The organism is Duganella violaceipulchra, assembly GCF_019166075.1.
Lineage (GTDB): Bacteria > Pseudomonadota > Gammaproteobacteria > Burkholderiales > Burkholderiaceae_D > Rugamonas > Rugamonas violaceipulchra.
This window is the reverse complement of sequence record NZ_JAHTGR010000002.1, coordinates 566,220-623,890: the sequence shown is the minus strand read 5'-3', so window position 1 is coordinate 623,890 and position 57,671 is coordinate 566,220. Positions and strand designations below refer to the sequence as shown.

The following is a 57,671-nucleotide window of genomic DNA, read 5'->3' as shown; positions in this document are numbered from 1 at the left end:
GACCGCGCCATCCTGCTCGACGGCGGGCGCCTGGCGCGCGAAGGCAAGCCGGAAGAGATCATGGACTACTACAATGCCATGATCGCCGAACGCGAGAACAGCACGCTGCGCCTGAACCAGCGCGACGACGGCAAGCTGCAGGTGACCTCCGGCACCGGCGAGGCCACCGTGGCCGAGATCGTGCTGCTGAACGACGCCGGCGAGGCGGTCGAAGTGGTCGACGTCGGCCAGGAAGTGACGCTGCGCATCACCGTCGCGGTGCACGAGGCCATCCCGCGCATGGTGCTCGGCTACATGATCAAGGACCGGCTGGGCCAGGCCATGTACGGCACCAACACCCACCTGAAGGAACTGCCGCTGGAAGACATGCAGGCCGGCCAGCGCGTCACCTACAGCTTCCGCTTCGCCGCCAACCTGGGCGCCGGCAGCTACTCGGTGGCGACCGCCATCGTCAGCACCGCCACCCACCTGGTCAACAACTACGAGTGGCGCGACCTGGCGCTGGTGTTTACCGTGGTGAACATGCAGCGCCCCCATTTTGAGGGTTCGGCCTGGCTGGACCCCGCCATCGAGATCACCCGCACATGAGCTTTATCTCCTACGCCCAGAACTATGAAGACGTGCTGCTGTGGCGCGCGCTGCAGGACGTGCCGGCCGGCTTCTACATCGACGTCGGCGCCAACGATCCGGAGCTGCACTCGGTCACCAAGGCCTTCTACGACCAGGGCTGGTCCGGCATCAATGTCGAGCCGATGCCGTCCTACGGCCCGGCCTTCCGCGCGCAGCGCCCGCGCGACATCAACCTGAACGTGGCGGCCGGCGCCGACAGCGGCAGCATCACCCTGTTCGACGTGCCCGACGTCAACGGCTGGGCCTCGACCGACAGCGGCGTCGCCGCCGCCCACCGCGCCCACGGCCACCAGGTGGTCGAGCACACGGTGCCGCTGCTGACCTTGGCCGAGATCTGCCGCCAGCATGTGCGCGGCGAGGTGCACTTCCTCAAGATCGACGTCGAAGGCTTCGAGGGCGACGTGTTGCGCGGCATGGACTTCACGCTGTGCCGGCCGTGGATCGTGGTGGTCGAAGCCATCATGCCCAACAGCCGCGACAGCAACCACGGCGACTGGGAAGCGCTGGTCACCGGCCACGGCTACCAGTACGCCTGGTTCGACGGCCTGAACCGCTACTACGTCGCCGACGAGCACGCCGGGCTGGCCGCGCGGCTGCAGCTGCAGCCGAACGTGTTCGACGATTTCATCACCCACCACCTGGACAAGGCCTGGCGCCGCGGCAAGGACCTCGACCAGCAGGTCGAGAGCACCTGGCAGCTGGCGCGCAACGCCGACGCCCGCAGCAGCGCGCTGGAGCAGGACGTCACGCGCGCGGTGCGGCGCGGCGCCGAGCTGGAGCAGGCGGTCGCGCGCGAGGCCGGCCATGCCGCCGCGCTGGCGCAGGACGTGGCGCGCGCCGGCCAGCGCGCGCAGCAACTGGAACAGGCGGTACAGCGCGGCGCCGAGCGCGCCGACCAGCTGACGCAGCAGGTACTGCAGGCGCGCCAGCAGCTGCAGCAACGCCAGGACCAGGTGCTGCAATTGCAAGCCGAGTTGCGCCAGTCCGAAACGGCGGCGCGCCAGCTGGAAAACAATCTGCACCAGACCGCCGAATGGGGCGCGCAGCTGGAGCAGCGCCTGCTGGCGGTGTACGCCAGCCGCTCGTGGCGCCTCACCGCGCCGCTGCGCGCGCTGACGCGGCGCGGCGACAACAGCCTGCCCAGGCGGGCCGGGCGCGCGGCGCACGCCGCCGTGCACCGCGGCGTGCGCTGGCTGAGCGCGCGCCAGGCGCTGCGCCGCGTGCTGATCCCGCTGATCAGCCGCTCGCCGCTGCTGAGCAGCACCCTGATCCGCAGCCTGGAGGCGCTCAAGCAGCGCGACCCGGCCGCCGGCGCCGCCGACGTGCCGCACCTGTTGCGCGAACTGCCGCTGTCGGCCCGCAAGGTGCTCGCTGACCTGCGCCGCGCACAACACACTAACGAACACTGAACATGCGCCTTGTAATCGATCTCCAATCCTGCCAGAACGGCGCCGCCCGCGCGCCGGACGCGGTGCTCGCGCTGGCCCAGGCGCTGCTGCGCCAGGGCGCCGCCCGCGCCACCCCGCACACCGTCCTGCTCGCCCTGGCCGCCGGCCAGAGCGAGCACATCGACCGCCTGCGGCTGGCCTTCGACGCCCTGGCGCCGGCGCAACTGCTCAGCTATGAAGTTCCGGCCGGCCACGGCTGGAGCCACCACGCCGCCACCCTGGTGCGCGACGGCTTCCTCGCCAGCCTCAACCCGGACGCGGTGTTCGCGCCCGGCCTGTTCGACGTCGCCCTCAACGACACCGTGTTCGGCCCCGGCCCCGACGGCGTCAGCATGGTCTACACCGACGCCGGCGCCGGCGCCGACAAGGCGCTGGCCGAACGCCAGCAGGCGGCGCTGCGCGGCGCCACGCTGGTGCTGCCGGCGATCACCGCCGAGCTCGACGCCGAGGCGGCCGCCGCCGCGCTGTGGCTGGCGCTGGAACAGGCGCACGCGGCCCGGCTGGCGCAGCGCGCCGGCGCCGTCGCCGGCGGCGCCCGTCCGCGGCTGGCCTACATCTCGCCGCTGCCGCCCGAAAAATCCGGCATCGCCGACTACAGCGTCGAGCTGATCGCCGAACTGGAGCCGTACTACGACATCACGCTGGTGGTCACGGCCGCCAGCGCCGGCGGCGTCGCCGCCACCGCGCTGGGCGGCCGCCTGCCACTGCTCACGCCGGAACAGTTCGATGAGCAGGCGCCGCACTTCCAGCGCCTGCTGTACCACTTCGGCAATTCCAACGCCCACCAGTACATGTTCCCGCTGCTCGAGCGCCACCCCGGCATCGTCGTGCTGCACGACTTTTTCCTCAGCGGCGTGATCGACAACATGGAACGCGAGGGCGTGCAGCCGCTGGCCTATGTGCGCGCGCTGTACGCCTCGCACGGCCACAGCGGCCTGCTGGCGCACAAGGAACTGGGCCACAACCCGTCGATCTGGGCCATGCCGAGCAACAAGGCGGTGCTGGATCAGGCCGCCGGCGTCATCGTCCATTCCGATTTCTCGCGCACGCTGGCCGAGCAATGGTACGGCCCCGGCAGCGCCGACAGCTGGCGCACGCTGCCGCTGCTGCGCGGCCTGCCGCCGCAGGCCGCCGGCCACAGCGCGGCCGAGCTGCGCGCCGCCGCGCGCGCCAGGCTGGGCATCGCCGAGCACGAGTTCCTGGTGTGCAGCTTCGGCATGCTGGGCCCGACCAAGCTCAACCACCGCCTGCTGGACGCCTTCCTGGCCTCGCCGCTGGCGCGGCAGGCCGATTGCCGGCTGCTGTTCGTCGGCGAAAACGAAGCCTACCGCTACGGCGGCGAGCTGACGCAGCGCATCGCCGGCGCCGCCAGCGAAGCGCCCGCCAGCATCGCCATCACCGGCTTCGTCAGCACCGACGATTACCAGCACTACCTGGCCGCCAGCGACGTCGCGGTGCAGCTGCGCACACAGACCCGCGGTGAAACCTCGGCCTCGGTGCTGGACTGCCTGCTGCACGGCGTGCCCACCATCATCAACGCCCACGGCGCCGCCGCCACCCTGCCCGACGCCGTGCTGCTCAAGCTGCCCGACCTGTTCGAGGACGCCCAGTTGAGCGCCGCGCTGGCCGAACTGTACGCGCAGCCGCAACGCCGCGCGCAACTGGCGCAGGCCGGGCGCGAGCATGTGCGCCTGCACCACGCGCCGGCCGCCGTCGGCCGCCAGTACCACGCCGCCATCGAGGAGCTGACGCGCAGCAGCGCCGCCGCCCACTATCGCCAGCTGGTGGCCGCCGTCAGCGCGATCCGCCCGGCGCCGGAGGACAGCCAGCTGATAGTCGCCGCCGTCGCCATCGCCGCCAACCAGCCGGGCACGACGCCGCGCCAGATGCTGATCGATGTCTCGGCGCTGGTGCAGTCCGACTACAAGACCGGCATCCAGCGCGTGGTGCGCAGCATCGTGCTGGCGCTGATCAAGGCGCCGCCGGCCGGCTACCGCGTCGAGCCGGTGTACAGCGAAGGCGGCAACCGCAGCTACCGCTACGCCCGCAACTTCAGCGCCGAGATGCTGGGCGTGCGCTCGCCGCAGCTGGAGGACGCGCCAGTCGAAAGCCGCGCCGGCGACCTGTTCCTCGGCCTCGACCTGGCCTCCAACATCACCTCGCAGAACCAGCCGCAGCTGCTGGCGATGCGCCGCCGCGGGGTCGCCGTCTGGTTCGTGGTGTACGACCTGCTGCCGGTGCTGCGTCCCGAATGCTTCATCCTGGCCGCCGACAAGTATTACGTCGACTACCTCGACACCATCACCTACGCGGCCGACGGCATCGTCACCATTTCGCGCGCCGTCGCCGACGAGCTGGCCGCGTGGGTGGCGACCCGCCCCAACCGGCGCCAGGCGCCGCTCAAGCTGGGCCATTTCCACCTGGGCGCCGACCTCGACGCCAGCGCCCCCAGCACCGGCCTGCCGGACAACGCCGCGCGCGTGCTGCAGGCGCTGCAGGAAGCGCCGACCCTGCTGATGGTCGGCACCCTGGAGCCGCGCAAGGGCCAGGCCCAGGCGCTGGCCGCCTGCGAACTGCTGTGGGCGCGCGGCGTGGCCGTCAACCTGGTCATCGTCGGCAAGAACGGCTGGCTGATGGAGGCCCTGGTCCGGCAGCTGGAGCAGCACCCGCAGCGCGAACAGCGCCTGTTCTGGCTGCCCGGCGTGTCGGACCAGATGCTGGCCCAGTTGTACCAGCACAGCTCGGCGCTGCTGGCGGCCTCGGAAGGCGAGGGCTTCGGCCTGCCGCTGATCGAGGCGGCCCAGCACCGGCTGCCCATCATCGCGCGCGCCATCCCGGTGTTCCGCGAAGTGGCCGGCGAGCACGCCTACTACTTCGACGGCAAGTCGCCGCAGGACCTGGCGGACGCCATAGCCGCCTGGCTGGCGCTGCACGCGGCCGGCCAGGCGCCGGCCTCGGCCGGCATGGCGTGGCTGACCTGGCAGCAGAGCGCGCAGCAGTTGCAGCAGGCGCTGCTGTCCGACGCGGGCCGCCACGCCAGCGTCGGCGGCGGCGGCGTCGCCCCGCAGCTGCTGGTCGACGTCTCGGCCGTGGCGCGCGAGGACCTGAAGACCGGCATCCAGCGCGTGGTGCGGGCCCAGCTGTCCGAACTGATGGCGCTGCACAGCACGCGCTACCAGGTGCTGCCGGTCTACCTCAGCGACGAGGGCGGCCGCTGGCACTACCGCTACGCGCGCCGCTACCAGCACACGCTGACCGGCACCGACAGCTACGGCGTGATCGAGGACGAGGTGCAGGTGGCCGCCGGCGACGTGTTCTACAGCCCCGACTTCTTCCCCGGCGCGGTCACCGAGGCCGGCCGCATCGGCCTGTTCCAGCGCTGGCGCGACGCCGGCGTCAGCGTCAATTTCCTGATCCACGACCTGCTGCCGCTGCTGCGGCCGGAGTTCTTCCCGGCGCGGGTGGGCGACGTGTTTGAACAATGGCTGCACACCGTCAGCGGCAACGCCGACCGCCTGCTGTGCATCAGCGGCGCGGTGGCCGACGAGACGCGCGCCTGGCTGCTGCAGCACGCGCCGCAGCGGCCGCTGCCGCGGTTCGCCGTGCTGCACCACGGCGCCGACATCGCCGCCTCGCTGCCGAGCACCGGCCTGGCCGACGACGCCGCCGCCGTGCTGGCCGACATCGGCGCCGCGCCGAGCTTCCTGATGGTCGGCACCATCGAGCCGCGCAAGGGCCACCTGCAGGCGCTCGACGCCTTCGAGCAGCTGTGGGCCGCCGGCGCCGACGTGCGGCTGGTGGTGGTCGGCGGCGAAGGCTGGAAGGGCTTGCCCGACGGCCAGCGCCGCACCATCCCGGCCATCATGGCGCGCCTGCGCGGCCACCCGGAACTGGGGCGCCGTCTGCACTGGCTGCAAGGCATCAGCGACGAATACCTGGAGCGGGTCTACCGCGACTGCGCCTGCCTGCTGTTCCCGAGCGAGGGCGAAGGCTTCGGCCTGCCGCTGATCGAGGCCGCGCGCCACGACCTGCCGCTGCTCACGCGCGACATTCCGGTGTTCCGCGAGATCGCCGGCGAGCACGCCCAGTACTTCAGCGGCGACGACGGCGCCGCGCTGGCCGCCGCCGTGCGCGAGTGGCTGCGCCTGCACGCGGCCGGCCAGGTGCGCGCCTCGTCCGGCATGCCCTGGCTCACCTGGGCCGACAACGCCCGCCAGCTGACCACCCTCTTATTCCCGGCCGGGGAGCAGCCATGAGCCGGACCGCCACGCCGCCGCAACACAAGGACACCATGACCCCATCCGCCACGGCCGAACGGCGCATCGACGGCACGCAAACGCCGCTGGTCGTCGACCTCGACGGCACGCTGATCTATTCCGACCTGCTGTGGGAAGCGCTGCTGCTGTTCCTCAAGCGCCACTTCTGGCAAGTCTGGAAGCTGCCGCTGTGGCTGCTGCTGGGCAAGGCCGGCTTCAAGCACAAGATCGCCGGGCTGGTCGAGATCGATCCGGCCACCCTGCCCTACGACCACGGCCTGCTGCACCATATCGCGGGCCAGCAGCGCGCCGGCCGCCGCATCGTGCTGGCGACCGGCAGCGAACGCCGCTTTGCCGACGCCATCGGCGCCCACCTCAAAGTGTTCGACCTGGTGCTGGCGACCGAGGAAGGGGTCAACCTGACCTCCGACAACAAGGCCGCCGCGCTCGCCGCGCTGTATGGCGCCCAGGGCTATGACTACGTCGGCAACGCCCGCGCCGACCTGGCCGTCTGGCTCGGCGCGCGCAACGCCTATTCGGTCACGTCGACGCCGTTCACGCTGGCCGACGGCCGCCAGACCACCCACCTGGGCAGCCGCCGCGGCGGCGCCGCGCGCGCGCTGCTCAAGGCGATGCGGCCGCGCCAGTGGCTCAAGAACCTGCTGGTGTTCGTGCCGATGCTGGCCGGCCATGCGCTCAACACCGGCGCGCTGCTGCAGTCGATGGCCGCCTTCGTCGCCTTCTCGCTGTGCGCCTCCAGCGCCTACCTGCTCAACGACGCCCTCGACGCCCACGACGACCGCCTGCATCCGGTCAAGCGCAAGCGCCCGATCGCCGCCGGCAGCCTGCCGCTGCCGCTGGCGCTGATCGCCAGCCCGCTGCTGGCGTTCGGCGCGCTGGCCTGGTGCGCCAGCTACGACTGGCTGCTGGCGGGCACCGTGCTGATCTACTTCATCTGCACGCTGAGCTACTCGCTGCTGCTCAAGCGCCTGCTGATGGTCGATATCGTCACGCTGGCCATCCTGTACACGCTGCGCATCCTCGGCGGCAGCGCCAGCACCGGCATCGAACCGTCGTTCTGGCTGCTGGCCTTCTCGTTTTTCCTGTTCCTCAGCCTGGCGCTGCTCAAGCGTTACAGCGAGCTGTTCAATCTGCACAGCCAGGGCAAGGAAAAAACCAGCGGCCGCGGCTACACCACCGCCGACAAGGCGCCGATCAGCATCATGGGCGTCAACAGCGGCTTCCTGTCGGTGCTGATCTTCATGCTGTACTTTAATTCGCAAAACGTGCTGGTGCTGTACCCGCATCCCAACTTCCTGCTCGGCGTGGTGCCCTTGCTGGTGTTCTGGTTGGGACGGCTGTGGACGCTGGCCTTCCGCGGCCAGGTCAACGAAGACCCGGTGCTGTACGTCAGCAAAGACAAGGTCAGCCTGGCGGTCGTCGCGCTGTGCCTGGCGCTGGTGCTGGCCGCCTCCCGCTCACTATGATTGCCCATCCATGAATCCCACTCTCATCGGCTACCTGTGGTGCGCCGGCGCCGCCCTCGCCAGCGCCGCCGCCACCCTGTTGATCAAGCTGTCCGGCCAGACCGGCGGCGGCTGGTCGCCGCTGCGGCTGCTGCTGCTGGGCGGCGCCGGCGGCACCTATGTCGCCGGCTTCGTCTGCTATTCGCTGGCGCTGCAACGGCTGGAGATCAGCCTGGCCTATCCCGTCATGACCGCCATCACGCTGGCGCTGATCACCCTGCTGGGCACCCTGGTGCTGCAGGAAGCGCTGACGCCGGCCAAGCTGGCCGGGCTGGCGCTGATCGCCGCCGGCGCCTTCGCGCTCTCGCGCTAACCTTTTATGTTGAACGCCATGTCCCTCGCCACTCCCCGCATCGCCGTCGTCATCCCCAGCTACCGGGTGACGCGCCATATCCTCGGCGTGATCGCCGGCATCGGCCCCGAGGTCGAGCGCATCTATGTGATCGACGACCAGTGCCCGGACCAGTCCGGCGCCCACGTGCGCCAGCACTGCGCCGACCCGCGCGTGGTGGTGGTCACCCACGAGCAGAACCAGGGCGTGGGCGGGGCCGTGATGAGCGGCTACCGCGCCGCCATCGCCGATGGCATGGACATCATGGTCAAGGTCGACGGCGACGGCCAGATGGACGCGCGCCTGATCCCGGACTTCATCGGCCCCATCGTCGACGGCGCCGCCGACTACACCAAGGGCAACCGCTTCTTCGACCTCGAGCAGATCCGCCAGATGCCGCCGCTGCGCCTGTTCGGCAACGCCATGCTGTCGCTGCTGACCAAGCTGTCGTCCGGCTACTGGGACTTGTTCGACCCCACCAACGGCTTCACCGCCATCCACGCCAACGCCGCCCGTCACCTGCCGTTCGACAAGATCAGCCGGCGCTACTTCTTCGAGACCGACATGCTGTTCCGCCTCAACACCCTGAACGCGGTGGTGGTCGACGTGCCGATGGACGCCAGCTACGGCGACGAGGTCAGCAACCTGAAGATCTCGCGCATCATCACCGAGTTCGCCGCCAAGCACGTGCGCAACTTCTTCAAGCGGCTGTTCTACAACTACTACCTGCGCAATATGTCGCTGGCCTCGATCGAACTGCCGCTGGGCGTGGCCATGCTGGCCGGCGGCGCCATCTACGGCGTGATCCACTGGATCGACTCGGCCCGCGCCGGCCTGCCGACGGCCCCCGGCACGGTGATGCTGTCGGCCCTGCCGGTGCTGATGGGCACGCAGCTGATCCTGGCCTTCCTGGCGCACGACATCGCCTCGGTGCCGCGGCGCGCGATCCACCGCCTGAGCCACCTGGGCCGCCGTGCTTAAGCGCCTGTTCTGGCAACCGCAGTTCCTGCTGTTCGTGGCGGGCGGGGTGCTGTGCGCGCTGCTCGACATCGGCGTGATGCAGCTGCTGATCGGCATGGGCACGGCGCCGCTGGCGGCCGCCACGGCCGGCTTCCTGAGCGGGCTGCTGGTCAACTACGCGTTTCACGCCAAGGTCACGTTCCGCCAGATCAGCAGCGGCGCCACGGTGGCGCGCTACCTGTGCGTGGTGGCGCTCAACTACCTGATCACGATGGCGCTGGTGGCGCTGGCGCTGCACCTGGCCGGCGCGGCGCTGGCCGGCAAGCTGGCGGCGCTGCCGCTGGTGGCGGTCAATGGTTATTTCCTGAGCAAGCATTGGATATTCAAATGATCACTTTCGCTCCACTGCGCACCGACGCGCCGGCCCTGGCGCAGTATGGCGCCCTGTTCGCCGCCTGCTTCCCCGGCGCCAGCAAGTTCACCCCGGCCTATCTGCAATGGCTATACGCCGCCAACCCGGACGGCGCGGCGGTCGGCTACGACGCCTGGGACGGCGACACCCTGGCCGCCCACTACGTCTGCATTCCGGTGCGCGTGCGGCTGGAGGGCCAGCAGGCGCGCATGCTGCTCTCGCTCAACACCGCGACCCACCCCGCCTACCAGGGGCAGGGCCTGTTCACCAAGCTGGCGCAGCAAACCTTCGACGCCGGCCGCGCCGCCGGCTACGACGGCGTGTACGGCGTGGCCAACGCCAACAGCACGCCCGGCTTCATCCGCAAGCTCGGCTTCCAGCTGGTGCGGCCGCTGGAGGCGCGGGTCGGGGTCGGCCCGGTCGGCCACGCGGCGCCGGCGCGCGCCCCGGCGCCCGCCTTCGAGCGCCTGTGGAGCGCCGCCAGCCTGGCCTGGCGCTGCGCCAACCCGGACAATCCGGTGCAGGCGCGCCGTCACCGCCGCCGCTGGCAATTTCACGCCGCAGCGGTCGGCCCGGCGCGCGCCTACGCCGAACTGGAGCTGGACCCTGGCCTGGACGCCGGCGCGGCGCCGGGCGGCGCGGCCGGCGCCTGGTCGCCGCTGCGGCTGTACATCGGCCTGCTGCCGGACGAGCAGCGCAGCTTCGTCGGCTATCCCAGCATTCCGCGGCGCCTGCGGCCGTCGCCGTTGAACCTGATCTACCGCTCGCTGTCGGGACGCGTGGCCGCGCTCGATCCGGCGCGCATCCACTTCACCTTCCTCGACTTCGATGCCTACTGACCGCACGCCACCGGCCGCGCTGTTCCTGTTCGCCCACCAGGACGACGAGTTCGGCGTGTTCCAGGCCATCGAGGACTGCCGCCGGCAGGGCTGGCGCGTGGTGTGCGCCTACCTGACCCACGGCGCCCACGGCAGCGCCGCGCGCCGCAACGACGAATCGCTGGCGGTGCTGGCGGCGCTGGGCGTGCCGGCGGCCGACGTGCTGTTCGCCGGCGACACCCTGGACATCGTCGACGCCACGCTGCCGCGCCGGCTGGACGCGGCCGGCGCCTGGCTGGCCGGCCACATGGCCGCGCTGCCGCGGCTGCAGCTGGTCTGCGCGCCGGCCTGGGAAGGCGGCCACCACGACCACGACGCCCTGCATTTCCTGGCGGTGCACACCGCCGCCCGCCTCGGCCTGGGCCGGCAGCTGCGCCAGTACGCGCTGTACCACGCCCACCGCTGCCCGGCGCCGTGGTTCCGGGTGCTGTCGCCGCTGGCCGCCAACGGCGCGCCGCAGACCAGCGCCATCGGCTGGCGCGACCGCCTGCGCCATCTGCGCCTGTGCCTGCGCTACCCGTCGCAGCTGACCACCTGGATCGGCCTGTTTCCCTTCGTGCTGGCGCACTACCTGCTGCAGGGCCGCCAGGCGCTGCAGCAGGCCACGCCGGCGCGCACCGCCGAGCGGCCGCACGCCGGCCCGCTGTATTACGAACGCCGCCGCTTCTACCGCTGGGAGCAGTTGCAAGCCGACACCAGCGCCTGGCTGCGCGCCCAACCCGCTACGCAAGACCACCACGATCACTGATATGAAACCATTGCCCCCCCTGGAAAAAAACCTGTTCTCGTCGGCGCTGTTGCCGGCCCTGCTGCTGGTGTTCTGCTACCTGTTCCTGCGCAACAGCGGCATCTATCCTATCGTCTTCATCGACGAGTGGAGCTACAGCAGCAACACCCGCCTGCTGCCGCTGTCGGCCGCGCAAGTGCCTTCCTACCTGTACTTCAGCCTGTTCAAGCTGACCAACTACTGCGGCGACGGCTTCCTCGATTGCAACCGCATGCTCAACACGGTGCTGTACCTGCTGGCCGCGCCCTTCATCTACCTGCTGGGCAAGCGCCTGGCGCCGGCGCCGGTGGCGGCGCTGCTGGCGCTGGCCGCCGCGCTCAGCCCCAACAACGCCTACACGCCGTTCTTCATGCCGGAGGCGATGTACTTCCTGGCGTTCTGGGTCTATAGCTGGGCCAGCATGGCGTTCTACCAGCAGCCCACGCTGGCGCGCGCCGCCGCCCTGGGCGCGCTGCTCGGCCTGATGGCCATGGTCAAGATGCACGCGCTGTTCCTGATCCCCAGCCTGTGCGTGTTCCTGGCCTTCGTCGCCTTCGACGGCCGCGCCGCCGACAGCGGCTGGCGCTGGCTGCGCCGGGCCGCCGCGCTGGCGCTGGTGGCCGTGCTCAGCGCGCTGGCGGCGCGCATGCTGGTCGGCTGGGCGCTGGCCGGGCGTCCCGGCCTGAGCCTGTTCGGTCCGCTGTACGCCGAGCAGGCGGCCTACACCGCCAAGGCGCACGTGCCGCTGCTGACGATGGCCGGGCTGGCGCTGCACAATCTGCAGGGCCATATGATCTCGCTGGCGGTGCTGTTCGGCGTGCCGCTGGCGGCGCTGCCGGCGGCGCTGCTGCTGGGCGCGCGCAGCCAGGCGCGCGCCATGGTGGTGTACAGCGTGCTGGTGCTGGGCTCGCTGCTGGCGGTCACCGTGCTGTTTACCGCCTCCATCACCGGCCTGGCCGAGGGCGACACCGCGGCCCGCATCCACACCCGCTACTACAACTTCGCGCTGCCGCTGATGCTGCTGTGCGGGGCGGCACTGCTGTACGCGCCGGCGGCGGCCGCGCTCAAGCTGCGCTGGCGCCTGCTGGCCGGCGGCGCCGTGCTGGCGCTGGTGGTGTGGGGCCGCTACCACCTGCTGCACTCGTACGCGCCGACCATCATCGACAGCGCCGAGATGCGCGCCTTCTCGCTCAACGCCGCCAGCTTCAACACCATGGCCGGCCTGGCGCTGCTGGCGCTGCTGGCCTGGATCTGGCGGCCCCAGCTGGGCCTGCGCCTGTTCCTGTTCGCCGCGCTGCCGGTGACCACGCTGTACTGCGCGGCCAACACCGCGCACGAGGTGCGGCTGTCGATCCACGCCGACGCCTACACCAAGGCCGGGCTGTTCGCGCGCCACTACCTGAGCCGCGAACAGGCCGACGGCCTGACCGTGGTGGCGACGGAAATCGGCGGCCTGCTGCGCACCAAGTTCTTCATCGAAAACACCAACGTGGCCTTGCTGGAGGTGCCGCGCAACGCCACCGAGGTCGACTGGGCGTCTGTGCCCGACAGCACCCAGCTGGTGCTGCTGGTCGGCGCCTACCAGCCGCCGGCCGGGGCCCGCATCATCGCCCGCAAGGACGACATGGCGCTGTTCGAACTGCCGCCGGCCGAGCCGGGCGTGCACCTGCTCAGATTCTCGCGGCCGCTGAGCGGCGGCTACGTGCTGCGCACCAGCGGCCTGAGCGGACCGGAGCCGTGGGGCAGCTGGACCGACGGCCCCGAGGTCCGCATCGAATTCGCCGCGCCGCTGGCCAAGCGCCTGCGGCTGCGCCTGACCGGCCACGCGTTCGGCCCCAACGTCGGGCGCGAGGTGGTGGTCACGCTGGGCGGCCAGCAGCAGCGCTTGCGCTGGACCGAGCAGACCGCCCAGACCACGCTGGAGTTCGACACCGACGGCGCCGCGCGCACGCTGGCCATCACCATTCCGCAACCGGCCTCGCCCACGTCGCTGGGCCAGAACGGCGACACCCGCGCGCTCGGCATCGCGCTGGAACGGATCAGCGTGGAGGACCGCGAGCTGGCCACGCCGTGACGCGGCGCGGGGGGCGGTGTTGTAAAAACATCGCCCATTGTGGTCATTTGGCAATTAACATATACTCAACGCCCTCCCATCACGAGCCCTTACCGTCCATGCGCCGTCTGATTTCGTCCAGTTCGTTTTATACCGCCGCCCTGCTCGCTTGTCTGCTGTATCTGCTCAGCGCCTGGCCGGCGGTGCACAACGGCGACGTCGCCGAATACACCCTCACCACGCTGGCGGTGGCCAACCACGGCACGCCCGACATCCGCCTGGCCGACCTCGAGGAAGGCCAGCGCCGCCTGCCGTGGCTGGCCTACGACTATTCCGAGATCGACCGCAACCTCAAGCACCAGCCGGGCATCGTCAACCTGCCATTCGCCAAGGGCAGCGGCGACAAGATCTACGCGGCCCACTTCTTTGCCTTTTCCGCGCTGGCGGCGGTGCCGTTCAAGCTGCTGCCGCTGGCCGGCATGGACCCGTTCAAATGCTATCTGGCGCTGAACCTGTGCTGCGTGTTCATCCTCGGCCTGTCGCTGCGCCGCCTGCTGCAGGACAACCTGAAGGCGCTGTGCATGCTGGGCCTGGCCCTGACCTGCGGCATCTGGGCCTATCTGCGCTGGACCACGCCGGAGACCATGGCGGTGGCCGCGCTGCTGTCGGCGCTGGCCCTGTTCAGCTCCGGCGCGCCGCTGCGGGCCAGCCTGCTGGCGGCGCTGGGGGCGATGCAGAATCCGTCGATCGTCTTCGTGTTCGGCTGGATGCCGCTGCTGCGCCTGGCGCTGGACTACCAGCCGGGCCGTCCCTGGCGCGCGCAGCTGGGCGAGGCCGTGCAAGGCGCGCGCGGCCTGGCCTGCCTGGCGGGCGGCGCCCTGCTGGGCCTGACGCCGATGCTGTGGAACCAGCTCAATTTCGGCTTCCCCAGCCTGATCGGCCACATCTACACCCGCAGCGATTTCGTCAGCCTGACCCGTCTGCACTCGCTGTTCTTCGATCTGAGCCAGGGCATGATCATCGGCCTGCCGGCGGTGGCGCTGCTGCTGCTGGCGTGGAGCGTGCGTCTGCGCGGCCAGCCGGCGCCGGCCGCCGGCCTGCTGCGCCTGCTGGCCGCGTGCGCGCTGCTGACCCTGATGCTGGCGCTGCCGACGCTGGGCGTGGTCAACTGGAATTCCGGCGCCCAGGGCGTGATGCGCTACGCCACCTGGATCGCGATGCCGCTGCTGTTCGCGCTGGCCATGCAGCTGCGCGCGCGGCGCCGCTGGCTGGCGCCGGTGCTGGCCGTGCTGCTGCTGCAGATCGGCGTCAGCGACGTGCTGGGCCGCTTCCGCTATGTCGAATTCAGCCCGCTGGCGCGGCGCGTGCTGGAGCACGCGCCGCAGCTGTACAACCCGGAACCGGAACTGTTTGCCGAGCGCATCAAGCATATCGACAACTACTTCGACGAACCCGAGGTGTACGCCTACCGCTACCACGAGCGGGTCACCAAGACCCTGTACCATGACGGCACCCCGGCCGCCATCGTCAAGCTGTGCGGCGAGGGCGGCGCGCTGTCGCCCGACAACGCCTACGTCGACAGCACGCGCGGCTGGCGCTACATCAACGGCGAGGTCAAATGCGTGGCGGCGCCGCACTGAGACGAGGGGCGCCGGCCCGCGCCGGCGCCCGCCATGCTGAAAATTAATAAACTTTTCCGTTTTCATAAGCAGTTGCCATATAATCCATTCCGATACTGACTCTCGTCCTCTCGGAATACCATGAATCAAGCCGCCCCCCTCGCCGGCCAGCCCGTCCCCTCCCCCGACTCCACCAGCCATCCGGTCACCGAACTGAGCCGCAAAACCCTGGCCGTCTTTGCGCTGCTGCTGGCGCTGGCGCTGCTGACCCTGGCGCTGTCGCGCGACGCCGGACTGAGCGGCGACGGCGAGGAATACATGCTGACCACCATCGCCCTGGCCGAGCACGCCACTCCCGACCTGCGCCTGAGCGACGTCGCGCTGGCCCGGCAACTGATGCCGGCCTACACGGCGGGCGGGCTCGACGAGCTGGCGCAGGGCATCGCCAGCCACGCGCAGGTGCCGCGCCAGGGCTATTTCCGCGGCAGCGACGGGCGCGCCTACAGCCTGCATTTCTTCGGCTATCCGGCGCTGGCGGCATTGCCGCTGAAGCTGCTGCTGTGGAGCGGCGGGCCGCCGCTGCAATGCTTCCTGGTGGTCAATGTGATGCTGGTGTGGGTGCTGGCGCTGTGCCTGCTGCGGCTGTTCCGCTCGGCGCCCGCGGCGCTGGCCGGCACCGCCCTGTTCCTGGCCTGCGGCGGCTCGCTGTACTGGACCTGGAGCAGCCCGGAAATCGTCAGCGCCGCCGCGCTGCTGGCCAGCCTGGTCTGCTTCTGCAGCGGCGCGCCGCGGCGCGGCGGCCTGCTGGCCGGCATCGCCGCGATGCAAAACCCCACCATCGTGTTCGTGCTGGGCGCCGCGCCGCTGCTGGCCTACGTGCTGCGCTACCAGCCGCTGCTGGGCTGGCGCGGCAACCTGCGCCGGACGCTGAGCCCGCGCATGCTGGCCGGCCTGGCCATCGGCCTGCTGGTGTGGGCCATGTCGCCGGCCTTCAACCTGGCCGAGTTCGGCACCCCCAGCCTGATCGCCAAGGTGGCCACCGGCGCCGCGCTGGTCAGCCTGGAACGCCTGCATTCGCTGTATTTCGATCTCAACCAGGGCATGATCGTGGCCATCCCCGGCGTCGCGCTGGCGCTGCTGTGGACCAGCTGGCGCGGCGCGGCCTCGGCGCGCGGGCGCCGCCTGCTGGCGCTGCTGCTGACCAGCTTGCTGACGGTGGCGTTCGCCGTGCCGGCGCTGGCGGTGCACAACTGGAACTCCGGCGCCTCCGGCGTCATGCGCTACGCCTTCTGGGCCGCGATGCCCTTCGTGTTCCTGCTGCTGTGGCGGCTGCGCGAACTGCACGGCCGCGCCCGCTGGGTGCTGCTGGGGCTGCTGGCCTGCAGCCAGCTGCTGGCGATGAGCAACGCCAAGAGCTATGCCTACACCGAATTCAGCCCGCTCGCCAAATGGATGTTCCGCCACGCGCCCTCGCTCTACAATCCCGAGTCCGAGATCTTTGTCGAGCGCCTCACCGGCATCGAGGACAGCCGCGACCGCACCAAGGTGCACGCCTACCGGGTCAACGGCGTGACGCTCAAGGCCCTGTACCACAGCAGCCTGCCCGACCCGGAAAGCCAGTTGTGCGGCAACGCCCCGGTCGCGCCCGCCATCGGCGGCCCCGACCGCTGGCTCTACCTGAAACAGCTGCCGGCCTGCTGGCCGGCGGTGAACCTGGGGGCGGTGCAGTTCACCCGCGACCAGACGCTGCTGCTCGGCCGCGGCTGGAGCCAGATCGAGCCGCAGCACGGCGCCTGGAGCGACAGCAAGCAATCGCTGATGCTGGTGAGCTATCTGGGCGACACGCCGGCGCACCAGATCACCCTCCGCGGCTATTATTTCGAGGGCAACCGCCGCACCCGCGTCAAGCTCAACGGCGTGGACCAGGGCTGGGTCGACCTGCAGGCCGGCACGGCGCTGGAGCTGCCGCCCCACGGCGACGGCGCCGGCGTGCGCATCGAGCTGACCCACGAGGCGCCGCACAGTCCCGGCCCGCAGGACAGGCGGCAGCTGGCGTTCTACCTGCAGGGTGTGACGCTGCGCTGACGATAGCGATTGCTACTCCGGCAAGACTACCGTACATTGCAGTGGTGATGTTTAACGTAGTCCGATTTCGGAGAGTGTTAGATGGAATGTATAGTTTGCGGCCACAGCACGGCGGCCGGCCTGACAGCCTGGCATCGCACCTGCCCGGCCTGCCATTATGAGAGCGCGGCGCTGCCGCCGACCATCAACGACGCGGCGGTCCATCTGCAGGTCGACGAGGCCGAGCGCGAGACCGGCCTGAAAGCGATACGGGTGGCGAACTTCCAGACCATCATCGATTACGCGGCGCGGCTGGCGACGCCGGGCGCGCAGCGGCTGCTGGACGTCGGCGCCGCCCACGGCTGGTTCCTGGAGGTGGCCAGGAAGCGCTTTCAGGTGCTGGGCATGGAGCCCGACACCACGGTCGCCAGCCGCACCGCCGCGCGCGGCCTGCCGGTGCGCAACGGCTACTTCCCCGACGCGCTGGAGGCCGACGAGCGCTTCGACGTCATCGTGTTCAACGACGTCATCGAACACATCCCGGATATCCGCGCGGCGCTGGCCGCCTGCCGCGAACGGCTGTACCCCGGCGGCATCCTGATCCTCAACCTGCCCAACAGCCGCGGCTTCTTTTACCAGCTGTCCAAGCTGCTGGCGCGGCTGGGCTGGCGCGCGCCGTTCGACCGCCTGTGGCAAAAGGGCCTGCCCTCGCCGCATGTGCACTACTTCCAGGCCGACAACCTGACCGCGCTGGTCGGCCAGCAGGGCATGGAGCTCAAGCTGCGCGCGGAACTGCCTTCGGTGCGCGCGGCCGGCCTGCTGGAGCGGCTGCGCTGCGCCGGCCAGGGCACGCCGTTCAGCAACTACCTGCAGTATGCCGCCATCATGCTGAGCATCCCGCTGCTGCGCCTGTTCCCCAGCGATATCGTGGTGTGCGCCTACCGCAAGCCGGACGCCTGAGCCGTCGGCCCGAAAAAAAACCGGCCAGCCCGGACGCGATCAAGATCGCGTCCGGGCTGGCCGGTTATTGATGTCCGCGCCTGGCTTACTGCTTGGGCGCGCCGCCCAGCAGGAAGGCGATCTTCTGCTTGGGCTTGGCCGTCGCGGCGCCGCCCAGCGTGGCGGCCGGCGCCGGGGCCGGCGCCTTGGCCGGCTCGTACGGTTTGAGGAACCATGGATCGACCTTCTCGCGGCGGCTGCCGTAGGACGGCGCACCGGCGGCGCGCGGCGGGCGCTCGCTGCGTTCGCCACGGTCGCCGCGCTCGCCACGGCCGGCCGGCGCGGACGAGGAGGACGACGGCGCGCCGCGGCCGCCCTCGTCGCGCCGCGGACGGCGTTCGCCGCGCTCGTCGCCGCCATAGCTCGGCGCCGGGTTGAAGCCGTCCAGCTCGCCGCGGCGGATGGTCTGCTTGATCAGTTTCTCGATGTCGGCCAGCAGGCGTTCATCCTTGTCCGAATAGATCGACAGCGCGTCGCCCGAGGCGCCGGCGCGGCCGGTGCGGCCGATGCGGTGCACATAGTCTTCGGCGTTGTACGGCAGGTCGTAGTTGATCACGCACGGCAGGTCGGTGATGTCGAGGCCGCGCGCGGCGACGTCGGTGGCGACCAGGATGTCGATCTCGCCCTTCTTGAACGATTCCAGCGCCGCCATGCGCTCCTGCTGGGTCTTGTCGCCGTGGATGGCGACCGCCTTCATGCCCTCCTGCTCCAGGCCCTTGGCCAGGCGCGAGGCGCCGATCTTGGTGTTGGAGAAGATGATCACCTGCTTCAGTTCGCGCTGGCGCAGCAGATGCGCGGTCAGCGCGTGCTTCTGGTTTTCCGGCACCTTGTAGACCACCTGGGTGACCTTGTCGGCGGTCTGGTTGCTGCGCGCCACTTCGATCGTCACCGGGTTGGACAGGAAGGTGTTGGCCAGCTTCTTGATCTCCGGCGAGAACGTGGCCGAGAACATCAGGTTCTGGCGCTTGGCCGGCAGCAGGTTGATGATGCGCTGCAGGTCGGGCAGGAAGCCCATGTCGAGCATGCGGTCGGCTTCGTCCATGACCAGCATCTGCACCTGGCCGAGGCTGATGTTCTTCTGCTCGACGTGGTCCAGCAAACGGCCCGGCGTGGCGATGACGATCTCGACGCCGGCCTTGAGGAGGATGGTCTGGCCCTTCATGTCCATGCCGCCAAACACCACGGTCGAGCGCAGCGGCGTGTGCTGGGCGTAGGCCTTGACGTTTTCGGCCACCTGCACCGCCAGTTCGCGGGTCGGGGTCAGGATCAGCGCGCGCACCGGGTGGCGCGCCGGCGAGGTGCTGGCGCTGGCGTGGGCCAGCAGCATCTGGATGATGGGCAGCGCGAAGCCGGCGGTCTTGCCGGTGCCGGTCTGGGCCGCGCCCATGACATCGCGCCCCTGCAACAGCACGGGGATGGCCTGGGCCTGGATCGGCGTCGGGTGCACATAGCCCTGGTCGGTCAGCGCGCGCAGGATGGCCGGCGACAGGCCGAAGTCGGCAAAACGGACTTCGGCGGGCTCGGCGGCTGCAAGGGCGGCCACAGCGGCAGGCGCGGCCTCGGCCTCGGCGGCCACGGCTTGCTGGGCGGCGGACTCAATAACGGTCGGGGTGATGATCTCGGTTTCGGACATAATGTGTGCGGCGGCCCTGCGGCGGACAGCCAAGCTTTCTTCAATTAACGGCATATCTGTGCTGCCGGCCCGGCGGAGGTACGACTTGGAGGAGTGCGGTGGGGCCGGCGGGCGGACACGCGGTGAGCAGGATACAATGAGCGCCGTAAACTATACCCTAATTTCCGGCAACTGCGCTAAAAACCACCGGCTTTTATATTAAAACCCTTGCATCAATGGTATGTATAATAGTCAATCCGACCAGATTAGCTGATTAAATCGAGCGCTGCTCCGCACGCGCAACCCGTTACGCCACCGGATATCCTCTACATGCACGTGCTGCGCCGCTGCCCTTCCCTCCTGCTGTCACTGTTGTTGTTGCTGACCTCCCTGCTGGCCTGGCTGCCCGCCGCCGACGCGCTGGCCGCGCCCGCGCCGTCGCTGCGCTTCAAGAAACTGGGCCCGCTGGGCGGCGACGAGCCGTCGATGCTGTCGCTGTTGCAGGACCGCAAAGGCTATATCTGGGTCGGCACCCACACCAACGGCCTGTACCGCTACAACGGCTACCAGGCGGTCAAGTACATCAACACCCCCAACGATCCGCGCAGCCTGCCGCACGACCGCGTCTCGGCCATCTACGAAGACCAGCAGGGCCGCATCTGGGCCGGCACCCAGAACGGCCTGGCGCGCTTCAACCCGGAAAGCAACGACTTCACCGTGTTCGCGCCGTCCGGCAAGGCGCCCAAGAACCACCGCATCATCAAGAACATCATTTCCGACGGCAAGAACGGCATGTGGGTGGGCAGCTGGGGCGGCCTGCAGCACTTCGATCCGAACAGCGGCAAGTTCACCGTCTACGCCCACGACGACGCCGACCCCGCCAGCCTGGCCAGCAACGACCTGAACGCGCTGGCGCTGGACGCCCGCGGCGGCGTCTGGATCGGCACCTGGCCCGGCGGGCTGGACTACCTGGCGCCCGGCGCCAGCACCTTCCAGCACCACCAGGTCGATCCGGCGCCCAAGCCCGACGCCCGCGTCAACATCGTGCGCGCGCTGCAGTTCGACAAGAACGGCATGCTGTGGATAGGCACCGAGTCGGGCGTGATCCGCTGGGACGGCAAGCGCGACTGGGACAGCCGCAAGGCCATCGCCTCGCCCTACAGCCGCATCACCAACTTCAACCTCGACAACAAGGGCACGCTGTGGTGCACCACCTTGTCGGCCGGCCTGCTGCGCTGGAACGAGGCCAGCGGCGAGTTCGACCAGTTCGTGCACGCGGCCGACGATCCCTACAGCCTGCCGGGCGACAATCTGCGCGCGGTGTTGCAAGACCGCGGCGGCATGCTGTGGATCGCCTCCTTCACCGACGGCATCAGCCTGGCCAACCTGTCGAGCGAGGGCTTCACCCGCCACGTGCCGTTCCGCATCGACAGCCGCTCGGCGCCGGCCAGCAACGCGCTGCTGAGCCTGGCCCGCGCGCCGGGCGGGCGCATCTGGCTGGGCGGCAACGTCGGCATGAGCTTGTACGATCCGGCCACCAGCACCGTCGTCAAGAGCTACCACGCGGACGACAAGCAGCCGGGCATGCTGAGCCACTCGATCGTCTACAGCATGTACCAGGACGAGGCCGGCAAAGGCCCGCTGTGGCTGGGCACCTCCAACGGCCTGAACCGACTGGACACGCCGGACAGCGCCTTCCAGGTCATCCACTTCGGCAACACCGCCAGCGACTACATCAACGCCATCGCGCCCGGCGCCGGCGGCGTGCTGTGGCTGGCCACCGGCAACAGCCTGATCCGCTACGACATCAAGAGCGACGCCCGCAAGATCTACTACAACGATCCGCAAGACCCCGGCACGCGCAGCGTCAACGGCACCTCGGCGGTGCTGGAAGACCGCAACGGCCGGGTGTGGGCCGGCTCGGAATGGAATGGCGGCGGGCTCGACCTGCTGGACCCGGCCACCGGCAAGTTCCGCCACTACCGCCACATTAATAACGACCGCGCCAGCCTGAGCGACGACAACATCGCCAGCCTGCACGAGGATGGGCAAGGCCGCATCTGGGTCGGCACCAGCAAGGGCCTGGACCTGGTGGTGCTGGCGGCGGACGGCCAGGTCAGCTTCAAGTCGTACGCGGCGGCGATGCGCGCGCCCAAGATTTTGTCGATCGAGCACGACCGCGACGGCAAGATCTGGTGCAGCACCATCGCCGGCCTGTACCGGCTGGACCCGGCCACCGGCCAGGTCAGCCACTTCAGCGCGTCCGACGGGCTGACCGAGGGCTACACCGTCAACTCCTCCTCGATGGGCGAGAACGGCGTGCTGTACTTCGGCGGCGTGCACGGCATGACGGCGGTGACGCCGTCGGCGGTGCGCACCAGCTCGGTGCCGCCGCAGGTGGCGATCACCGACATCACCGTCTTCAACCACTCGCTGCAGGACGGCAAGCCGGGCGAGAACGTCAAGGCCGAAGGGCCGGTGACCTCGCCCACCGCGCTGACCCTGTCGGCGCAGGCCACCGTGTTTTCGCTGGAGTTCGCGGCGCTGCACTACACCGAGCCGGGCGAGAACCGCTACGCCTACCAGCTGCAAGGCTTCGACCGCGATTGGGTCGAGACCGACGCCGCCCACCGCAGCGCCAGCTACACCAATCTGAACCCCGGCCACTATGTGTTCCGGGTCAAGGCCGCCAACCACCTGGGCGTGTGGAATCCGGAGCCGGCCACGCTCAACATCACCATCACGCCGCCGTTCTGGCAGCGCTGGTGGTTCCGCGCCGGCGGCGCCGTGCTGATCGTCGGCTCGCTGCTGCTGGCCTACAAGATCCGCATCCAGCGCCTGACCCGCCACCAGGCCGAGCTGAAGCAGCTGGTGGCCGCGCGCACCGGCGAGCTGGAGGAATCGAACCGCAAGCTGGCCGCGCTCAGCACCACCGACGGCCTGACCGGCGTGAGCAACCGGCGCGGCTTCGACCTGGCGCTGGAGGCCGAATGGCGGCGCGCCGCGCGCACCGGCCAGACGCTGGCGCTGTCGATGCTGGACGTCGACTACTTCAAGAAGTACAACGATCACTACGGCCACCTGGCCGGCGACTCGACCCTGCGCACCGTGGCCGAGCTGATCACCACGCACGGCCGCCGCACCACCGACCTGGTGGCGCGCTACGGCGGCGAGGAGTTCGCGCTGCTGGCGGCCGCCACCGATGCGGCCGACGCCTTCGGCGTGGCCGAGGAAATCTGCGCCGAGCTGGCGCGGCGCCAGCTGCCGCATGCGCAGTCGCCGTTCGGCATCCTGACCATCAGCATCGGCGTGGCGGTGATGGTGCCGACCGAGGATAGTTCGCCGGAACTGCTGGTGCAGATGGCCGACCGCGCGCTGTACCGGGCCAAGGAAAAAGGCCGCAACATGGCGCTGCTGGCCATGCCGCCGATGTAGGGAAGTGGATGGACGCGAAACAAAATAAAACCGACGCGGCGGCCGACGATGCCATGCCGTTGCCGCCGCAGGCGCCGCAACCGGGCGACTGCTGCCACAGCGGCTGCAGCTTCTGCGTGGAAGACATGTACCAGGATGAACTGGAGCGCTACCGCGCCGCGCTCAAGGCGTGGCGCGAGCGGCACCCCGGCGCTGCCTAGAACGTTTCCCACTCGTCGCCGGTGCTGGCCTGGACCGGCTTCTTCAGCGCCGGCCGCGCCGCGGCCGCCACGCGCGGCGGTGGCGCCACCGGCTTGCGGCGCGGCGTCGGACGGGCCGCCGGCGCGCTCGACGCCAGCAGCTTGAACACGCTCACCACCTCGCTCAAGCTGGCCGCCTGATCCTGCATCGACTCGGCCGCCGCGGCGGCCTGCTCCACCAGCGCGGCGTTCTGCTGCGTCACCTGGTCCATCTGCACGATGGCGGTGTTGACCTGTTCGATGCCGCTGCTCTGCTCCACGCTGGCCGAGGTGATCTCGGCCATGATGTCGGTCACGCGGGTGATGCTGGCGACGATTTCCGTCATCGTCCGCCCTGCCTGCTCGACCAGCTGCGAGCCGGTCTCCACCTTCTCCACTGAATCGCCGATCAGCTGCTTGATGTCCTTGGCCGCCGCCGCGCTGCGCTGCGCCAGGTTGCGCACCTCGGACGCCACCACCGCGAAACCCCGGCCCTGCTCGCCGGCGCGGGCCGCCTCCACGGCGGCGTTGAGCGCCAGGATATTGGTCTGGAAGGCGATGCCGTCGATGACGGAAATGATGTCGACGATCTTGCGCGACGATGCGTTGATCGACGCCATGGTGCCGACCACCTGCCCCACCACGTCGCCGCCCTTGACCGCGATGCCGGACGCCGACTGCGCCAGCACATTGGCCTGGCGCGCATTGTCGGCGTTCTGCTTGACGGTGGAAGTGAGCTCCTCCATCGACGACGCCGTCTCTTCCAGCGAGCTGGCCTGTTGCTCGGTGCGCGACGACAAATCCTGGTTGCCGCTGGCGATCTGGCTCGACGCCGTGGCGATGGTGTCGGTGCCGCTGCGCACCTGGCTGACCAGGGTTTGCAGATTGCCCGTCATGTCCTTGAGCGCCTGCATCAGCTGCCCCGTTTCGCAGGCGGACTTGACGTCGATGGCGCGCGTCAGGTCGCCGCCAGCCACGTCGCGCGCCAGCGCCACCGCTTCCTGCAACGGCGTCGAGACGATGCGCGCCACCCACATCGCCAGCGCCATGCCGACCACGATGTTCAACGACAGCAGCACGATGGCGGTCCAGCGCGCCGTCTTGAAGGTGTCGGTGGCGGCCTTGCTGGCGGCGTCGCCGCCCTCCGCGTTGAGCTTGACCAGCTTGTTGGCGATGGCCGTCAGTTCGCCGAGGATCTTGGCCGAGGCGCCGCTGGCCACGGCGCGCGCCTCGACCTTCTGATTGGCGCGCGACAAAGTCATCATCTTGCCGTGCTCGCCGAGGAAGGCGGCCAGGCTGGCATCGAATTCAGCGGCCAGCGTTTTTTCCTCGGCGGTGGTGATCAGTTTTTCCAAGCCCTGGCGATGCGCCTTGAGGGTCGCCATCGTGTCTTCCATGCGCTTTTCGTAGCCGGCCATGCCTTGCGCCTCTTCGTTGAGCAGATGCGCCAGCTCCCAGCGCCGGTAGTCGCCGACGTCGGCGCGCAGTTCGAGCACCGCGCGCACGCTGGGCATCCAGTTTTCCGCCAGGTCGGTCGAGGCTTGATTGACCTGGCCGATCGACAGGATGGAACACACGCCCATCACCAGCGTCAGCAACAGCACGGCGCCGAAGGAAACTATGAGCTTGCTGGCTATCTTCAGGTCGTAAAACCATTTCATGGCGGTCTCCTCATCGCAGCTTGGGGCCGTCCAGTATGCAACGATGTCGGGCCCGCCACCAGCGACAACATCGCACTGTGTTGCGCCAGCAACAGGTCAGCGGCGGGCGCTGGAAAAGTCGAACAGGTTCATCAGATCGCCGATGGCCGGGCGGTTGCGCGGCACGTAGGGCGAGCCCTTGTCGTGGACGGGATTGGGCAGGTTGTCGCGGCTGCGCGCCGACAGCGGCGGCAGCGACCAGTTGCGCTCGATGAACTTGGCGATCGAGGCGTGGTCGTAGTAGGTGTGGTCGACCGCGCCCTTTTTTGCCCACGGCGAAATCGCCAGCAGGGGTATGCGGGTGCCGTCGCCGAAGAAATCGATCGCCTGCACGTAGCCGGAATCGTAGTAGCCGCCGCCCTCGTCGAAGGTGACCAGGACGACGGTGTTACGCCACAGCGCCGGATTGGCCTGCACGCGCTCGAGCACGCCGGCCACCAGTTCGTCGAAGCTGGTTTCCATCGCGTAGCCGGGATGGCCGGAGATGCTGTCGTAGGGCGCGATCACGGCCACCGACGGGAACGTCGCGGCATCCTTGACGTCGACGTAGAACTGCATCAGGTCGACCAGCTTGTCCTTGTCCGGACCGTTCATCGTCGAGCTGAAGAAGGTCGGCGTGTCGCACATGCCGCAGTATTCCTTGTCGACTTTCTTGCCGTCGTTGCGGCCGCCGCTATACCACTTCCACGACACGCCGCCGGCCGTCAGCGCATCGCCGATGTGCGGCATCGGCTGCGGCGGCAGCAGGAATTTATCGGGGCCCAGCGGCAGCGGCTCGCCCAATGGGCCGAACGCGGGATCGAGGTTGTTGACCATGTAGTAGTGGCCGGGCGCGCAGTTGCCGTCGTTGAAGGCCGGGTACGGCAGTTGCGCCAGCAGCGCGCGGATGCCGGCCACGCCGGGCTGGGCCGGATCGGCGCAGTTGACGTAGGTGCCGCCGCGATAGCCGTCCTCGGTGTACCAGTTGTTGGTGCCGGGCTGGGCGTCCGGATTTTCGATCTGCTTGGCCGGCGGCACGGCGGCCTGGCCGTCTTCCGTGTAGTAGCCGACATCGGCCGTGGCCAGCGCGAAGTAGTTGGCGGTGGTGCCGCCCATGATGGGTTGATGGTAGTTGTCGGCGATGGCGTACTGGTCGGCCAGGCGCTTGAACAGCGGCGCGTCGCCGCGCGCCATGTTGTAGAAGCCCATGGCGACCGCGCCCTGCCCGGTCCTGCCGGGCGCCAGCGGCGCCGGATTGCTGGGGCCGGGACCGGTCTGGTCGGCCACCCAGACGAACAGGTCGTTCTTGCCGTCGTCGACCTGCTGCCACATCTGGAAGAAGCGGTGGGTCGGATCGCCGGTGTGGGCGCCGTAGCCGACGTGGTGGGTGATCTGGAACGGGCCGTTGGGCAGGTTGGACGGGAAGCGCGCGTCCGCCACATCCTGGCGCTGGCCGAAAGCGCCCCAGGCCCAGGGCTGGGGCAAGACGCCGTAGACGCCGTTGAATGCCGGCGTCGGCGTGTAGGCGCCGCTGGACAGACCCAGCTTCTGCGCCGCGTCCGCGAAGCGCGGCCCCGGCGTGCCATCCCGGTTGACGATTTTCTTCGACAACAGGTTGGCCACCGTCTGGCCTTTGCGCGCCTCATACACGCCGTACAGATTGTCGAACGTGCGGTTCTCGCCGACCAGCACGATCACGTGCTGGATCGGCGTTGTTGCCGCCCCGCTGGCCGTGGCCATCCCTGCAGCCGCCAACATCAGCGCGCCGCATGCCAGCGAGCGGTCCATTTACAGCTTGCCGTTCAGCGTGATGAACACCTGGCGCGGCGCGCCGGTCAGCAGCGTTTGCGCGGTGCCGTTGACATCGCTGGCCTGGAAGCCATTGGTGCCGATCGAGCTGATGTACTGCTTGTCGAACAGGTTGGTGACATTCACCTGCAGCGACAGGTCCTTCAGCATGCCCAGCGACTTCATCTTGTAGCCGGCCGACAGGTTGGCCAGCCAGAACGATGGCACGCCGCCGTCGTTCAGGTAGGTGTAGTAGCGCTTGCCGGTGTACTTGCCGCCGGCGCGGGCGAACCAGGTGCCGTTTTCATACGAGGCCTCGGTGTTGAACAGCGAACGCGGCGCATCGACCACTTGCTTGCCGCTGACGGCCACCAGGTTGACGCCATCCTGGTAGTTCGACTTGTACTTGGAATCGTTGAAGGTGTAGGAGTTGAACCAGCTGATCTCGCGGTTGAACTTCCATACGGCGATCGCTTCCAGGCCCTTGGTGTCGACCTTGCCGACGTTGACGAAGGTCGACGGGCAACCGACGATGCCGGCGCAGGTGGCCACGCTCAGCTGACGGTCGTCGAAGCGGGCGTTGTAGACCGCCACCGAACCCTGGATATCGGCGCGCTTGAAGCGGTAGCCGAGGTCGATGTTGACCGAGGTTTCAGGCTTGAGCTTGGCGATGCCGGCGTTGTAGGCGGCCTGGGTCTGCGAGAACGGGCCGCTGACGCCCGGCTGGAAGGCGCGCATGTTTTTCGATGCGGAAGCGAACACTTCGTCGTCGCTGCTGAGCGCGTAGTTGACGCCGGCCTGCGGCAGGAATTTCTTCTCCGCGTCGAGGTCGCCGGCGGCGCGGCTGCCGAGGATGTTGGTGGCCTTGATGTCGACGTCCATCGCCTTGAAGCCGGCGTTGAACTTCAGCTTGCCGTCCATGGCGCTGAAGGTGTCGGCCACGTAGTACTGCGAGGTGGTGGTGACGAAGTTCTGCTTGAAGTCGGTGCGGAACGGATTGGCCAGGAAGAACATGGTGTCGGCCGGGCCGGTCACCTTGTAGTAGTTGCGGCTGACGTTGTGGTTGCTGCGCTCGCCCCACAGGCCGGCGGTGATGGTGTGGTTGCCCAGTTCCCAGGTCAGGTCGCTGGTGACGCCGTCGCGGCCGATCGAGTACTCGGTGGTGCGCAGCGAGATCGGGTTGGCGGCGTCGGTCGCCACGTACGGCGTGTACCAGTGGCCCTGGCCGTCGTTGTCGTGGTGGTAGATGGTGGTCTTCAGCTCGATCGACGGACCGAAGTTCAGCGCCAGGGTCAAGCCGCCGATGGTGTCCTTGCGCAGGCCGCCGGCCGAGTAGTAGGCGTCGTCCAGGCTGTTGACGCCGCCGGTGAATTTGTTCCTGGCCGCGTCCACGGCGCGCTGCCAGTCGGGCTGGTAGTTGTCCCAGCCGTAGCCCAGGCGACGCACCATTTCCAGCGACACGTCCTGGTAGTCGACTTCGCGGCGGTCGGAATAGTTGAGGAAGCCGGTCAGGCTGTTTTCGCCGAAGTTGAACACGAACTTCGAGTTCAGCTGATCCTGGTCCTGGCCGCCTTCGCCCTTGGTCTTGTCGGTGCGCTGGCGGGTGCCGCTGATGTAGGCCTTGACGGCGTTGTTGATCAGGCCGGTATCGACGCGGGCGAAGGTGCGCGAGGTCGAATCGCTGCCGAAGGTTTGCGCGAAGGTCAGGCCGCGCACATCGCTGGGGGCCAGCGTGAAGAATTGCACGGTGCCGCCCAGGTTGCTGGTGGAGGCGGTGCCGACCGCGCCGGCGCCTTGCGACACGGTGACGTTGCCGACGTTTTCCGACGAGATGGCGCGGCTGATGTGCAGGCCGTTGTTGTTACCGTAGCTCATGTCGCCCAGCGGCACGCCGTCCAGGGTGAAGCCCAGCTGGTTCTGGTTGAAGCCGCGCACGCTGAAGCGGGTCGACCACTCGTAGGCGCCGAACGGATCGGCGGACTGGAAGTTCACGCCCGGCAGTTTTTCCAGGACTTTCAATGGGCTGGTGCCCGGCAGCGCTTCGGCCAGGTCGGCCTTGTTGATGTTCTGCACCTGGCGCGACTGGCCACGGCCGGTGATTTCCACCGTTTGCACAGGACCGACGATGGCGCCGGCCACCGAGCTGTCGGCGGCGGCATCGGCCGCGTCGGCGGCATAGGCGTAGGTCTGGCACGCCAGGGCTTGCAGGACCACCAGGCACAAAGGTTTCAGAGGGAAGCGCTGTTGCATGATTTATTCTTCTTTCTTGCTGGTTAGTGTGGACTGAGACTGGAAACTCAACTCGCAAGATTGTAGGAACTGCATGTGACGCGGCGATGACGGGAATGTGACGGCTTGGTGACATGGCAACATTTCCGCACTCAGGATAAGTACGCGAACGCACCGACCCCTACCCGCCGTCGCCCTAGCATGGGCGTCAACAGGGAGATTGCATGGACATGACGACGCCACAGAGCGGCAAACAAGGTTGGCTCAGCAAGCTGGGGCCGGGCCTAATCACCGGCGCGGCCGACGACGACCCGAGCGGCATCGCCACCTATTCGCAAGCCGGCGCGCAGTTCGGCTACGGCATGCTGTGGACCGTGCTGCTGACCTATCCGCTGATGGTGGGCATCCAGGCGATCAGCGCGCGCATCGGCCGCGTCAGCGGGCACGGGCTGGCGACCAATATCCGCCGCCACTTCCCGGCGCCGCTGCTGTATCTGCTGGTCGGCCTGCTGCTGGTGGCCAACACCATCAACATCGCCGCCGACATCGCCGCCATGGGCCAGGCCGTCGCGCTGCTGGCCGGCGGCCCGGCGCACTGGTATGCGGCGGCGGCCGGCCTGCTGTCGCTGGCGCTGCAGGTGACGCTGCCGTACAGCCGCTACGTCAAGCTGCTGAAGTGGCTGACGTTGAGCCTGCTGGCCTATGTCGCCACCGCGCTGACGCTCAAGCTGCCGTGGCTGACCCTGCTGCACGAGGCGCTGCTGCCCAAGCTGTCCTGGCAGGCGGCCTACATCACGACGGTGGTGGCCATCTTCGGCACCACCATCAGTCCCTATCTGTTCTTCTGGCAGGCGTCGCAGGAAGTCGAGGAGCTGCATGCCGAACCCGGCGCCAGGGCGCTCAAGCACGCCCAGGAGCAGGCGCCGCGCAACCTGCGGCGCATCAAGACCGACACCGTGATCGGCATGGGCTTCTCCAATCTGGTGGCGCTGTTCATCATGCTGACCACGGCCGCCACGCTGGGCGCGCATGGCGTCACGCAGATCGAATCGTCGGCCCAGGCGGCCTCGGCGCTGCGGCCGATCGCCGGCGACTTCGCGTTCGCGCTGTTCAGCCTGGGCATCATCGGCACCGGCCTGCTGGCGGTGCCGGTATTGGCCGGCTCGGCCGCCTACGCCATCGCCGGCGCCATGCACTGGAAGAACAGCCTGGAGCTGCAATATTCCGGCGCGCCCAAGTTCTACGCCATCATCATCGGCGCGACCATCATCGGCACCGCGCTGTGCTTCACCGATATCGATCCGATCCGGGCGCTGTACTGGAGCGCGGTGCTCAACGGCGTGATCTCCGTGCCCATCATGGCGGTGGTGATGTTGCTGGCGGCGCGGCCGGCGGTGATGGGCAAGCTGGTGATCCCGCGCCGGCTCAGCGTGCTGGGCTGGCTGTGCACCGGTCTGATGGCGGCCGCCGTGCTGGCGATGTTCGCCACGCTGGGAAAATAATCGGGTAAGCTGGGGCCTCATCGTTTGAGGAGCTCACCTATGCTGCGATTCTGTGCCTTGCTGGTGGCGGTTTTGCTGTCGCTGTCTGCGCTGGCGTTCGAGCGGCCGTTTCCGGCCAAGGCCCTGCGCGGGAAGATGACGCCCGGCTACTTCCCCGAGGTGAGCATCGACGGCAAGCCGCGCCAGCTATCGCCGGCCGCGCGCATCTTCAACCGCGACAATATGATCGAGATGCCGGCCGCCGTGCGCGGCAGCGACATCGTGGTCAACTACACGGTGGACAGCCAGGGCAATATCGACCGCATCTGGATCTTGACCGCCGAGGAAGCGGCGCAAAAGCTGCCCACCGCAGCCACTAGATAGCGAAGTTGTCAACGTGCGGCCTGTCGAGCAGGCCGTCCGCAAAAACAAGCAGTTCCTCCGCCGGTATGGGTCGGGAAATATGGTAGCCCTGCAGGTAATGGCAACCCATCTTTTCCAGGATGGCCGCCTGGCCGGCCGTTTCCACGCCCTCCGCCACCAGCTGCAGGCCCAGGCTGTGCCCCATCGCGATGATGGCGTGCACCAGGTTGTTGCTGCGCTCGCTGTGCTCGATATCCATGACGAAGGCGCGGTCTATCTTCAGCGTGTTCAGGTGGAACTGGGTCAGGTAGCTCAGCGAGGAGTAACCGGTGCCGAAATCGTCCAGCGAAATACTGACGCCCAGCGAGCGCAATTGCGCCAGCACCGCCTGCACGTGGCCGCCATCGTCGATCAGCACCCGCTCGGTCAGCTCCAGCTCCAGCTGGCGGGCCGCCAGGCCGTTGCTGGCCAGCGCCTGCCGCACCAGCCCGACGAACGCCGGATCGGCAAGTTGCCAAGCGGAAACATTGATGCTGATGGTGATCTCGCCCAGCGGACTGGCCCTCCACTGCGCCACCTGGCGGCAGGCCTGGTTCAGCACCCAGGTGCCAAGTTCGACGATCATGCCGCTATCTTCGGCCACTGGTATGAAACGGTCCGGCGGCACCGCGCCCAGCAAGGCGCTGTCCCAGCGCAGCAGCGCCTCCACCTTGGTCAGTTTGCCGGTGTGGGAGTTGGTGATGGCCTGGTAGACCAGACGGAATTCGCAGGCTTCGATGGCGCCGCGCAAGGCGCCGTCGATCACCAGCGCATCCTTGGCGGCGGCGTTCATGGCGTCGTTGAAGAAGCGCATTTCCCCGCGACCGGCCTTCTTGGCTTCGTACATGGCGATGTCGGCGTTGCGGATGAGCGTATCGCTATCGGTGCCGTGCAAGGGATAGCAGGCGACGCCCACGCTGGCAGACACGCCTATCGCGTGATGCAACAGGTTGAAACTGGCGGACATGGTGGCGATGATGCCGGCCGCGCAGTCGCTGGCGGTTTGCTCGCTGGTTCCCAGCGGCAAGCCGGGCAGGATGACGATGAATTCGTCGCCGCCGAAGCGGGCCAGCACATCCTGCGGCCGCAGGATGGCGTGCAGGCGGCGCGCGAACTGGCGCAGCAATTCGTCGCCGACGGCATGGCCGAAGGAATCGTTGACGCGCTTGAACTTGTCCAGGTCGATGAACAGCACGGCGCATTCCTGTCGGTCGAAGGCGGCATTCGCCAATTCCTCTTCCAGCCGCTTGGACAGCGCGTGGCGGTTGAAGTAGCCGGTGACGGGATCGATGCGGGCCGCCTGATACAGCAGATCGTCCTTCTTTTTGCGCTCGCTGATGTCCAGCAACTGGACCAGGCAGTACACCCGGCCGCGCTCTTCGTAGGGCGAACCGAGCATCTCAAGCGGCAGTTTATTGCCATTGTGCAAAGTCACGACGGCGCTATCGACGATGGGGTACTGGACGCCCTCGGTGACAAACAGGCTGAAATACTGGTCCGCCATTTCACGGGTGAGGCCGGGCAACAGATCGGTGACATGGCGGCCGATCAAGTCGGCCGGACGGTTGAAACCCAGCAAACGGGCGCAACGCTCATTGGCCACCATGACATAGCCGCGGCGGTCGCGGATTAAAAAACCGTTACTCAGGCTATCGATGGTGCGGGCGTAGCGTTGCTGGATCTCATCCTGCACCGCATAAATCAAACCCAGCATGCTGAGGGTTTTCAATATCGTGGTGCCGACAAACCAGATCAAATATAACTCGGGGCCCAGCGTTACCGCGCTCAGGAGATTAAACCCCCCGCGCAAAACCAGGGTAATACCCAACAGGCGATAGCGGTTCTTATTCTTGATCAGGCGTTGGCCGCACCACAGCATCATCGCGCCTAATATGGCGGCGCTGCCGGGAGCGATAATATCCGGATTAACAAACCATACGGCACCGGATATCGCGGCAATTAATATACCAACTGGTAATATCCAGCGTATTTGATAGCGATATAACTCGCCCAGGAAAAACTTGGTCCCGCTCCAATAACCTATCAGGCCGGCGCTCAGCAATACGGCGCACAGTTGAATACGCAGGGATTCGGACAATACCCGGTCACCGATAAACCAGACAATTATTCCACTCATGACCGACAACTGCCCCAGCCCCCAAAACAGGGCGTGCTTTTCCTTGCGCTGCATCAGCCACAGGAAAATAAGCAATGTACTCAGAATAGCGTCCGCCGCAAAAGCGGCCGCTACTGCGGAGAGATGGGCGTAATTACTGAGGTCCGTGCTCATATATATCGGCCGTCGTCTGGCCCGGAATCCTGAAGAACTGTTCTGAGGTAACTATCTCCATTGTATGCCGAACGGCTGCGGTGGCGGTATCTCAGGCCGGATACAGTGTTGCCGATTAGCACAATGCCTCCGTCCATCCGAAAAAGCCCTGGGAACCATGTTTTTTATGCCAAAAATTGGCACGTACCAGCCAGTTTTGAGCTTGGCTCGCTGCGCCAGGCCCAGCACGTGGACAGGCGCTGGCGGACCCACTTGATCCATCAGCCTTATTGCCGATCTATTCCCAGCCATCAAGCGAATAAGGAAATAGCCAGGCCCCACATGACCAGTGCGATCACGCCGTCCAGTATCTGCCAGGCACGCTGCTTGGCGAATACCGGGGTTAAATAGCGGGCGCCCAAGCCCAGGCTGCCAAACCATAATAAGGAAGCGAGCATGGCGCCCAAGGCGAAATACAAGCGTCCATTACCTGCTTGCTGCCCGCCTATCGAACCGAGTAAGACGACGGTATCCAGATAAACATGGGGATTCAATAAACTGAATGCCAGCATGGCGGCGATAACCGTGCGGCGATCGCTGACCGGCGTGCTATCGCCGGCCTCCATGGCGCCGGGATTCAACGCCGACCGGGCCGCCCGCAATCCATACCAGAATAAAAATCCGGCGCCGGCGATCTTAATCCAGAATAAAAGCGTTGGCGCCTGCGTAATCAGCTGTCCCATGCCGGCCACGCCGGCACCGATTAAAACCACATCGCAGATGACGCAAATCGCAATGCAGGTCAATACGAATTCGCGTTTCAACGCCTGCCTCAGCAAATAAGCGTTTTGTGAACCGATAGCGACGATCAGGCTGCCTCCCAGACCAATTCCTTTTAAAAAAGCAGTGGCTTCCATATTTTTCTCCTTGAACGATGGCGACAGCTTACCCATCTCGCAAAGATAAGTATAATTAATATTATTGACCAAATATTAGAGCGGCTAATGAAGCAGATAGACTATCGCGGCCTGGCGGCGCTGGACGCCGTCATCGATCATGGCAGCTTTGACAAGGCGGCCCTGGCCTTGTCGATCACCCAATCGGCCGTCTCGCAGCGGATACGCATGCTTGAAAACAGCGCCGGTGAATTGCTGATCGTGCGCAGCCAGCCGCCCGTGCCCACCGCGGCCGGCCAGCGCCTGATCGCCCATTACCGCCAGGTACGCCTGCTGGAGGCGGCGCTGCTCCACCGGCCGGACTCGGGCGAGGCGCGGCCGGAGATCGCCATCGCCGTCAACGCCGACAGCGCCGCGACCTGGGTGCAGGAAGCGGTAACGCCGTTGATGCTCAGCGGCCAGTGTCTGCTCCACATCCGCCTGGACGACCAGGACCATACGCTGACCATGCTGCGGGAAGGCAGGGTATTCGGCTGCGTGACCAGCGAATCGGCGCAAGTTGCCGGAACGACATCAACGCCGCTGGGCATCATGCGCTATCACTGCGTCGCCAGCCCGGCGTTCGCCCGGCGCTGGTTCCCGGACGGCATGACGGCCGCCGCCGTGCAACAGGCGCCGGCGCTGAATTTCGACCGCAAAGATGCCCTGCAAGAACGCTACATCGCCCGCCGCACCGGCTACGGCGGCCACTATCCCCATCATTCGCTGGCCAGTTCGGATGGTTTTGTACGGTTTATCGAGGCGGGCTTCGGCTACGGCATGGTGCCGCTCCTGCAGTGCGAGCAGCAATTGAAGGCGGGAACGCTGGTGGAAATGACGCCGGGCGACACGCTGGACGTGCCGCTGATCTGGCACCGCTGGGATATCCAGACGGCGCTGACGCGCACATTGTCGGACAATATGATCGCTACGGCGCGCAAGTGGCTACTTTAATACCCTATCGTCCATGGCCGCGAACTCTTGGCGGAGCCGTTCCTCCCATGCGGCCGGGTCGGGCTCATACGTGGTCGCCGCCGTAGTTACCACATTCTCCAGCGGCCCGGCGCGCTGGTAAAGCATCACATTGGTCCAGGCCAGGGTGCCGGCCGGGTAGCTGCACAACAACTTGAACGCCGGATGCGTCAAGGGATAGGTGGTCGTACTGACCAGGGCGCCTTCCTGCATCTCGCGCGCCAGCTTGTCGCCCAGCGCGTCCATCAACGGACCGAAGCAGGTGCTGTACATGAACACCAGGCTGGCGCCGCGCACATCGACCCGGAACATATCGGCTTCGATAAAGGCGATGCGGGAGGCCAGATCGAGCAGGTGGCTGCCGTTCGCTTCGCCGCCGAACGGCAGCCGCAACGGCGTCTCCGGCGTCAACGGCGACGGCAACGCCGCCAGCGCCTTCCCTGCCAGCGCCAGCAAGTTGTGCAGGCGCTGCGCGGCCATCGCATGCCGATAGCCGATCAATTCGACGCCGATGCAGCGCTGGAACGGAAACGCCAGCGCCGCCGACATCACCACCTTGCCCAGCCCGCTGCCCAGGTCGACCATCACGCCGCCGGGACGGATGACCGCGGCGATCGCATCGAAGTAGTTATCCAGTTCATGGCGTTGCAGCTCACCGTAGATCAGGCCGCCGTCCTCCACCAGCCAGGCCCGCACTTCCGCGTCGCCGATTTGCTCCAGCGGACGAAAACCGGGCGGCGCCGGGACGCGCGGCAGCATGCCCTGCGGCTGCAGGCCGGCCGGCAAGGTGCCGATGATCGCGCTCACGTGCGGACGCAAGCGCTGCACCAGGTAATCGCGGCGCGACTTGTCTTCCAGGCAGGCGCGCAGCGCGTAGCCGACTTCGATAAATGTGAGGAAGGGGGAGTCGGGCCTCAGCTCCAGCGGCGGCCGCACATGCTGTTCGCCGCCCTGTATGCTTTGAAACAAGGTTTCGAACACATCATCGGGATGCTGGATGGCGACGACCGGCCGGCTCGCCGCATCATGGGTGCGAAAAACCGGCGGGTTCTGCATGGCGTTGCGGGTCAGGCGCGCAGGGACGACAGCATCTGGTCGACGCTGTCATGGGCGGCTTGCCAGCCGGAGCTGGCGAGCACGGGCGCGCAGACCGGGCAGGCCTCGAAGGGATTGCAGTCGTGCGGCAATTCCTGGTAGAACTTGCCCACCACCGACTTGCCCACATACGAATCGACCGACAGCGGCTTGGCTTTCGGCGCCACCGAGGCCTTGGCCGGCACGAAATCGGCGCCGCCGGGCGCCAGCCAGCGCTCGAAGGGTTCGGTCGGCTTACCGTCGGGAACGTACCATGCCTTGCGCTCGCCGTTCCAGCGCGCGCCCAGAGCCTTGGCTTCGTCTTTTTCCGCAAACGGAACTTTTAAAAACATCATCGTCGCTACTCCGCTAATGGAAGCTGTCATTTTACATGCAGCTCCGGTTGACTGCACCGCACTTCGCCGATATAGTTGCCAAAAGCAAGCATCAGGAGTAGCCCATGCCTCAAGACATGCAACAGCAAGCCTACATCGTGCGGCAATTCAACCGCTACTACACCGTACACCTGGGCCTGCTGCGCGGGCGCTACCTGGACACGGACTATTCGCTCAGCGAAGGCCGCGTCATGTACGAACTATCGATGCATCCCGGCTGCACCGCCAACCATCTGCGCAACAAACTGGATCTGGATGCCGGCTACATGAGCCGCCTGGTGCGTTCCCTCAGCGAGCGCGGCCTGATCAACGGCGTGCGCTCGGAACAGGACAAGCGCGCCACCCTGCTGAGCTTGACCGACGCGGGCCAGGCCGTCATCGCCGACATCAACCATCGCGCCTCGGCGGAAACGGTGCGCATGCTGGGCCAGCTGGGCGCAGCGCAGCGCACGGAATTGCTGGAGGCGATGCGCACGGTGCAGCACATCCTGTCGACCCCGGCCACGCGCGTGGTGCGCGCCACCGCCGCCCAGCTCGACGATGCACGCCATCTGCTGGTCGAGTATTTCGACATCATCAACGTCGTGCTGCGCGACGACGACGAGGCCATCCGCGCCTTCCTCAACGACGCCAGCTCGGCCATGTGGATCGCCTACGTGGACGGCGAAGCGGCCGCCTGCGTGGCCATGCGTGCACTGGCGGAAGTGGCCGGCGCGACCGAGTGCAAGCGCCTGTACGTGGCCGACCGTTTCCGCCGGCGCGGCCTGGCCGAAGCGCTGATGCAGGCGCTGGAAAGCCACGCCGCGCAAGCCGGCTACGACGCCGTCTACCTCGACACCAAGGACGACCTGCACGCGGCGATCCGGCTGTACGAACAGCTGGGCTATGAACGCTGCGAACGCTACAACGACAATCCGCAAGCGACCATTTTCATGCGCAAGCGCCTGCGCTGAGGCGTGCGGCGGATGGCCGGACGGCGTCTGTGAGAAAATCCGGCTTTGAAATTTACGAGCTACAACCATGCCCATCATCGAACCTGTCACCCTGACGCTGGCCGAACTGGCCAGCCGTTGGAACAAGACCTCCAGCCAGCTACTCGAACAGGGCCTGCCGATGTATTTTTACTTCGACGGGCTGGTGTTCGACTTCAGCGACAAATGGCACCGCGCCAACGGCGACGTGAAGGAACAACAGGATCTGGAAGCGCATCAACTGCGCCTGTCCACGGTCGACCTGGACCTGCAACGGCAAGGGCTGCACAAACGCGGCCTGCTGAAACTGACGCAATGGGAAGACGCGCTCAGCGACGACGAACTGCGCAAGCTGCAAGCCGAGTCCGACCGCCTGCACAAGGAAGTCGAACGCCTGACAGCGCTGCTGAAAGAGCGCAACGAAGAGCGCCAGCGCCACGTCCGCAACGGCCTGCTGCGCGCCGCCCCGCGCACCTTGCGCGACATCGCCCAGCACGGCGAGACCAGGTTCCCGCAGTTCGCCTTCATGCCGAACTCGCCAGGCGCCAACGAAAAGATTGCCGCCGGCGCCGTGGTGGCGCTGGAGGACGGCTTCCCGGTCAAGGCGCTGCTGGCCGAGGCCGATCTGGTGATCGCGATGGTCGATGTGCGGGCGGCGGAAGCGTCCGCCAAAACCTGAGCGACAGCAAACTGGACTGCAAACCCGAAGCTGAACTACTATTGGTTATTTCACCTTCGGAGTTGAGTATGAAATCCAGGCTTGCCATGTTGTTGCTGGTGTTGAGCGCGACCGTCTCCGCGCAAGATGCGGAACCCGCTGCGCCCGCCCCCGCGGCCGCCGCGCCGGCGCTCGGCAAGGAGCGCGCCGCCGACCTGCTGGCCCATGAGCGCGTGCTCAAGGCCGACACCCAGGTCAGCAAAACGGCGCAGGTCGTCATCAAGGGCAAGAACATTCCATACAAAGTAACAACCGGTACCCAGCCGGTGTGGGACAAGGACGGCAAGGTGATCGCGTCGCTGTTCTACACCTACTACCAGCGCACCGACGTGGCCGACAAAAGCCGGCGCCCGCTGGTGCTGTCGTTTAACGGCGGGCCCGGTTCGGCGTCCGTATGGATGCACATCGCCTACACCGGTCCCAAGCTGTTGAACCTCGACGCCGAAGGCTATCCCACCCAGCCGTACGGCGTGCACGACAATGCGCACTCCATCCTCGACGTCGCGGATATCGTTTATATCGATCCGGTCAACACCGGCTTTTCGCGCGTGTTGGACGGCAAGAACGACCGCGCCCGCTTCTTCGGCGTCAATGCCGATATCGCCTATCTGGCCGAATGGGTCAGCGCCTTCGTGTCGCGCGAAGGTCGCTGGACCTCGCCCAAGTATCTGATCGGCGAAAGCTACGGCACCTCGCGCGTGGCCGGCCTGGCGCTGGAACTGCAGAACGCGCAATGGATGTATCTGAACGGGGTGGTGCTGGTGTCGCCAACCGAGCTGGGCCTGAAGCGCGAAGGCGCGGTGGGCGAGGCGCTGGCGCTGCCGTATTTCGCCGCCACCGCCTGGTACCAGAAAGTGCTGCCGGCCGACCTGCAAAGCCGCGACCTGAAGGACGTGCTGCCGGAAGTCGAAGCCTTCACCGTCGACGAACTGCTGCCGGCGCTGGCCAAGGGCGGCTTCCTCGACCCGCAGAAAAAAGCCCAGATCGCCGCGAAGATGGCGCGCTACTCCGGACTGTCCGAGACCTTCCTGCTGCAGCACAATCTGGTGGTGCCGCCCGAGCACTTCTGGAAGGAGTTGCTGCGCGCGCAGGGCAAGACCGTCGGCCGCCTCGACTCGCGCTACCTGGGCATCGACAAGAGCGATAGCGGCAACGCGCCCGACTACAACGCCGAGCTCAGTTCGTGGCTGCATTCGTTCACGCCGGCCATCAACCAGTACCTGCGCAACGAGCTTCAGTTCAAGACCGACCTCAAGTACTCGCTGTTCGGCGACGTCCATCCATGGGATTTCAAGAACGAAAAAACCGGCGACAATCTGCGCCTGGCGATGGCCGCCAATCCCTACCTGAAGGTGATGATACAGTCCGGCTACTACGACGGCGCCTGCACCTACTTCGACGCCAAGTACACCATGTGGCAGCTCGATCCGAGCGGCAAGATGAAAGACCGCCTGCGCTTCGAAGGCTACCGCAGCGGCCACATGATGTATCTGCGTTCGGAAGACCTGGCCACGTCCAACGAAGACCTGCGCGACTTCATCCGCAAGGCGACGCCGGCGCCGAACGCGCCGGCCAGGTATTGACGGCAGGCGGCGCCGCGTTCAGGACGCCACGGTCTTGCGCCTGCGGGCCACGACCCCTACCAGCGCCAGGCCGCCGAGCATCATGGCATAGGTTTCCGGTTCCGGCACCGCCAGCACATCGCCGTTGCGCACGGTCATGGCGCCGATCAAGCCGTTCCGCGGGCCTTCGCCATTGATGCCGGCGAAGAAGCTGAAGTTGTAGGCGTAATCCGCGTGCGTGGCATGCGTGCCGGACAACCAGATCATCGCGGGCACGCCGCCGGCGCCAAACGGTCCCTCATTGCGCACGATCGTCTGCGGATTGCCGGCATGATCGAGGCCCGGCCGGTCGCCCAGCACGTCGTAGTACAGGTGGGCCGCATCGGAGCCTATGCCCTTGACGGTGCTGGGATAGAGGTCGGAATCGTAGACGCTGCCCGCGGACGGCAGATGCCATCCGGTCAGGCCGCCCCAGTTGAGGTTGGCCCAGCTGTTGGCGAGTTCAAAGGTCATCACATTGGCGCCCGAGGTGCTGCGCAGCCAGGTGATGTTGTAGTCGGCGTCATACAGATAGGTTGCATTCTCATCCGTGGCCGCAATGGCGTGGAAGAACTGGTCGCGTCCGGCCAACGGCGTGCCGGCCATGGCTGGCAAGGTCACAGCGGCCAGCAGCAGCGCGGCGCCGATGGTGCTCAGTTTTTTCTGATAATTCATGTTAAATCCCCAAGGTTGGAACAGCAGGTTGGGACGCCAATCCGGACGCCCACGGTGATGAATTCACGCGCGCTTGGCGCGCCGTCCAACGACGCCGAGCAAAGCCAGGCCGCCGAACAACATCGCGTAGCTCGATGGTTCCGGCACGGCCGTCACATTGATGTTGTCGACCTGGACGTAGCCTGGGCTCAGGAAATTACCGGTGAGGACGACCGACGCCAGACCATTCCAACCGTCGAAATCGACCGGCGTCAGACCGCCGCCGTTGTGCGCCTGTAAGTAACCCGAAACAGTCGAGCCATTGGCAAACACGCCCTTGATGCCCATCTTGACGTCATTGCCGGCGTAGTCACCCGGCGAAAACTCCAGGCTGTTGAGATTGAACAGCGCGGCGTCCTGGCGGCGGAACGTCACTGCATTGCTTGGGGTGCCCGAGACGATGTCGTAGGCCGCGAATTTCAGCACATTGGTGCCGTTGCCGAAAGGCGCGACGCCGCCGCCGATCGCTTCATAGTCGAGCGAGGTGAAGACGAAGCCCTGTGTGGTGAAGATGGTCGGCCGTATGGCGACGCTGGTCAGGTCGGCGTTATCGAAGGTGATGGTGTCGGCAAACGCCAGCGGCGCGCTGCAGCCGGCGGCGAAGGTGAACACGGACAGCATGGTTTTGATGGAAGATTTCATGACGGTTTCCCCAGTGGTTGATGTGGGATGGCGTTGCGCCATCGCTGCAGCCACTGTAGTCACCGCAGGTCAGCGGGGAAATACGGAAATCACCGTATTTTTATCAACACGTCAACGTTGAGGGGATGAAAACTGCGAAGCAACTGCCGCGTCCCGGCGTGGACGCGATGCGCAGCGCGTAGCCGCACTGCTGGCAGAGGTTTTTGACGATGAACAGGCCGAGGCCGAAGCCCTCGCCGTGGCCGCCCTGCTCGAACGGCAGCAGCAGGCGCTCGCGCGCCGGCGCGGGGATGCCCGGCCCGGTGTCGAACAGCTGGATCTCGACGCCGCCGGGACGCCGCCGCGCGCCGAGCACGATGCGTCCGCTGGGCGTGTGGCGCACGGCGTTGGCCAGCAGATTGGCCAGAATGCGGTACAGCAGCAGCGACGAGCCGGTCACCCGCACATCGCTGGGGCGCACGGACAGGCGCAAGCCCTTGACGTTCGCCTGCGCCTGGAAGGCTTGCCCCAACTGGCCGAACATGGAGGTGAGCATGATCGGTTCGGGCAGGCGCTGGTCCTGCCGCGCCTGTTCGATGAGGTCCTTGAGCAGCGACTGCGCGTAAGCCAGCGTGGCGTCGATGTGCTCGGCGATCGGACCTTGCGCCGGCGCCAGCGCGCTGAACGCCAGCCGCAGCGAGGCCAGCGGTTGGGCGATGTCGTGGCTGGCCGACGCCAGGCGCAGCAGGCGCTCGTTGGCTTGCTCCAGGGCCGCCAGCTTGGTTTGTTCGGCCTGCAGCAGTTGCTCGGCCTCGGCCAGCCGGCGCAGGCGGCTGTCGGCCAGGCGCACATTAGACTTCTCGAGCTGACTGAGGACGGCCGCGCCGAACAGCAGCGCCTCGCCGAGGCAGCCAATTTTCGGCAGGGCCAGCACGGAAAAATACGGCACCCGGTCCACGCCCAGGATGACGAAGATCACCAGCATCAGCGGATTGGCCATCAATATCGTTGCGCCCAGCAGATAGAAGCGCGCCGCCTCGATGCGTTGGCGCACGCCGACGACCGCGACCGCGCAGCCGAATCCCGCGTAACTCAGCATTTGTATCGTCAGCAGCGTGTCGAGTCCGTAGATCAGATGCGCCACCAGCGTCAGCGCGCTGACGCCGAGCAGCCCCCGATGCCAGCGGTACAGCTGCGCCATGCGGGCCCGCATCTGCAGGAAGTCCATGGCGAAACCGACATGCGCCATCAACGCCAGCACGCCCAGCGCGCCGGGGGCCAGCATATTCCAGGCGGGTGCATGCGGCCACAGGAAGGCGAAATTATATCCCTCGACCTGGGCGACAAACAGCGTGTTGGTCAGCACAACCGCGCCATACATGCGGTAGCCCAGCGCGCGCTGGCCGCCGAGGACGAACACAACCACCGGCACCATCGCCAGCATGATGCCGACCACCAGGCCGCTGAACAGATGCGCTTCGGTATCGCTGGCATTGAGCTGGTCGACACGCCACCAGCGCGCCAGCAGCGGCGTCTTGCCGTGGGTGTGATAATAAACGTAGACGGTGGCGCTGCCGGGCGCCAGCGACAACGGCGCCATCAGGCGGCGATGCCGGACCGGACGGTCGGCGTAGTTGCTGGCGGCGTCGAGGGCCAGCACGCTGCGCACCAGTCCGCCCTGCTGCTGGTAGACCTGCACACGGTAGGCGTCCGGTATGCCCAGGTCGAGCAGGCTCTTGCCGCCGATGGCGGACAAATCGATGCGGTACCAGTTGCCGCCAGCCAGTGCGGGCAAGCCGAACGCCGCCATGGCTTGCGCGGCGGCGGCATCTGGCAGTGCATGCACGCATGCATGCAAGCTGGTCTGTCCATCGTGCGACTCGGGACACACCTGGGCCAGCGTATGGCCGGCGCAACAGCACAACAGCAACGCCAACCAGGCCGATGTGAAGAATCTAGCCAACAATGAGGCCTCCCAAGATGTTATCATTATTTTATCACCATTTCTGATAGTCATCTTTATGGATATCCTGCTGGCCGACGACCACGCCATTTTCCGGCAAGGGCTGAAATTGCTGCTGCAGAGCCAGGAAGGGATGCGGGTGGTGGCCGAGGCCGCCAGCCTCGAGCAGGTGCAGCCGGCGCTGCAGCAACAGGCGATCGATTTGCTGATACTCGACTATCACATGCCGGGCGGCGAGTCGTCGGCGATGCTGGGGTATTGCAAGCAGCGCTATCCGAAGCTGAAGGTGATCGCGCTGACCGGCAGCCAGTCCGGCATCGTGCTCAAGCAGTTGCGCGATGCCAGGGCGGACGCGGTGTTGCAAAAGGATTGCTCCGGCCCGGATTTATTGCGCTGCATCGCGCAGGTGATGGACGGCAGGACGGTGCTCAGCGATTCGGTGCAGCAGCAAATCGCCAGCTGCGACGAGCTGTTGACGGCGCGTGAACTACAGACGGTGCAATTGATTTACCAGGGTTACGCCAGCATCGACGTCGCGTCCCGCCTGAACCTGTCGGCCAAGACCGTCGACAAGCACCGGGAAAACGTCATGCGTAAATTGCAGGTGCACAATGTGGTGCAGTTGATCCACAAGGTGCGCGAGCTCAAGCTGGTTTGATCAACGCCGCCAGTTAAACCACGGCGGCGATGTGCGACTCGGGCCGCCGGGCCAGCAGATGGGACAGCCGTTGAAGACCCGCCTGCAAGCGTCCACGGTCCTTGATGCCGCCCAACGAGATCCGAATTGCATTCACGGATACGCTGCCAGTGGCGAAGGCCTCCGCCGGCGTGACTGCGATGCCCTCGCTGTCGGCTGCACGCGCCAGCTGCGAGGAGTTCCAATACGCCGGCAACTCGAGCCATACATGCAGGCCGTCTGCGGCGCCGCTGTACCGCCCTGCCAGAATATCGCTAGCCATCCGGTGGCGCAGGCGCGCCTCGTTGCGTACGCCTTCCAGCAATTGGTCAGCCGAACCGTCGAGTATCCACTGCGTGGCCAGTGCTGCCGTCAGAGGAGCGACCATCAGCGCAAACGATCTCAGCGCGGCCAGGAAGCGTTCGCGTTGGTGCGGGTCGCGTATGAGCACGAAGGCGACACGCAAGCCGGGCGTCAGGCATTTCGACAGGGTGGAGATGTAGGTCACCTGTTCCGGTGCAAACGTGGCAATCGGTGGCGGCGGGGCATCCGCGAGGAGCCAGTAGGGATCGTCCTCGACGATGCGCACATTGCAGCGCTGCGCGATGCTGGCGAGCTCCTTGCGCCGGCGTTCCGGCATGGTGGTGGCGGTCGGGTTCTGTAATGTCGGATTGAGGTAGACCAGCCCAGGCTTGTGCTGGCGGCACGCTTGCTCCAACACCTCGGGCAACATCCCATGCTTGTCCGCTGCCACCGCAATGATGCGCCGGCCGAATTGGGTCGCTGCGGCACGCAAGCCGGGATAAGTCGTTGGCTCCGCCAGGATGATATCGCCAGGCTCCGTCTGCGCAAGGATCAATGCGGCGATCGCCGCTTGCGCACCCGGACAGACGACAAGCTGCCGGGATTCCAGATGTCCAAACATCGGTTCCAGCCATTTGGCGCCAGCCTTACGGTCGGAGTCGCTTCCCCCTCCGAGGTGGTAAGTCATCAGCAATGCATTATCTGCCCTCATCAGTACTTGCGACAAACCTTGCTTCAACATGTCGTCGAAGTCCACGCCATCGGGCGGTGGTGGGGTATTCATGCTCAGGTCGAGGAGCGAAGTCAATTCGACTTTCGGCGCCGCGACATAAGTGCCTCGAGCGCCGCGCCCCTCCAGCAAGTTGCGGCGTCTGGCTTCGTCGTAGGCGCGTGTGATCGTCGTCAGGTCGACGTCCAGCTGGGCTGCCAACCGGCGCTGCGGGGGTAGACGATCGCCCGGTTTCAGCGCCCCGTCCGCCAGCGCCGCCTGCAACGCATCCGCAATCTGCAAAAAACGTGGCCCTTTGTTCCCGGCCAATCGCGGCAACCAGATTGGAGAATTTTCATCTTGCATGGTTTCAACTGGGACAGTTTGTCTCAATGTATGGGAATTGCTTTTTGGTAGTATGCATCAGAGCGTACAGCAGCACCATCTTTGCATGGCAGTCGCCGACGTTTGCTCCGCTCTCAGCCAGGAAAAACTCAAAATGATGGATTGGATCCCTATAGTATTCGTTACATTCAAGGCGCTCGTGCTCGGCACGGGCATGTTCTTCGCCATCAAGTGGCATTACGATCAAGGGAAAAAGGGCAAGGAGAATGAGATGCGCGCGGTGCTACGCGCGAGCGGCAAGGTGGCCGCAGTCTTCGGCCTGGCGCTCATGGGCCTGGGGCTCGTCACCTTCGTCCTGATCAGGATGCTCGGTATGGACTTGACCGTCCCATGATGGCAAAGAATAGTCGGCCGATAGCGAGTGATGCGGCAGTAAACCAATTGCTTCAGATGACGATGTCGAAACCATGGATCTCGAACAGCAACCTCGACGTGGAGTAGAATGGAAAGGACCCGTTCTCACGGGCCCTTTTAGTTTTAGCACAACGCGACTTCTAGGCGACAGCTACGTCCCCAGGCTCCTCTTCAACTGTAGAGGTCCACTTCTGGCGGGACTCAGAAACGATAATCCGCGAATGGCTGATGCGATCAATTATATTCAGCATTTCCACCGTCGCGCCGATGCGTTCGTTACCGTCGTGTGCTTTTTTGTAAAGCATGCGAATAACCAAGTCAGAAGTCTTCGGCACCTTTCCTGTCTTTTCCCATTTTGCAATCGCCTGTTCCGTGCATCCCAACAGTTTGCCAAGCGATTTTTGGGACAGCAACAGCCCACAACGAATATAGCGGAACTCGGCACCGGTGAGCTTTCCAGGTTTACTTGATAGGGCCAGGCAAATTGTCTTAATGAGGCCATCTAAGTCATGAAAGGACACCGCCTTGCCGTATGGTGTGTCCTTCTCGACGTAGCCATTCTTGAGCCAAACGTTACGCAGGCCTCCGTCGGTAAAGTGATACATAAATTCCTCCTAAGTGTACATCGCTGTAACCAGTATCAATGTCGGGTCATCGTCGCTTATTGCCACGATGACGGCTACGTTATGGCCGGCGCTGAAATGCTCCATACGGCATTCGAGTGTCCCGTGCATTGTGTTAGGTTCCGGAGTGCGTTTAATCCTTCCAAGTTTCAGGGTCGACAACACGCACGCCATGGTTATATGACGCGTCTTCATTTGTTGCTTCACATGAGTCGTGAAAAACACATTCCGCGAATCGAGCGACTCGCTCCGAATGTACTCCTCAAGTTGGTTCCGCGACATCTGCGTCCTACGGATTTGAGGTCTTGTCATGCTTGAAGAGTACCTATACAAAATATAGATTGAAATTGCGCGCCGCACAAGATCTAAATCAAATCGTGCACTCATTTTGAGCTAAAAATTTATGACAAGAAATTTCAAAAGAAATCTTACGACAATTTTATTGCATCTCCGACACTCGACTCGCTGGTCGAAAATTCACAGGCCATGAACTGCCATGTAGAAGACGGGCAACGACAGAAAACCAACACTGCGCCCACATGGAATGCACGGACAAAGAAAAAAGGACTTAGGTTTTCACCTAAGTCCTTGTTTTTATTGGTGGGCCTCCCGTGAGTCGAACACGGCACCAACGGATTATGAGTCCGCTGCTCTAACCAAGCATGAGCTAGAGGCCCAGGGTCTTGCTTTGCGCTGGGGGCCTGGCAGCCCCTCCAACGCGCGCTCGTTTTTAAAACGAACTCGCGAGGATAAGGGCTAGCCCGGCCACTAGTCAAGTCTTAGTTGCCTTCCAAGAAGCTTTTCAGCTTGTCCGAACGCGATGGGTGGCGCAGCTTGCGCAGCGCCTTGGCTTCGATCTGACGAATACGCTCGCGCGTCACATCAAACTGCTTGCCCACTTCTTCCAGGGTGTGGTCGGTCGACATTTCGATACCGAAACGCATCCGCAGCACCTTGGCTTCGCGCGGGGTCAGCGAGTCCAGCACGTCCTTGACCACGCCGCGCATCGAGGCATGCAGCGCGGCGTCCGACGGCGCCAGCGTGTTGTTGTCCTCGATGAAGTCGCCCAGGTGCGAATCGTCGTCGTCGCCGATCGGCGTCTCCATCGAAATCGGTTCCTTGGCGATCTTCATGATCTTGCGGATCTTGTCCTCGGGCATCTCCATCTTGATGGCCAGCGTCGCCGGGTCCGGCTCGGCGCCGGTTTCCTGCAGAATCTGGCGGGAAATCCGGTTCATCTTGTTGATGGTTTCGATCATGTGCACCGGAATCCGGATGGTGCGCGCCTGGTCGGCGATCGAGCGGGTGATGGCCTGGCGTATCCACCACGTCGCATAGGTCGAGAACTTGTAGCCGCGGCGGTATTCGAACTTGTCCACCGCCTTCATCAGGCCGATATTGCCTTCCTGGATCAGGTCGAGGAATTGCAGGCCGCGGTTGGTGTATTTCTTGGCGATCGAGATGACCAGGCGCAAGTTGGCCTCGGTCATTTCGCGCTTGGCCTTGCGCGCCTTCATTTCACCGGCCGCCATCTGGCGGTTGATGTTGCGCAGGTCCGGCAGCGGCAGCACGACGCGCGCTTGCAGGTCGATCAGGCGCTGCTGCAGTTCCTTGATGGTCGGGATGTTGCGGCCCAGGATGGCGCTGTAGGCGTGCCCTGCGGCCACTTCGCCGTCCACCCATTCCAGATTGGTTTCGTTGCCTGGGAAGACCTTGATGAAGTGGGCGCGCGGCATGCCGCACTTGTTCACGGCCACGTCCAAGATCTGTTTCTCGATATGGCGCACTTCGTCGACCTGGCCGCGCAGCGTGTCGCACAGCTTCTCGACCACCTTGGCGGTGAAGCGGATGCCCAGCAGCTCGTATGAGATCGCTTCCTGCGCCTTGACGTAGGCCTTGGAGTTGTAGCCCTCCTTCTCGAAGGCGCGGCGCATCTTGTCGAATTGCAGGGAGATGACGTCGAACTTTTCCAGCGCGGCGTTTTTCAACGCTTCCAGCTGTTCGGCCGAGAAACCGGCGGCGCCAGACGCGCTCGCTTCTTCCTCTTCCTCTTCTTCCTCTTCTTCCTCTTCCTCTTCTTCGTCGTCCTCTTCGGCCGGCGCGGCCGCTACCGGCGCAGCCACTTCGGCGCTGTCGTCGACCAAACCATCGACGATTTCATCGATCTTGATTTCATCGGCGCGGATGCGGTCGGAGGCGGCGATGATCTCGGCGATCGTCACCGGGCAGGCGGAAATCGCCTGGATCATGTCTTTCAGGCCGTCTTCGATGCGCTTGGCGATCTCGATCTCGCCTTCGCGGGTCAGCAGCTCGACCGAACCCATCTCGCGCATATACATGCGCACCGGGTCGGTGGTGCGGCCAAAATCGGAGTCAACGGTCGACAGCGCCGCTTCGGCGGCCGCTTCGGCTTCGTCGTCGCTGGTGACGGTGGCGACGTTGTCCGACAGCAGCAGGGTCTCGGCGTCCGGCGCGTGCTCGTAGACGGCGATGCCCATGTCGTTGAAGGTGCCGATAATGCCCTCGATCGCTTCCGGATCGACGATATTTTCTGGCAGGTGGTCATTGATCTCGGCGTACGTGAGGAAGCCACGTTCCTTGCCGAACTTGATCAGGGTCTTGAGTTTCTGGCGGCGGCGTTCGAGTTCTTCCTCGGTGGCTTCCGTGTCCGACGAGAAAGCATCCTTCAGCAGCGCCTTTTCCTTGGCCTTGCGGTCCTTGGCCTTGGCCTTGTCGACCGCTTTCAGTTCGGCGCGTTCGACCGCGTTCAGCGCGGCGACTTCGTCGTTTTCTGGCTGGAATTCTTTCGGCTTGCGCCCGCGCCGGCCCGGCACTTTGACCGACGGCAGCACGTAGCCCGAGGTATCGATGGCAGCGAGCGTGGCCGCGTCGGTGGTCTGGCTGACCGCTGGCGGGTTGCTGGCGACACGCGTTTCCGACTTATCCGCTGTCTTGGCGGATTTTGCGGTCACTTTGCTCGGCTTTGCAGCCGCTTGGGATTCAGGTTTCTTGATTGGCACAGGCGCTTTCGATTACACAACGACTTGCTTATTTAGGATAAAGTTTCTTGCGGCCCTCACGGGCCTACGTCTTCGAACATGCCGACTGCACAAGTCCGACAATACTACGACTTACTTACACCTGGTCGGGCCGACCGGCCTCAACAGAACTCCACCTGCTCATGGCGGAAATTCTACTGCATCAGACACGTGCGTGGGGGCAAGAAACCATGACTAGGTTGGAAAGCGAACGGAACGCTCGCTATACAGCGCCGCCGTAGCGCGCTGACTCAACCAAAGCTGGCCCTGGCCGCCGACACCCGTCTTTCCATGCCGATCAAGAGCCTAACTTACTGAAAACAAACACACTCTGAACTGAAAAACGATGCCAAAACATACAACACTTAGCGTTTTATTATAGCACGTCACTTTTCAATTTCCAGAGGGCAGAAGCCACTTCCAAGCACCACAACCATGACAGAAACATTACTATACAAAACGACCTGCAACATTATCGGTTAGCCAACTCCGCCTGCGCCTCGCGCAACAGTTGATCTTGCTGCGCCGTCAACTCGCGGTAGCGCACGCCGATCTCGTCGGACGACAGGCCGGCCGCGAACAACTGGCTCAACTCCTGCTTCAAGGCGTCGTTCTTCACCTGGCGGATCGCGCCGCGCAGGAACAGCCGCACCGCGTCGAAGTCCGATTCCGGCTCCTTGACGATCTCGCCGATGATGCCGTCGTACTCGTCGCCCTGCGACTTCAAATGCTGGGCGAAGGCGGCGAAACTGCCGTGCGGCCCCAGCGACTGGGCCGACGCCACCAGCTGCGCCAGCCGCTCGGCCGGCTCGGCGCCGAAGTACTGGAACGCCGCCAGCGCCGACTCGTCGATGTCCAGCGCCAGCGGCGGATGCGCCACCAGCAGCCGCACGATCTGCAACTCCAGCCCCACCGGCACCGGCCGCCCGGTGCGCGGCGGCGCCTGGCGGGCGATGGCGACCGGCTTGGCCAGCTCGAACAGCGCCTCGATCTCGGACGGCGTGGTCTGCGTCAGCTGCGCAAGGCCGCGCACGATCTGCAGACGCAAGGCCGTCGGCGTCATCGACTGCAACATCGGCTTGGCGTCGAACTGCGCGCGCGCCCTGCCCTCCGGACTCTGCAAATCATGCTCGCCGACCGCTTCCTTGACCAGGAACTGCGACAGCGGCATCGCCTCGTGGATCTCCTGCTCGAACGCTTCCTTGCCGTAGGCGCGGACGTAGCTGTCCGGGTCGTGCTCGGTCGGCAGGAACAGGAATTTGATGGTCTTGTTGTCCGTCACGTGCGGCAGACAGGCTTCCAGCGCGCGCCGCGCGGCGCGGCGGCCGGCCTTGTCGCCGTCGAAACTGAAAATCACCGTGTCGGTTTGACGCAACAATTTCTGTACGTGGTTGGTGGTGCAGGCGGTGCCCAAGGTCGCGACGGCTTGCGGGAAGCCCATCTGCGCCAGCGCCACCACATCCATATAGCCTTCCGTTACCAGCACATAACCCGCGTCGCGGATCGCCTGGCGCGCTTCGAACAAGCCATACAGCTCGAATCCCTTTGAAAATAAAGGCGTTTCGGGAGAATTCAAGTACTTCGGTTCACCGTGATCGAGGACCCGGCCGCCAAAGGCGATGACCTGGCCCTTGGTGTTCTTGATTGGAAACATCACGCGCTCGCGGAAGCGGTCGTAGCGTTTGCGGTTGCCGCCGTCCTCGTCCACCTTGTCGATCACCAGGCCGGCCTCGGCCAGCGCCACGACGTCGTAGTCGGGGAAGATCGAGCGCAGGTTGTCCCAGCCGGCCGGCGCGTAGCCCAGGCCGAAGCGGGCCGCGATCTCGCCGGTCAGGCCGCGGTTCTTCAGGTAGGCGATGGCGTCGGTGGCGCCGCGCAGCTGGGCGCGGTAAAAGTCGCTGGCGCGCGTCATCGCCTCGGTCAAGGCCAGGCTTTGCGCAGCCATTTGCGCACGCTGGGCCGGCGGTATCTTGTCGTCCTGCTCGGGCACCACCATGCCGACGTTTTGCGCCAGGTCTTTAACGGCGTCGACAAAGCCCATGCCGGAATATTCGATCAGGAAGCCGATCGAGGTGCCGTGGGCGCCGCAGCCGAAGCAATGGTAGAACTGCTTGGTCGGGCTGACCGTGAAACTGGGCGACTTTTCGTTGTGGAACGGGCACAGGCCCATGAAATTCGCGCCGCCCTTTTTCAGCTGCACATAACGTCCGACCACGTCGACGATGTCGACCCGGTTCAGCAAATCAGAAATAAAGGATTGTGGAATCACAGGGCTATGCGGTCTTGTTATGGATCAGACTATACCGCCGCGGTGATCCGGTTTTGACGCGGATCAAGCTGCGGCGGAGGGAACTACCGGGGCATTATGCCGGGGTCAGCGCTTTCTTGACCAGTGCGGACACCACCGTCATGTCGGCGCGGCCAGCCAGTTTCGGCTTGACGATAGCCATGACCTTGCCCATGTCCTGCGGACCGGCGGCGCCCGAGGCGGCCACGGCGGCGGCCACGGCGGCGGCGATTTCCTCGTCGGACAGGCCTGCAGGCATGTAGGCGGTCAGCACCACCAGCTCGGCTTTTTCGATGTCAGCCAGGTCGGCGCGGCCGCCGGCTTCGAATTGGGTGATCGAATCCTTGCGCTGCTTGATCATCTTTTCCACGATGGCCACGGTCTGCTCGTCGTTGACTTCGATGCGCTCGTCCACTTCCTTGCGCTTGATTTCCGCCAGGATCAGGCGGATGGTCGACAGGCGGCCGGCTTCCTTGGCGCGCATGGCGTTTTTCATGTCTTCGGTGATTTGTTCTCTCAAGCCCATGGCGTAGTTTCTCTCAAAAAATTGATGGAGTAAAAATGCGAAAACCCGCTGCGGCGAACCGGAGCGGGTATCTTCCAGATGCAGCGAGATGCAACCCGAGGCGTAAGCGCCATACTACCGGGTTGAATCTGCAGAGCAGTCTTAGAACAGTTTTTTCGGCAGTTGCTGGCTGCGGATGCGCTTGTAATGACGCTTCACTGCAGCGGCCAGCTTGCGCTTACGCTCAGCCGTTGGCTTTTCGTAGAACTCGCGTGCGCGCAGTTCGGTCAGCAGACCGGTTTTTTCGATGGTGCGTTTGAAGCGACGCATTGCGACTTCGAACGGCTCGTTTTCTTTAAGGCGAATAGTGGTCATGTAAAAATTCAAACCGTTTGAGGTTATAGGGAGAAAGAGACTATAGCAGCTTTTGCAGGAAAATGGAAGACGCCTGGCCATCTGAACGGCCAACCGTAAGGCTTTGACTGCAAAAACAACGCGGCGTATGGTGCAATCTTTCAGGAACTTCAACGATTGCGTGACGCCACTAACTTCCAGAGACAGTCAGTATATCAGACTGCTTGCCCCGCCGCCACACCGGATGCCCATGCCCACTGGAAATTGTAGCCGCCCAGCCAACCGGTGACATCCACCGCCTCGCCGATGAAGTACAGGCCCGGCACTTTATTGGCCATCATGCTCTGCTGCGACAGCTCGCGGGTGTCGACGCCGCCGCGCGTGACTTCGGCCTTTTTGTAGCCTTCCGAGCCGTTCGGCGTGATGGTCCACTGGTTGACCGCCGCGCCCAGCTTGCGCAGCTGCGCATCGGGCAGGTCGGCCAGGCGCGCGTCCAGCGCGAAGCCATGCGCCAGCAGCAAGCCTTCCGCCAGGCGCGCCGGCAGCCATTGCGACAGCACATTGCCCAGCTGCTTCTTGATCGTGCCCTTGCCTTCGATCAGCGTGGCGGCCAGGTCCAGCTCGGGAATCAGGTTGATGACGATAGGCGTGCCCGGCGTCCAGTACGAGGAAATCTGCAGGATCGCCGGGCCGGACAGGCCGCGGTGGGTGAACAGCAGGTCTTCGCGGAAGCGCCCGCCGGTCGGGTTGCGGCCCTTGAAGGAGCCGGTCTCCACGTCCACCTCCAGCGCGATGCCGGCCATTTCCACGAACGGCGCCCATTGCTGCGGGTCGAAGGTCAGCGGCACCAGCGCCGGGCGCGGCTCGACCATGCGCAGCTCGAACTGCTCGGCGATGCGGTAGCCGAAGTCGGTCGCGCCGATCTTGGCGATCGACAGGCCGCCGGTGGCGATGACCACGCTGTCGGCTTCAATCTCGCCGCTGTCGGTCTGCAGCACGAAGCCGCCCTGGTCCGCCTGCGCCAGGCTGGTGACCTTGCATGGCATGCGCCAGTGCACGTCGCCGCCCGAGCATTCGTCTTTCAGCATGTCGATGATCTGCTCGGCGGAGTCGTCGCAGAACAGCTGGCCGCGATGCTTCTCGTGGTAGCCGATGCGGTGCTTCTTCACCAGCGCGACGAAGTCGGCCGGCGTGTAGCGCGACAAGGCGCTCTTGCAGAAGTGTGGATTCTCGGACAGGAAGTTGGCGGGACCGGCGTTGATATTGGTGAAGTTGCAGCGGCCGCCGCCCGAGATGCGGATTTTTTCCGCCAGCTTGGTGGCGTGGTCGATCAGCACCACGCGCTTGCCGCGCTGGGCCGCCGTCGCCGCACACATCATGCCGGCCGCGCCCGCGCCGATTACCGCTACATCAAACTTTGCCATATCAAATCCAATCGTCCAAAGGCGTATTGTACTTGAAGGGTCCGGCTGCCTACTCGATCGGCTCGCTCACCCGCTGGCGCGACTGCAGGGTGCGCGACACCAGCAGGCACTGCGCCACCTGCTCGGCGATCGACGGCGGCACCGGCACCTCGCCGTCCAGCACGGACTGGATCCAAGCCGCCGTGGTGGCCGCGTCCTTGTCCTCCGGCAGCAGCGGCAGTTCGCCCACCGAGGTCTGCTTGGGCACCAGCGTGGTGCGCAGGCCGCCGTGGAACCAGTCGATCTGCTGCGCCTTGTTGGCGTTGGCCACCGTCTCGCCCTCGGTGCCGCGCATCAGGAAGGCGTCGCCGCGCTCCGGCAGGGCCGCCGTGGTGAAGTATTCGCCCAGCATCTCCAGGTACTCGGGATGCGTGTAGGACACCAGCCGCAGCGCCGGTCCGGCGAACGGCTGCATGATCTTGACCAGGGTGTGGGTCGAATTGCGCACGCCCAGCCGGCGCCGCAGCGACAGCAGGTAAGCCAGCTTGGGCGCCAGCACGTCGATGGTGATGAAAGCCGGATGCCCCTGCGACATGGCCTCCTCCGCCTCGGAGCGATGCCGCGCGACCGGCAGGCCCAGCGCCTCGAACACCTCGGCCGTGGCGACCCGGCCGGCGTCGTGCGCCACGCCGTGCACCAGCACCGGCACGCCTTCGCGCGCCAGCAGCAGCGCCAGCAGCGGCGTCAGGTTGGCCATCTTGCGGGCGCCGTTGTAGGTCGGGATGCAGACCGGGGCGAACTGGCCCGGCGGCGCGCTGAGCGGTTCAAAAGCGGCCTCGGCCGCGTCGAGGAAGCCGGCGATCTCCTCCACCGACTCGCCCTTGATGCGCATGGCCAGCAAGATGCCGCCCAGCTCCAGCTCGGAAACGCGGCCGTCCAGCATGGCTTCGTACAGATCGTGGGCGTCGTCGCGGGTCATGCTGCGGGCGCCGTTCTTGCCGCGGCCTATTTCTTTGATGAAACGTGCGGCCAGGAATGGTTCGGTGGAATGTGTCGTCATGGCGTCAGCTTAAACCAGTCGGCCGCATTTCGGCTACACTATCCCTCCCCCGCAATAAATATACGTAGAGAATCATGATCTCCCCAGATATCGAAAACATCAACGTCACCTCGTTCGCGCCGATGCCGTCGCCGGAAGCCTTGCACAGCAAGCTGCCGCTGACCGACAGCGCCTCGGACACCGTGATGAAGGGCCGCGAAGCCCTGCGCAACATCATCGACCGCCAGGACAAGCGCCTGTTCGTGGTCGTCGGTCCATGCTCGATCCACGATCCGGTTGCCGGCCTGGATTACGCCCGCCGCCTGAAAGCCCTGCAAGCTGAAGTGGCCGACACCATGCTGCTGGTGATGCGCGTGTATTTCGAAAAGCCGCGCACCACCACCGGCTGGAAAGGCTATATCAACGACCCGGACATGGACGATTCCTTCCGCGTCGACGCCGGCATGGAGAAGGCGCGCCAGTTCCTGCTGGACGTGTGCGAGCTGGGCCTGCCGACCGCCACCGAGGCGCTCGATCCGATCTCGCCGCAATACTTGGGCGACCTGATCGCCTGGACCGCCATCGGCGCCCGCACCACCGAATCGCAGACCCACCGCGAGATGTCGTCCGGCCTGTCGACGCCGGTGGGCTTCAAGAACGGCACCGACGGCGACATCAGCATCGCCATCAACGCCATCCTGTCGTCGGCGCATCCGCACTCCTTCCTGGGCATCAACGCGCAGGGCAATGTGGCGATCGTGCGCACGCGCGGCAACGCCTACGGCCACGTGGTGCTGCGCGGCGGCGACGGCCGTCCGAACTACGATTCGGTGTCGATCGCGATCGCCGAGCAGGCGCTGGCCAAGGCCAAGCTGCCGGCCAACCTGGTGGTCGACTGCTCGCACGCCAACAGCTACAAGAAGCCGGAACTGCAACCGCTGGTGATGGCCGACGTCATCCACCAGATCGTGCAGGGCAACCAGTCGCTGGTGGGCGTGATGATCGAGTCCAACATCGTCGGCGGCAACCAGAAGATCCCGGCGGACCTGAGCGAGCTGAAGTACGGCTGCTCCGTCACCGACGGCTGCATCGACTGGGACACCACCGAGAAGATGCTACGCGACGCGCACAAGCAACTGCAGCACCGCCCGTAACCCGCACCCCGCGACGGCCGGGGTCAGACCCCGCACGGGGCCTGACCCCTTTTGCTGTGGGGTGAACACGCGCTCAGCCGAAGGCCATCACCCTGGTGGCCACGCCGAAAGACCCGGCCAGCGCCGCTTCGGCCTGGCTGGCCGGGGCGCTTAGTTCATCGAGATCCAGGTAGACCTTGCAGTCCTCCACCTTGACCGAGTAACGGCGCGCTGTGCTGTCGCGCGGCTCGACGTCGCCGCATTCGAGCACCGCATGCACCTGCTCCTCGCCGGTACGGAACAGCGCCACGCCCGGCAATTCCTGCCAGGCCAGTCCGCGCGGCACCAGGCGCGCGCCGCTCATGGGCACATCCTTGAGTTTGCAAATCAGCTTCCATCGTCCGGACATCGCGCGCCTCCCTAGTCAACTTACCCTGGTTGTCTAAGCAAAACCGGTGCCACGAAAAACGCCCGGAATCCTGACCGAACGGCAAAACCTCGCACTTCGCCAGTGCGCCGCCGACCTGCCGTGGTGCATGCTTGCACGCACTTTCCATTACAATGGCGGATTCCCCTTTTCATTTGTGCTCCCTTCATGATCGTTCTCGGCGTCGAATCCTCCTGTGACGAAACCGGCCTTGCGCTGTACGACACGCAACACGGCCTGCTGTCCCACGCTCTGTATTCGCAAGTGGCGATGCATGAAGAGTACGGCGGCGTGGTGCCGGAACTGGCCTCGCGCGACCACATCCGCCGCGCCATTCCGCTGCTGACGCAGACCCTGGAAGGTGCCGGCAAGACCCTGGCCGACATCGACGCCATCGCCTACACGCAGGGCCCCGGCCTGGCGGGCGCGCTGCTGGTCGGCTCCTCGGTCGCCTGCAGCCTGGGACTGGCGCTGGACAAGCCGGTGCTGGGCGTGCACCACCTGGAAGGACATCTGCTGTCGCCGCTGCTGGCGTCGCAGCCGCCGGAATTCCCCTTCATCGCGCTGCTGGTCTCGGGCGGCCACACGCAGCTGATGCGGGTGGACGGCGTCGGCCAGTACACGCTGCTGGGCGAAACCCTGGACGACGCGGCCGGCGAAGCCTTCGACAAATCGGCCAAGTTGCTGGGCCTGGGCTATCCCGGCGGCCCGGCGATTTCGCGCCTGGCCGAGTTCGGCGACCCGACGGCCTACAAGCTGCCGCGCCCGATGCTGCATACCAAGGATTTCAATTTCAGCTTCTCCGGCCTGAAAACGGCGGTGCTGACGGTGGTGAAGAACCACGAGGAAAAAGTCATCGCCAATATCTGCGAGCAGGACAAGGCCAACATCGCGCGCGGCTTCGTCGACGCGATCGTCGACGTGCTGACGGCCAAATGCATCTCCGCACTCAAGCACACCGGCCTGAAGCGGCTGGTGATCGCGGGCGGCGTGGGCGCCAACTCGCAGCTGCGCGCGTCGCTGAACGAGGCGGCGGCCAAGAAGAAGTTCAAGGTCTACTACCCTGAACTGGAGTTCTGCACGGACAACGGCGCCATGATCGCCTTCGCCGGGGCCATGCGCTTGATGATCAACCCGGACGCGGCAAAGAAGGACTACTCGTTCAACGTGCGACCGCGCTGGCCGCTGGACGACATCAAGGTCGTTTAGGCTTGCGCGAAGGCGACCGAGGCCAGCACGGCCAGGCCGGCCAGCGCCAGCAGGTATTTGATCTTGCCCTTGCCCAGGCGCACGCCGCGCGCGGCGATGCGCTCGCTGCGCAGACGGTGCTCGTCCGACGCCGATTCGTGGACCACATTGTTCGTTGTTTTTTGTTCAGTTGCGGTATTCATCACAG

The 57,671-nt window shown here is 65.7% G+C and carries 47 protein-coding genes and 1 tRNA gene (1 of these 48 only partly in view); 25 read left to right on the top strand and 23 right to left on the bottom strand.

The window, feature by feature from the left end; all coding sequences use genetic code 11:
• The 13 genes from KVP70_RS05750 to KVP70_RS05690 all read left to right on the top strand — a co-directional run.
• Positions 1 to 588, top strand: partial view of an ABC transporter ATP-binding protein gene (locus KVP70_RS05750; protein ID WP_217941104.1) — the end only. It extends 636 nt beyond the left edge of the window; 588 of the gene's 1,224 nt are visible here — the last part of the coding sequence; the start codon falls outside the window, past its left edge; the stop codon is at positions 586 to 588.
• Positions 585 to 2,039 carry an FkbM family methyltransferase gene (locus tag KVP70_RS05745; RefSeq protein WP_217941103.1) on the top strand — a complete coding sequence of 485 codons (1,455 nt, stop codon included), beginning with the start codon at positions 585 to 587 and terminating at the stop codon, positions 2,037 to 2,039. The genes KVP70_RS05750 and KVP70_RS05745 overlap by 4 nt, the downstream gene beginning before the upstream one ends.
• Before the next feature lie 2 nt (positions 2,040 to 2,041).
• Positions 2,042 to 6,334: a glycosyltransferase gene (locus tag KVP70_RS05740; RefSeq protein WP_217941102.1), complete on the top strand. Its 4,293-nt coding sequence runs from the start codon at positions 2,042 to 2,044 to the stop codon at positions 6,332 to 6,334.
• Positions 6,331 to 7,821, top strand: a complete 1,491-nt coding sequence (locus KVP70_RS05735; RefSeq protein ID WP_217941101.1) for a UbiA family prenyltransferase — start codon at positions 6,331 to 6,333, stop codon at positions 7,819 to 7,821. Before KVP70_RS05740 ends, KVP70_RS05735 begins: the two co-directional genes overlap by 4 nt.
• A gap of 10 nt (positions 7,822 to 7,831) precedes the next feature.
• Positions 7,832 to 8,173 carry an SMR family transporter gene (locus tag KVP70_RS05730; RefSeq protein WP_217941100.1) on the top strand — a complete coding sequence of 114 codons (342 nt, stop codon included), beginning with the start codon at positions 7,832 to 7,834 and terminating at the stop codon, positions 8,171 to 8,173.
• Positions 8,174 to 8,191: 18 nt separating this feature from the next.
• Positions 8,192 to 9,172 (top strand): glycosyltransferase family 2 protein, encoded by a 981-nt coding sequence (locus KVP70_RS05725; RefSeq protein WP_217941099.1) that lies wholly within the window; start codon positions 8,192 to 8,194, stop codon positions 9,170 to 9,172.
• Entirely contained in the window at positions 9,165 to 9,542 is a 378-nt protein-coding gene (locus tag KVP70_RS05720; RefSeq protein WP_217941098.1) for a GtrA family protein, read from the top strand. The genes KVP70_RS05725 and KVP70_RS05720 overlap by 8 nt, the downstream gene beginning before the upstream one ends.
• Entirely contained in the window at positions 9,539 to 10,402 is an 864-nt protein-coding gene (locus KVP70_RS05715; protein WP_217941097.1) for a GNAT family N-acetyltransferase, read from the top strand. Before KVP70_RS05720 ends, KVP70_RS05715 begins: the two co-directional genes overlap by 4 nt.
• The gene (locus tag KVP70_RS05710; RefSeq protein WP_217941096.1) at positions 10,392 to 11,189 is read left to right on the top strand and encodes a PIG-L deacetylase family protein; all 798 of its coding nucleotides are present in this window, start codon (positions 10,392 to 10,394) and stop codon (positions 11,187 to 11,189) included. Before KVP70_RS05715 ends, KVP70_RS05710 begins: the two co-directional genes overlap by 11 nt.
• Position 11,190: 1 nt before the next feature.
• Complete coding sequence (locus tag KVP70_RS05705; RefSeq protein ID WP_217941095.1) at positions 11,191 to 13,281, top strand: DUF7024 domain-containing protein; 2,091 nt, start codon at positions 11,191 to 11,193, stop codon at positions 13,279 to 13,281.
• 98 nt (positions 13,282 to 13,379) lie between these two features.
• Positions 13,380 to 14,900 carry a hypothetical protein gene (locus tag KVP70_RS05700; protein ID WP_217941094.1) on the top strand — a complete coding sequence of 507 codons (1,521 nt, stop codon included), beginning with the start codon at positions 13,380 to 13,382 and terminating at the stop codon, positions 14,898 to 14,900.
• 120 nt (positions 14,901 to 15,020) lie between these two features.
• Positions 15,021 to 16,964 carry a hypothetical protein gene (locus tag KVP70_RS05695; protein WP_217941093.1) on the top strand — a complete coding sequence of 648 codons (1,944 nt, stop codon included), beginning with the start codon at positions 15,021 to 15,023 and terminating at the stop codon, positions 16,962 to 16,964.
• 81 nt (positions 16,965 to 17,045) lie between these two features.
• Positions 17,046 to 17,903: a class I SAM-dependent methyltransferase gene (locus tag KVP70_RS05690; protein ID WP_217941092.1), complete on the top strand. Its 858-nt coding sequence runs from the start codon at positions 17,046 to 17,048 to the stop codon at positions 17,901 to 17,903.
• A gap of 85 nt (positions 17,904 to 17,988) precedes the next feature.
• Here the strand turns inward: KVP70_RS05690 and KVP70_RS05685 are convergent, their stop codons facing one another.
• Entirely contained in the window at positions 17,989 to 19,575 is a 1,587-nt protein-coding gene (locus KVP70_RS05685; RefSeq protein ID WP_217941091.1) for a DEAD/DEAH box helicase, read from the bottom strand.
• 309 nt (positions 19,576 to 19,884) lie between these two features.
• Here KVP70_RS05685 and KVP70_RS05680 point away from each other — a divergent pair, with 309 nt between their 5' ends.
• Positions 19,885 to 22,989 carry a ligand-binding sensor domain-containing diguanylate cyclase gene (locus tag KVP70_RS05680; RefSeq protein WP_217941090.1) on the top strand — a complete coding sequence of 1,035 codons (3,105 nt, stop codon included), beginning with the start codon at positions 19,885 to 19,887 and terminating at the stop codon, positions 22,987 to 22,989.
• A gap of 8 nt (positions 22,990 to 22,997) precedes the next feature.
• Positions 22,998 to 23,189: an oxidoreductase-like domain-containing protein gene (locus tag KVP70_RS05675; RefSeq protein ID WP_217941089.1), complete on the top strand. Its 192-nt coding sequence runs from the start codon at positions 22,998 to 23,000 to the stop codon at positions 23,187 to 23,189.
• Here KVP70_RS05675 and KVP70_RS05670 read toward each other — a convergent pair.
• The 3 genes from KVP70_RS05670 to KVP70_RS05660 form a co-directional block, all read right to left on the bottom strand.
• Positions 23,186 to 24,868 carry a methyl-accepting chemotaxis protein gene (locus KVP70_RS05670; RefSeq protein ID WP_217941088.1) on the bottom strand — a complete coding sequence of 561 codons (1,683 nt, stop codon included), beginning with the start codon at positions 24,866 to 24,868 and terminating at the stop codon, positions 23,186 to 23,188. The genes KVP70_RS05675 and KVP70_RS05670 overlap by 4 nt on opposite strands.
• A gap of 96 nt (positions 24,869 to 24,964) precedes the next feature.
• A complete protein-coding gene (locus tag KVP70_RS05665; protein ID WP_217941087.1) occupies positions 24,965 to 26,674 on the bottom strand; it encodes an alkaline phosphatase family protein in 1,710 nt (569 codons plus the stop codon).
• On the bottom strand, positions 26,675 to 28,924 hold the full coding sequence (locus tag KVP70_RS05660) for a TonB-dependent receptor (RefSeq protein ID WP_217941086.1): 2,250 nt from the start codon (positions 28,922 to 28,924) through the stop codon (positions 26,675 to 26,677).
• A 203-nt stretch (positions 28,925 to 29,127) separates the two neighbouring features.
• On the opposite strand from KVP70_RS05660, the gene KVP70_RS05655 reads away from it, so the two are divergent.
• Together KVP70_RS05655 and KVP70_RS05650 are read left to right on the top strand one after the other, a co-directional pair.
• Positions 29,128 to 30,405 (top strand): NRAMP family divalent metal transporter, encoded by a 1,278-nt coding sequence (locus KVP70_RS05655; protein ID WP_217941085.1) that lies wholly within the window; start codon positions 29,128 to 29,130, stop codon positions 30,403 to 30,405.
• Between the two features lie 39 nt (positions 30,406 to 30,444).
• Entirely contained in the window at positions 30,445 to 30,768 is a 324-nt protein-coding gene (locus KVP70_RS05650; protein WP_217941084.1) for a hypothetical protein, read from the top strand.
• Here the strand turns inward: KVP70_RS05650 and KVP70_RS05645 are convergent.
• Both KVP70_RS05645 and KVP70_RS05640 read right to left on the bottom strand, forming a co-directional pair.
• Positions 30,761 to 32,542 carry a putative bifunctional diguanylate cyclase/phosphodiesterase gene (locus tag KVP70_RS05645; protein WP_229224607.1) on the bottom strand — a complete coding sequence of 594 codons (1,782 nt, stop codon included), beginning with the start codon at positions 32,540 to 32,542 and terminating at the stop codon, positions 30,761 to 30,763. The two genes, KVP70_RS05650 and KVP70_RS05645, sit on opposite strands and share 8 nt — an antisense overlap.
• Before the next feature lie 824 nt (positions 32,543 to 33,366).
• Entirely contained in the window at positions 33,367 to 33,972 is a 606-nt protein-coding gene (locus tag KVP70_RS05640) for a LysE/ArgO family amino acid transporter (protein WP_217941083.1), read from the bottom strand.
• A gap of 87 nt (positions 33,973 to 34,059) precedes the next feature.
• Between KVP70_RS05640 and KVP70_RS05635 the strand changes: the two genes are divergently transcribed.
• Positions 34,060 to 34,944, top strand: coding sequence for a LysR family transcriptional regulator ArgP (locus tag KVP70_RS05635; protein WP_217941082.1), 885 nt, complete (start codon positions 34,060 to 34,062; stop codon positions 34,942 to 34,944).
• Here the strand turns inward: KVP70_RS05635 and KVP70_RS05630 are convergent.
• The gene (locus KVP70_RS05630) at positions 34,936 to 36,018 is read right to left on the bottom strand and encodes a class I SAM-dependent methyltransferase (protein ID WP_217941081.1); all 1,083 of its coding nucleotides are present in this window, start codon (positions 36,016 to 36,018) and stop codon (positions 34,936 to 34,938) included. The genes KVP70_RS05635 and KVP70_RS05630 overlap by 9 nt on opposite strands.
• Before the next feature lie 11 nt (positions 36,019 to 36,029).
• Positions 36,030 to 36,392: a DUF5710 domain-containing protein gene (locus KVP70_RS05625; protein ID WP_217941080.1), complete on the bottom strand. Its 363-nt coding sequence runs from the start codon at positions 36,390 to 36,392 to the stop codon at positions 36,030 to 36,032.
• 104 nt (positions 36,393 to 36,496) lie between these two features.
• Here KVP70_RS05625 and KVP70_RS05620 point away from each other — a divergent pair, with 104 nt between their 5' ends.
• The 3 genes from KVP70_RS05620 (at position 36,497) to KVP70_RS05610 (ending at position 39,703) form a co-directional block, all read left to right on the top strand.
• Entirely contained in the window at positions 36,497 to 37,384 is an 888-nt protein-coding gene (locus KVP70_RS05620; RefSeq protein WP_217941079.1) for a bifunctional helix-turn-helix transcriptional regulator/GNAT family N-acetyltransferase, read from the top strand.
• Between the two features lie 67 nt (positions 37,385 to 37,451).
• Positions 37,452 to 38,081 (top strand): hypothetical protein, encoded by a 630-nt coding sequence (locus tag KVP70_RS05615; protein ID WP_217941078.1) that lies wholly within the window; start codon positions 37,452 to 37,454, stop codon positions 38,079 to 38,081.
• Between the two features lie 68 nt (positions 38,082 to 38,149).
• The gene (locus tag KVP70_RS05610) at positions 38,150 to 39,703 is read left to right on the top strand and encodes a S10 family peptidase (RefSeq protein WP_229224606.1); all 1,554 of its coding nucleotides are present in this window, start codon (positions 38,150 to 38,152) and stop codon (positions 39,701 to 39,703) included.
• A gap of 18 nt (positions 39,704 to 39,721) precedes the next feature.
• Here the strand turns inward: KVP70_RS05610 and KVP70_RS34155 are convergent, their stop codons facing one another.
• The 3 genes from KVP70_RS34155 to KVP70_RS05595 all read right to left on the bottom strand — a co-directional run bounded on the left by KVP70_RS34155 (position 39,722) and on the right by KVP70_RS05595 (position 43,019).
• Complete coding sequence (locus KVP70_RS34155) at positions 39,722 to 40,396, bottom strand: PEPxxWA-CTERM sorting domain-containing protein (protein ID WP_229224605.1); 675 nt, start codon at positions 40,394 to 40,396, stop codon at positions 39,722 to 39,724.
• Between the two features lie 63 nt (positions 40,397 to 40,459).
• Positions 40,460 to 41,077: a PEP-CTERM sorting domain-containing protein gene (locus KVP70_RS05600; protein WP_229224604.1), complete on the bottom strand. Its 618-nt coding sequence runs from the start codon at positions 41,075 to 41,077 to the stop codon at positions 40,460 to 40,462.
• Between the two features lie 103 nt (positions 41,078 to 41,180).
• The gene (locus tag KVP70_RS05595; RefSeq protein WP_217941076.1) at positions 41,181 to 43,019 is read right to left on the bottom strand and encodes a sensor histidine kinase; all 1,839 of its coding nucleotides are present in this window, start codon (positions 43,017 to 43,019) and stop codon (positions 41,181 to 41,183) included.
• A 58-nt stretch (positions 43,020 to 43,077) separates the two neighbouring features.
• Between KVP70_RS05595 and KVP70_RS05590 the strand changes: the two genes are divergently transcribed.
• The gene (locus KVP70_RS05590) at positions 43,078 to 43,677 is read left to right on the top strand and encodes a response regulator (RefSeq protein WP_217941075.1); all 600 of its coding nucleotides are present in this window, start codon (positions 43,078 to 43,080) and stop codon (positions 43,675 to 43,677) included.
• Positions 43,678 to 43,690: 13 nt separating this feature from the next.
• On the opposite strand, the gene KVP70_RS05585 is transcribed toward KVP70_RS05590, so the two are convergent.
• Positions 43,691 to 45,073 carry an aminotransferase-like domain-containing protein gene (locus tag KVP70_RS05585; RefSeq protein ID WP_217941074.1) on the bottom strand — a complete coding sequence of 461 codons (1,383 nt, stop codon included), beginning with the start codon at positions 45,071 to 45,073 and terminating at the stop codon, positions 43,691 to 43,693.
• Between the two features lie 133 nt (positions 45,074 to 45,206).
• On the opposite strand from KVP70_RS05585, the gene KVP70_RS05580 reads away from it, so the two are divergent.
• Positions 45,207 to 45,446 carry a hypothetical protein gene (locus KVP70_RS05580; RefSeq protein ID WP_217941174.1) on the top strand — a complete coding sequence of 80 codons (240 nt, stop codon included), beginning with the start codon at positions 45,207 to 45,209 and terminating at the stop codon, positions 45,444 to 45,446.
• Positions 45,447 to 45,606: 160 nt separating this feature from the next.
• Here the strand turns inward: KVP70_RS05580 and KVP70_RS05575 are convergent, their stop codons facing one another.
• From KVP70_RS05575 to ybiB, 9 genes are all read right to left on the bottom strand, one after another.
• A complete protein-coding gene (locus tag KVP70_RS05575; protein WP_217941073.1) occupies positions 45,607 to 46,071 on the bottom strand; it encodes a hypothetical protein in 465 nt (154 codons plus the stop codon).
• Between the two features lie 9 nt (positions 46,072 to 46,080).
• Positions 46,081 to 46,371, bottom strand: coding sequence for a DUF4258 domain-containing protein (locus KVP70_RS35360; protein ID WP_369698886.1), 291 nt, complete (start codon positions 46,369 to 46,371; stop codon positions 46,081 to 46,083).
• Between the two features lie 316 nt (positions 46,372 to 46,687).
• Positions 46,688 to 46,766 (bottom strand) — tRNA-Ile (locus tag KVP70_RS05565).
• Positions 46,767 to 46,868: 102 nt separating this feature from the next.
• Complete coding sequence (gene rpoD / locus KVP70_RS05560) at positions 46,869 to 49,109, bottom strand: RNA polymerase sigma factor RpoD (RefSeq protein ID WP_217941071.1); 2,241 nt, start codon at positions 49,107 to 49,109, stop codon at positions 46,869 to 46,871.
• Positions 49,110 to 49,599: 490 nt separating this feature from the next.
• Positions 49,600 to 51,396: a DNA primase gene (dnaG, locus tag KVP70_RS05555; protein WP_217941070.1), complete on the bottom strand. Its 1,797-nt coding sequence runs from the start codon at positions 51,394 to 51,396 to the stop codon at positions 49,600 to 49,602.
• Between the two features lie 94 nt (positions 51,397 to 51,490).
• Positions 51,491 to 51,940, bottom strand: a complete 450-nt coding sequence (locus KVP70_RS05550; RefSeq protein ID WP_217941069.1) for a GatB/YqeY domain-containing protein — start codon at positions 51,938 to 51,940, stop codon at positions 51,491 to 51,493.
• 141 nt (positions 51,941 to 52,081) lie between these two features.
• Positions 52,082 to 52,294: a 30S ribosomal protein S21 gene (gene rpsU, locus KVP70_RS05545; RefSeq protein ID WP_008451879.1), complete on the bottom strand. Its 213-nt coding sequence runs from the start codon at positions 52,292 to 52,294 to the stop codon at positions 52,082 to 52,084.
• A 194-nt stretch (positions 52,295 to 52,488) separates the two neighbouring features.
• A complete protein-coding gene (locus tag KVP70_RS05540) occupies positions 52,489 to 53,697 on the bottom strand; it encodes a BaiN/RdsA family NAD(P)/FAD-dependent oxidoreductase (protein WP_217941068.1) in 1,209 nt (402 codons plus the stop codon).
• Between the two features lie 49 nt (positions 53,698 to 53,746).
• Positions 53,747 to 54,736, bottom strand: coding sequence for a DNA-binding protein YbiB (gene ybiB, locus KVP70_RS05535; protein ID WP_217941067.1), 990 nt, complete (start codon positions 54,734 to 54,736; stop codon positions 53,747 to 53,749).
• Between the two features lie 74 nt (positions 54,737 to 54,810).
• On the opposite strand from ybiB, the gene KVP70_RS05530 reads away from it, so the two are divergent.
• Complete coding sequence (locus tag KVP70_RS05530) at positions 54,811 to 55,869, top strand: 3-deoxy-7-phosphoheptulonate synthase (protein ID WP_217941066.1); 1,059 nt, start codon at positions 54,811 to 54,813, stop codon at positions 55,867 to 55,869.
• Between the two features lie 73 nt (positions 55,870 to 55,942).
• On the opposite strand, the gene KVP70_RS05525 is transcribed toward KVP70_RS05530, so the two are convergent.
• Positions 55,943 to 56,212 carry a hypothetical protein gene (locus KVP70_RS05525; protein WP_229224603.1) on the bottom strand — a complete coding sequence of 90 codons (270 nt, stop codon included), beginning with the start codon at positions 56,210 to 56,212 and terminating at the stop codon, positions 55,943 to 55,945.
• Positions 56,213 to 56,443: 231 nt separating this feature from the next.
• Between KVP70_RS05525 and tsaD the strand changes: the two genes are divergently transcribed.
• Complete coding sequence (gene tsaD / locus KVP70_RS05520) at positions 56,444 to 57,484, top strand: tRNA (adenosine(37)-N6)-threonylcarbamoyltransferase complex transferase subunit TsaD (RefSeq protein ID WP_217941064.1); 1,041 nt, start codon at positions 56,444 to 56,446, stop codon at positions 57,482 to 57,484.
• On the opposite strand, the gene KVP70_RS05515 is transcribed toward tsaD, so the two are convergent.
• Positions 57,481 to 57,666 (bottom strand): hypothetical protein, encoded by a 186-nt coding sequence (locus tag KVP70_RS05515; RefSeq protein WP_116991522.1) that lies wholly within the window; start codon positions 57,664 to 57,666, stop codon positions 57,481 to 57,483. The two genes, tsaD and KVP70_RS05515, sit on opposite strands and share 4 nt — an antisense overlap.
• Between the last annotated feature and the right edge of the window lie 5 nt (positions 57,667 to 57,671).

Coding starts and splice junctions, on each gene's coding strand:
- KVP70_RS05745 (WP_217941103.1), top strand. CDS start 585: ATGAGCTTTATCTCCTACGCCCAGAACTATGAAGACGTGCTGCTGTGG.
- KVP70_RS05740 (WP_217941102.1), top strand. CDS start 2,042: ATGCGCCTTGTAATCGATCTCCAATCCTGCCAGAACGGCGCCGCCCGC.
- KVP70_RS05735 (WP_217941101.1), top strand. CDS start 6,331: ATGAGCCGGACCGCCACGCCGCCGCAACACAAGGACACCATGACCCCA.
- KVP70_RS05730 (WP_217941100.1), top strand. CDS start 7,832: ATGAATCCCACTCTCATCGGCTACCTGTGGTGCGCCGGCGCCGCCCTC.
- KVP70_RS05725 (WP_217941099.1), top strand. CDS start 8,192: ATGTCCCTCGCCACTCCCCGCATCGCCGTCGTCATCCCCAGCTACCGG.
- KVP70_RS05715 (WP_217941097.1), top strand. CDS start 9,539: ATGATCACTTTCGCTCCACTGCGCACCGACGCGCCGGCCCTGGCGCAG.
- KVP70_RS05710 (WP_217941096.1), top strand. CDS start 10,392: ATGCCTACTGACCGCACGCCACCGGCCGCGCTGTTCCTGTTCGCCCAC.
- KVP70_RS05705 (WP_217941095.1), top strand. CDS start 11,191: ATGAAACCATTGCCCCCCCTGGAAAAAAACCTGTTCTCGTCGGCGCTG.
- KVP70_RS05700 (WP_217941094.1), top strand. CDS start 13,380: ATGCGCCGTCTGATTTCGTCCAGTTCGTTTTATACCGCCGCCCTGCTC.
- KVP70_RS05695 (WP_217941093.1), top strand. CDS start 15,021: ATGAATCAAGCCGCCCCCCTCGCCGGCCAGCCCGTCCCCTCCCCCGAC.
- KVP70_RS05690 (WP_217941092.1), top strand. CDS start 17,046: ATGGAATGTATAGTTTGCGGCCACAGCACGGCGGCCGGCCTGACAGCC.
- KVP70_RS05685 (WP_217941091.1), bottom strand. CDS start 19,575: ATGTCCGAAACCGAGATCATCACCCCGACCGTTATTGAGTCCGCCGCC.
- KVP70_RS05680 (WP_217941090.1), top strand. CDS start 19,885: ATGCACGTGCTGCGCCGCTGCCCTTCCCTCCTGCTGTCACTGTTGTTG.
- KVP70_RS05675 (WP_217941089.1), top strand. CDS start 22,998: ATGGACGCGAAACAAAATAAAACCGACGCGGCGGCCGACGATGCCATG.
- KVP70_RS05670 (WP_217941088.1), bottom strand. CDS start 24,868: ATGAAATGGTTTTACGACCTGAAGATAGCCAGCAAGCTCATAGTTTCC.
- KVP70_RS05665 (WP_217941087.1), bottom strand. CDS start 26,674: ATGGACCGCTCGCTGGCATGCGGCGCGCTGATGTTGGCGGCTGCAGGG.
- KVP70_RS05660 (WP_217941086.1), bottom strand. CDS start 28,924: ATGCAACAGCGCTTCCCTCTGAAACCTTTGTGCCTGGTGGTCCTGCAA.
- KVP70_RS05655 (WP_217941085.1), top strand. CDS start 29,128: ATGGACATGACGACGCCACAGAGCGGCAAACAAGGTTGGCTCAGCAAG.
- KVP70_RS05650 (WP_217941084.1), top strand. CDS start 30,445: ATGCTGCGATTCTGTGCCTTGCTGGTGGCGGTTTTGCTGTCGCTGTCT.
- KVP70_RS05640 (WP_217941083.1), bottom strand. CDS start 33,972: ATGGAAGCCACTGCTTTTTTAAAAGGAATTGGTCTGGGAGGCAGCCTG.
- KVP70_RS05635 (WP_217941082.1), top strand. CDS start 34,060: ATGAAGCAGATAGACTATCGCGGCCTGGCGGCGCTGGACGCCGTCATC.
- KVP70_RS05630 (WP_217941081.1), bottom strand. CDS start 36,018: ATGCAGAACCCGCCGGTTTTTCGCACCCATGATGCGGCGAGCCGGCCG.
- KVP70_RS05625 (WP_217941080.1), bottom strand. CDS start 36,392: ATGATGTTTTTAAAAGTTCCGTTTGCGGAAAAAGACGAAGCCAAGGCT.
- KVP70_RS05620 (WP_217941079.1), top strand. CDS start 36,497: ATGCCTCAAGACATGCAACAGCAAGCCTACATCGTGCGGCAATTCAAC.
- KVP70_RS05615 (WP_217941078.1), top strand. CDS start 37,452: ATGCCCATCATCGAACCTGTCACCCTGACGCTGGCCGAACTGGCCAGC.
- KVP70_RS05610 (WP_229224606.1), top strand. CDS start 38,150: ATGAAATCCAGGCTTGCCATGTTGTTGCTGGTGTTGAGCGCGACCGTC.
- KVP70_RS34155 (WP_229224605.1), bottom strand. CDS start 40,396: ATGAATTATCAGAAAAAACTGAGCACCATCGGCGCCGCGCTGCTGCTG.
- KVP70_RS05600 (WP_229224604.1), bottom strand. CDS start 41,077: ATGAAATCTTCCATCAAAACCATGCTGTCCGTGTTCACCTTCGCCGCC.
- KVP70_RS05590 (WP_217941075.1), top strand. CDS start 43,078: ATGGATATCCTGCTGGCCGACGACCACGCCATTTTCCGGCAAGGGCTG.
- KVP70_RS05585 (WP_217941074.1), bottom strand. CDS start 45,073: ATGCAAGATGAAAATTCTCCAATCTGGTTGCCGCGATTGGCCGGGAAC.
- KVP70_RS05580 (WP_217941174.1), top strand. CDS start 45,207: ATGATGGATTGGATCCCTATAGTATTCGTTACATTCAAGGCGCTCGTG.
- KVP70_RS05575 (WP_217941073.1), bottom strand. CDS start 46,071: ATGTATCACTTTACCGACGGAGGCCTGCGTAACGTTTGGCTCAAGAAT.
- KVP70_RS35360 (WP_369698886.1), bottom strand. CDS start 46,371: ATGTCGCGGAACCAACTTGAGGAGTACATTCGGAGCGAGTCGCTCGAT.
- KVP70_RS05550 (WP_217941069.1), bottom strand. CDS start 51,940: ATGGGCTTGAGAGAACAAATCACCGAAGACATGAAAAACGCCATGCGC.
- rpsU (WP_008451879.1), bottom strand. CDS start 52,294: ATGACCACTATTCGCCTTAAAGAAAACGAGCCGTTCGAAGTCGCAATG.
- KVP70_RS05540 (WP_217941068.1), bottom strand. CDS start 53,697: ATGGCAAAGTTTGATGTAGCGGTAATCGGCGCGGGCGCGGCCGGCATG.
- ybiB (WP_217941067.1), bottom strand. CDS start 54,736: ATGACGACACATTCCACCGAACCATTCCTGGCCGCACGTTTCATCAAA.
- KVP70_RS05530 (WP_217941066.1), top strand. CDS start 54,811: ATGATCTCCCCAGATATCGAAAACATCAACGTCACCTCGTTCGCGCCG.
- KVP70_RS05525 (WP_229224603.1), bottom strand. CDS start 56,212: ATGAGCGGCGCGCGCCTGGTGCCGCGCGGACTGGCCTGGCAGGAATTG.
- tsaD (WP_217941064.1), top strand. CDS start 56,444: ATGATCGTTCTCGGCGTCGAATCCTCCTGTGACGAAACCGGCCTTGCG.
- KVP70_RS05515 (WP_116991522.1), bottom strand. CDS start 57,666: ATGAATACCGCAACTGAACAAAAAACAACGAACAATGTGGTCCACGAA.